Below are 57,543 nucleotides of genomic sequence, written 5' to 3'. Positions count from 1 at the left end.
GTCCGAAGGTATCATTTATAGATTTAAAGCGGTCGATATCAGCGAGCGCGATAGAAAATGGTTTTTTGTTTCTCTGCATTCTGCTGAGTTCTTGCTCAAGCTGCTGCTGCCCGCCTCTACGGTTTAAAATGGTGGTAAGGGGGTCGTATCTGGCTTGACGTTTGAACTGTTCGCTCAGGTACACGGCCGTATTGTAGCTACGTTGACGGCTATATTCATAAACTGCGGATAGGAAAGAAACCGTGATGAAAGTATAAACAATACGCGTTTTAAACTCGAAAGAATACTCTGTCGCCAATAAGGCATTATCGGGTGTAAAAAATATGACAATAATAACTGCGGCAAAACCTGTTAGCGCCATTAGCCCCCGGCGAAAACCGGTAAAAAACATGGTGACGGAGGGAACGGTAAATATCCAAAGAGGCCCCGTATTTTCACTACCACCAGTCACGACTAGTATCAGCATAAGTGACATTAGACAGGCAATTAAAACGGTAGCAGAAATGAAACTGCCTCGCTTTGCCCCTATCATTGCTTGTAGTTTATGAGATATTGCAAACAGTATGGTGGCAGAAAATAACACGCAGGTTAAGAATGTTTCTTGTGCAAACAGTGCCCGAAACCCAAGTAAAAAAGTCACGGTCATCCCAACCGCAGAGAACATGTTAACGACTCTGATTCGACGATTTAGATCGTCAGACAGAGATGCGTCGGTTCCAAGGTCTACAAACTTTTTAATGGCACTAATCATAAAAATAGGGTTATCCCTTTGTGGCTTCGCTAGCGATATTTTCCGCCAAGGCATGAATAGCTTCTCGCATCACTTCGATACTTGCAGGGAATCCATCAACTGCAAGGGGGAGTGTGTACTCAAAATCCGTTGCTGACTGCGATTCGTCGATATGTTTTACAGTGTATTGACCGCTCAGAATAATATCGCCTTGCCATGTCGCGATAAAGTCGTCTATCTGTAGGGTTAAATAGTCATTAGCCTCTTTTGCATTCATATTGTGGGTAACTAACATTACACCTTGGGAGCGCAACGATGCTTTTAATGACTTAGTAATACCCTCATCAAGTGGCTCGGCCCAAAGGTGATCAGTCGCGATATGTAAACTGGTAGAGCTGGTTTGATAAACAAGGCCACGCTGTTTTAGATAGTCGGGAAGGATAATCTTATTTATTAATAAACGATGGGGGGGAGTTTCATACTCATTTGCAAAAGACGAAGTCGTTGAATGTAGCAAGTAATATTGCAGTGCGCTGCCAGATGAAGCACAGCCTACTAGTGAAGCGCCAAGAAAAGCAGCGAAAATTAATCTTGCTCTAATAACTTTGCAAACCAGCGCATTCCTATTGTTAATAAAAGTGTTCATTATTATCCTTACAGTACATAGATAGCGCTTAGCTCAGCCGCTTCTAGGTTGGCATTTACTTGCCCACGCAAACCCAGAAGCCTTATACGTATTTTAGTTCTTAGTTGACTAAGTTTCTACTTCGCTAATTTTTCGCTTTTGGTTCAATACCAGAGCTATTGCTATCAGTAAAAATTAAGCTATTCGGTGACTGATTCAGCTTTAATAACAAAGGCTGAAGATTACGCATAGTATCTTGCATAGTATCTACCGTTTCTTTGATTTCAGACTGGCTCAAGCCCCCTTCGCTGTAGTTTTTTAACAAGCTGTCTAAGCTTATCAATACTTGATTTAAGTTAGTGTTAAGCAGCTCTGTATCTACATTTTCAATAAGCAAATCAAAGTCATCACTCGCCGTTTCAACAGACTGCGCAGCCAGTTTCATATCTTCCACGGCCAATAATACGTTTGATACCATGTCACCCAAAGGCAGTTGATTTATCTTGTCTAAAATCGCATCTGCTTTTTGCGTAATTTGCGTAAACTCGTTAGATACAGTTGGGATCACTTCGTAACCGTTCAGCACCGCTATTTCATCACTGTCGTCAGGTTTTGAAACGTGCTGTAAGTCTACAAAAAGACCACCGGTGAGTACATTACCCATTCGGAGGGTAGCCCTTAAATCTTTACGAAGCCAATTGCGTATGGTTTGTTTGATGGCATTCAAGCCTTCTTCTGTGTCCGGCTGTCTGACTTTTCCAGGGTAGATGTTAATAATGACGGGGATGGGATAATCCCGTTCAAGTATGTTGCCTTCCACGGCAGGAAACGAGTTAATAGCCGTTACATTACCGATTTCAATACCTCGGTATTCAACGGGGGCGCCTACGGTAAGCCCACGAACACTTTCATCAACTAAAAGCACATACTCGGCGGTAAGCTTGTACCGTGCATTGGAGGCAGTAGCAATATCGCCGTAAATAGTAAAAAACGCGTTCTCTACCACTTGCTCACCAATTTGAACCCCTTCAGGTACACCAAAGGTAATACCGTTGGCTAACAGGGTTTCTAAACTGCCGGTTTCCATTTTTACGCCGCTTGATTCAAGCTTAAGCTTTACGCCGCTTACATCCCAAAAACGCGTATTCTCGGTAACAAGCTTATGGTAGGGGGCTTCAATAAACGCATCGTAGTACACCACACGTTCTTCAATATTAAAGACCGCATCTTTAAACTCACCGACTTTGAAGCCTTTGTAAATGATGGGGTCGCCTGGTTTATAAGCAAACTCATCATCGCTTTGCAGAATGACGTGTAATCCAGGTGTGCCAGCAGGTGTTACCGGAGGGCGCTCGAGGGCGATAAAATTGAGCTGTTCTTTACCGCTGTCATTCGCAGCCATGGCGATATAACTACCAGAGAGTAAGGTGTTTAGACCGGACACTTCTGAAAAACTAATTCGCGGGGCTACCACCCAAAATTCACTTTTATCGGTAAGTAGGTGAGATGCATTGGCATCGATGCGCGCAGTTACTAATACACCGTCCAAGTTAGGCTTAAGCGTAATTTTTTTCACTTGCCCCACATCTAAATCCCGCACTTTGATTGGGGTTTTGTTAACTTCAATGCCAGTGGCAGATTGTAACTCTATGGTGATTAGAGGCCCTTGGTTTTTCCATTGTTGATAAACCATCCAGCCACCAACCACGACTACTAATATGGGAATGATCCATATACGAGAGATTGATTTTGTGGACGTAACTTTTGCCTCTTCTGTCATGGTAGTTGTTTCCAATGCTGCCAAATTAACCGTGAATCAAATGTCATCGCGGCTATCATCGTAGTAAAGACCACCGCGCAAAACGCAAGCGCTGCGGGGCCAGGGAAAATAGAAAGTGTATTACCCATTTGAATCAATGCAACCAATACCGCGACAACGAAAACATCAATCATAGACCAGCGTCCAATTGCTTCGGTGATGCGGTAATAGCGAATGCGTAATTGTGTAGAGCCTGTTCGGCCCAGTTGAACACTTAGATTCAACCAACACAGAATGATAATTTTAGCGACTGGTACCACTACGCTGGCCACTAAAATAATAATGGCGATGGGGTAGGAGCCCCCCTCCCACAGCGTGATCACGCCGCCTATAATGGTATTTGGGGTTTCTTGACCAAAAAATTCAGTTCGCATGATAGGTAATACGTTAGCGGGGATATACAAAATAGTTGATGTAAGTAGCAGCGCCCAAGTGCGTTGTATACTGCCACTGGCTTGTTTTTCTTCTAAAGGTTTTGGCGGTGGTAAGTTGCCTTCGTGCAGCCACAACGCAAACCCTGTACTGTCAAAGTTCGACATAGAAAGAGCCATAAATGCGGTAAAACCAATAAAAGCGTAAAAAGACATACCAATAGCTACATCGGCGAGTTCGGAGACTTTTATCAAACTAACTAATGTTCCAACTAAGAATATCTCGGCCATACTCCACGGTAGCAAGGCTCTTACCCAATAAAACATTCGCTTAATAAATGGGGTTCTTGCATTGTTTAAATGTGCTAACCCAAGGGTAATAAAACCTAAAAGCACCATGCCGGGTAAAATTAACGTCGCTAATCCGGTAATAATAGCCAACGATAAATAGTCATTTTCCATTAAAACAGAAAGACCACCGGGAAGATCGATACTATGCTTCTGACCACTTGATTTAAAAGTCAAAAAGTTAAAAGGTAGGGATAGGGCCAAGAACACAAACGCACTTATTGAAAACGCCAAAAGCCGCTCGCTCGCATTTCTCTTAAATGTGAGCAAGGTATGATGGCATCGAGGGCATACTGCCCGTTCTCGATGATTCAATTCTGGCAATACAACGCGATGATGGCATTGTTCGCAAACGAGGGTTAACCTATTACCTTCAGCCATAGGGGTAAGAAAACGACTACCTTATTTTAAATGGAAACATCGAACTGTAGATCCAAGCCTTAGAGCCGGAATGTATACCCAAACTATAAAAACGACGGTTAAACCGTTGAATTGTAATTGTTAACAGAATAGCGTATTCCACGGTTAGCGGGAAGCTTCGCTGAGAAGTACAACTAAAAATAATCACAACATAAGACATTACATGAACATAAAAATTCAAATCCAGCGCCGCTTTGGGGTATTTAAGCGCGTAATCGAGCGTGGCTTACTAAAACGATCTTCAAGGGGAACAACGTTTTGGAAAAGCCTGAATTTGGCGCAGCGTTGTTATGCTGCTGCAACCTTGGTGTATTTTAGTGAACTGTTTTTCGATATTCAGGGTGTTTTCTTTAACATCGTAATTGGCGCATTGGTGACGATTGCCATTCTTCATGAATTCTGGCCAAGGTTCATGGTGGTATGGAATAGCTTACCAGGTAAAGCTTTGATCCTTTTCATTTATGCTGTAATCGCCAATTTTGCGTTGGCTTCGGCAAGTGGATTAGTGAATAGCGTTTCGGGTGTCAGCGCAGCATCACTGCCTTACAGTCATAATTTCGCCATTATCCTCATGCTACCAAGCTGGTTTTTTATCACCACGCTCTTAGCGCTGGTACTTGTTCAATTAGTCATGCCGCTGTACTTAATTGCATTACTGCTGCTAAAGCCTTTTGGCGTTCATGGCTTATGGCATGCGCCAGACTACCGGTTTGTGTTCACCACTGCTTTAGTCCGCTACTTATGGACGATATTGATATTGGTAAAGGTGTTAGAAGTGTCGATGGAATCGGGGGTGGTGAGCTTTTTCTCAGACACGCCCTCTGAAGTCGTGTCGACCAGCTCTGAAGTTGAAGATAAAGGTGTGAATGATGCCCAAATCGGCAACGCAAAAAAAACGGTTAGGTTGGCTGACGCTGCTAATAATTTAAAAGGGCTGATTGAGGCGGAATTTGAAGCTGAGCGTAAATCTTCTGCAGTTCTCGAAGCCGATTCAAAAGCATTACCAGATGCTACCTCGCCAGGCTCAACCGAAGATGAAAAAGTGGTTAGCTTTGACCTTGCTGCTCAAAGTGCTAAGTTTCGACTTATGCAGATGCAATTGCTTGCTGAGTTTATCTTCCATTATGAAGCTGATGAGTTCTCTCGCTGCGCTAACCCCGAAGGTACACGAGTTGTGGAATTGAACGACTATGAAATTTTAACTATCAGCCTTTTAGAAAATAATGATATTGGCTATTCCTATACGGTAATACCGTGTCGCTCAGCAGCGATTGGCAATGGCATAACGCCTTAATAAAATAGCGTGAAGTTATGAGTGGTAAGAAACGCTGACTGCAGAAAACAAAAAGCCAGCACAAGGTGCTGGCTTTACATAAACAAGATTTCCGACATTTAGAAGCTTGCGTTACCTGGTGTACGTGGGAATGGAATAACATCACGTACGTTTTGCATACCAGTCACATAAGCAACCAAGCGCTCGAAACCTAGTCCGAAACCAGAATGAGGTACGGTGCCATAACGGCGAAGGTCGCGATACCAAGCGTAGTCTTCTTTCGACAATTCCATTTCTTCCAAACGGGCATCGAAAACATCAAGACGTTCTTCACGCTGCGAACCACCAATAATTTCACCAATACCTGGTGCAAGGACGTCCATAGCTGCAACGGTTTTACCGTCGTCGTTAATACGCATATAGAATGCTTTAATATCCTTAGGATAGTTTTGCATAATGATAGGCGCGCCAACATGTTCTTCGGCTAAATAGCGCTCATGCTCAGAAGATAAATCAATTCCCCATTCAACAGGGAATTCGAACGTCTTTTTGCAGTTTTGTAGAATGTCGATAGCGTCTGTGTAGTCCATGCGAACAAAGTCAGAACTCACTAGCTTTTCTAAGCGTTCAACGGCATCTTTTTTAATGCGCTGAGCAAAGAAGTTCATGTCATCTGGCAGCTCTTCAAGTACGGCTTTACATACATATTTCAGCATATCTTCAGCTAACTGAGCAATATCGCTCAAATCAGCAAAAGCGACTTCCGGCTCAATCATCCAAAATTCAGCCAAGTGGCGAGATGTGTTCGAGTTTTCTGCGCGGAAAGTAGGCCCAAAGGTATAAACCTTAGACATAGCTGTACAGTAAGTTTCAACGTTCAACTGACCCGAAACGGTAAGGTAAGTTTCTTTACCGAAGAAATCTTCTGAGTAATCAACGTTACCTTTGTCGTCTAGTGGTAAGTTCATCATATCTAATGTAGATACGCGGAACATTTCACCAGCGCCTTCTGTGTCACTTGCGGTTAAAATTGGGGTTGATACCCAAAAGTGGCCGCGTTCGTGGAAGAAGCGATGAATGGCCTGTGACAAGCAGTTACGCACACGGGTTACCGCACCAATTACGTTAGTACGAGGGCGCAAGTGAGCGTACTCTCTCAAATACTCGATACTGTGACGCTTAGCTGACATTGGGTAGGTATCTGGGTTTTCTACCCAGCCTAATACCTCAACCTCAGTTGCTTCAATTTCTACCGATTGGCCTTGGCCTTGAGATGCTTTTACCACACCCGTTACCGATAGTGAGCAACTTGCTGTTAAACGCTGTACGTCAGCGTAATTTGACAGAGAACTCAGTGCTACCACTTGAATAGGGTCAAAGCAACTACCATCGTGTAGTGCTATAAAAGATAACCCAGCCTTAGAGTCGCGGCGTGTTCTTACCCAACCTTTAACGGTTACCGATTCGCCAACTGCGTACTTACCTTTAAGCACGTCGACAACGGGCGCATGCGTCATGTTAATTTCTCCGTCTCACTGATTTATGCTGTTTTGTGTCATTATCCACACGCAACAACAATGTGCATTTGCACTAATAATGGTTTTTACGTCAATCTTTTGGATTTTTTGCCGATAATTCAGCATGTTTTAGAATTTTCATCCTGAAAAAGCGAGATAGCACTTAGTCATTTTAAAAACGCGAGAATGGCGTTTACAAGAGGACTAAAAATAAATACCGCTAATAACGCATAATCCAATAGCACGCTAGTATACTCAACCTAAAGCGGGATGCCAGAGAACAGAGTGACAAATGGGAAATAAATATAATCCGTACGGTGTTGAAGAGCGACGTTCAAGACCTAGAACCGAAACGAATTTCTTTCGTGTGATGCTGGCCCTGAATGTACTAGGGTGGTTAGCATTGGTCGTAACCCTGGTTCTATTTCACTTTGCGCGCCCCGATTTTATCAGTGGCGTTCAAGAATATTGGGGCATTGAAGGCGATACAGGCTGGTCGGCTGAATATGTAAAAGCCATGCAAATCATGCTGCAAGTGTGTTTGTTGGTGAGCTTGGTGAGTATTGTAATGCGCGCCCGCCGAAGCAGGCGACAGGGCGATCAATTCGGTTTTAATTTATTCGTATTGGCCAGCATAGCTGTGATTAGCCTTATTACGCTGGCCACTACCATGGGGGCTGCTACATAAAGGCAATGCTAATGAGCCAATAAGTGTAAATGGCGTAAGCTGCCACAAAAGCGCCACCTTCTACTCGATTTAAGCGCCCTTGGCGTTTAAAGCCGATGCAAAATACAAATAGTGCCACAGTGGCTGCTAGCATCACCACTACATCGCGATACAAGAAATCTGCACTGACTGACATAGGCTGAATAGTACCCGCAATACCCACAACAGCTAATGTGTTAAACATATTCGAGCCAATAACATTACCTATGGCTAAGTCATGCTCACCTTTTTTCACCGCTATTAAAGAGGAGGCGAGTTCAGGTAACGACGTACCAATGGCAATAACCGTTAAACCAATGATGGTATCGCTAACACCAAAGTACGTAGCAACTTCAACGGCTCCCCACACTAACATGCGAGAGCTAGCCACTAGCAGTAATAGGCCGGTAAGAAGCCATACAATGTGGGTTTTGATTGTGCCTTCAGATGCATTGATTTCCTCGCTGTATTCATCGGCGAGTTTATCTTTACTGCCTTGCATGCCGTGCCAAATACTCCAAGAGATCAGCAATACAAATAAGCCAAGTAAAGAGAATGCATCATCCTTTGATACCGTTTGGTCTAGCACCTGCCAAGAGGCAAAAAAAGTAATGCCCAGTAGTACGGGAATTTCTTTTTTAATAATGTTCGATTTAACCGCAATAGGGCTGATAAGCGCGGTTAATCCCAAAATAAGCAGTATGTTGGCAATGTTTGACCCGTAGGCGTTACCCAATGCAATACCCGAGTTCCCTTGAATAGCGGCGAAGATTGAGACAATGATTTCAGGGGCTGACGTTCCAAAACCAATGATGAGCATACCAATAAGAAGCGGAGACACCCCAAAGTGATTGGCAACAGATGCCGCGCCGCCTACAAATTTTCCTGCACTCCATAGCAAAACCGGCAGCCCAATAAGAATGGCTAAACTGGCTAATAACATACAATCTCCTACTTGTTTCTCTAAAATATGTTCGCAGTATTTTTTATAAAAAAGCTAAGTGAAAACGATCGCTTTCTTCGGCTTTCGCCTCATTTCGGCTGAGTGTGAATCACAGACTAGCGCCTTCTAACGTGCGACAGCTCTTCGCTATCAATAACCCTACTGGATAGATTAGTTTTCGTTGTCTTAACGATGAAAAAAAGCCGTGCTCAATTCGCTTTGCAATTTTCACTTTCGGCGTAAACTCAGCGCCAATCTTACTCGAGCGGTAGTGAGTATTACTTCAAATATCGCACTACTCGAATTGTAACTTACTTAATATTATTTAGAAGCGAATTACATGCACAATACGTTGATTGTGGCTGACGATGTTACGCCATTTAGCGAAACAGCGTTAACGGTACTTACCTTTCAAGATTACTTGGCGGAGTTTCCGAAGCTTAATGAACCAAAAATACGGGTGATAAACCTGTGTGATACTACCCGCTATTTAAGCCAAGGGTATTACTGTTCATTGTTAGCGCAGGCGCGTAACCATTTAGTATTACCCGGTGTAAATACCATAAACGATTTACGACTAGCAGAAGCACGCAGTGTGGATAGGCTGCCTTTTGCATTGTCGCTACCCGTGGATGAAATTGACATTCCTACTGCACCTTTATTAGTACTTTTTGGTGAAGTTAAAGATCAGCGTTTCAAGCGTGTCGCCCGTCAAGCGTTTGAAAAATATCCGTGTCCAATTTTGCTACTTACCCTGTCGGTATCTGATTCCCGTGCAGACAAAAAGGAAGGTAAAAAAGTAAGTAGTAAACATAATGTGGTTGGCTTTGCTGATATTGCTGCGAAGCCCTTTACCGCGCTAGACAGTAAACAACAGCAACAGTGTATTGCACAGTTAGAAAACTACACTACGAAACAGTGGCGCGCTTCTAAAGTAAGTAAGCGCACTCGTTGGGATATGGCTATTTTAGTTAACCCTGATGAGTCGACGCCTCCTAGCGATGAAAGAGCCATTCGTCACTTTGTAAAAGCGGCTGAGAAGGTGGGTTTTAGAGCTGATGTGGTTTCACGTTTGTCGCCTGAAGATTTGGGGCACTATGATGCGTTATTTATTCGTGAAACTACGGCGATAGACCATCATACCTACCGTTTAGCCAGAGCGGCTGAGCGAGAAGGGGTGATAGTGATGGATGATACCCAGTCTATATTGCGCTGTTGCAATAAAGTGTTTTTACAAGATGCGTTTACTTATCAAAAAGTACCGGCACCGAAAGCCACCTTTGTGTCGAATTCAGATGATGAAACCTGCGATAAGCTTATTGAAGAATTCGGCTTACCTTTGGTATTGAAGTTGCCAGAAAGTTCGTTTTCAAGGGGGGTTCACAAAGCAGAAAGCCGCGATGTGTTAAAAGCCCGATTAGTCGAGATGTTAGCAGAATCTGCCTTAGTACTGGTTCAAGAATATATTTTTACCGAGTTTGATTGGCGTATTGGTATGTTGGGCGGTAAGCCGATTTACGCGTGTCAGTATTTTATGGCGCGAAATCATTGGCAAATTTATCACCATCAAGGCGAGCGTTTTTCATCCGGTGGCTTTACTACTATGCCAACCTTTGAAGTACCTAAGCCGGTATTGCAGGCAGCAATTAAAGCAGCAAAGGTTGTGGGTGATGGTTTATACGGTGTAGACATCAAGCATTCAGGCAATCAGGTATACGTGATTGAAGTAAACGACAACCCGAGCATAGATGCTGGGGTGGAAGATAAGTATTTAGGCAAAGCCTTGTATGAGTTAATTATGCAAGAATTTGCGGACAGACTAGAGCGGCGAGGACGATAAGCATGAACAGTGCACTTGCTTCTGAATACAATAAACTTTTGCATGAATATAAAGGTGGGGATGAAGCTGAAAAGAATGCTGCGAACAATGTTAAATTGAGAAAAGCTACGTTAGATGATGTGAAACAAATACAACACATCGAAAACACATGCTTTAAAAGCGATAAGCTGAATGTCCGTCGTTTTCGTTTTTACGTTACGGCCAAACATGCTGAATTTTATATTGCCGAGCATCACACCGCACAAGGAGTTACTCTAGCGGGTTATGGATTACTGTTGCTGCGCAGAGGAACACAACTTACTCGGTTGTATTCCATTGCGGTGTTGCCCGAAGCCCGTGGTTTAGGAATCGCTGAAAAGTTGATAGCGAGACTAGGGGAGCAGGCGTTAGCCAGGGGAAAGCGCTTTATGCGCCTGGAAGTGTCTGCAGACAATAAGGACGCTATTTCACTTTACCAACGGCTAGGCTTTAAACAGTTCGGTATGTACGTTGATTACTACGACGATCATTCAAATGCCTTGCGTATGCAGAAGGTACTGGTGACATCGAAAGCCATGTCTCACGCTATATACCCTTGGTATCAGCAAACGACTGAATTTACCTGTGGGCCATCGGCACTGATGATGGCCATGTGTTCGTTGCAAAATAACTATGGAATGAACCAGCAAAAAGAATTGGCGATTTGGCGTACGGCGACCACAATATTTATGACGTCAGGTCATGGCGGTTGCCACCCTATTGGATTGGCGCTAGCGGCACAATTGGAAGGGTTTACGGCAGAAGTTCTGATTAACCAGCCTTTGCCATTGTTTGTAGATGGCGTAAGAAGTGAGCATAAAAAGCATATTGTTGGGCAAGTAGAAGCTGACTTTTTGCTTCAAGCACAAAAAAGCAATATGGCTATTGCTACTGAAGAGTGGCGGGTTGATGTTATAGAACAGGCCCTAGATGCTGGTAAAGCAGTGGTGTGCTTAATAAGCACCTATGCATTTGATAAGAAAAAAGCACCACATTGGGTGGCTATTACCAGTTACGATGAACAATGCTTTTACTTGCACGATCCCGATGCTGACGAAGGCAATAGTCAAAACGAAAGTCAGCGTGTTGAATTTCAACACATTCCGGTGGCAAGAGACGACTTTGTTCGCTTAGCCAGTTACGGTACACGCAAAGTGCGTACGTTAGTGCTATTGTCTACAAAAGCTGCTACGTAAATAACCGGTATATTAAGTACTAATTTCTAAAGCCTTATGTAGCTACAAAGGTATGCCCAATAGCCAAGATTGCTTCAATAATAAAAGGCGCAGTTGTTTTCACAACACTAAGAAACAAAAACTAAGGTAGAGCCTAAAAGCCTTTGTTTGAGAACCTTTGTTTGAGAAGCTTGAGTTAGAAAATAGCAGCGCCTTTGTTAGTGCTTAACCTGCGCAATCGTAACTTCTTCATTTAGCGCGTTCAAGCGGCTAACTAAACCTGATAATTCCTTAACTGAACCAGAGTAGGCAAGTTGCTTGCTGGTATGTTGACCTTTCACCGCAGATTTAAAAATGGCTGTGCTTTCGAAGCAGGCTGTTTTCTTATCAAGTGCGTTCCATTCAGTCTGTAACTCGTTAGGGATGCAATGACGTTTTGCACTAATTTTGTCTTTTATTTGCAACACTTTCCCAATAAGTAATTGTGCGTCAGTAGGCATTATGATTCTTCCTTACTATTTAACTAACTAAAATAATTGCGTTTTTTGTAATTGGCATAGTTTGTTTATGCTGAAACAATAAAACTCGTAATAAGGTTGTTGCATGGAGAGTGCCAAATTTGCATAGAATTTACTCAAAGTGCATTTTAGAAGAAAAAAGTAGGAGAAATAGACAGGGAAATAGATAGGGAAATAGGCAGCGCAAAAAGTGCGTTAGCGATAGCTGGCGTGCCGCGGTTTGTGCTTCAAGTGCCTAACTTGGCAGTAGCAAAGGTAAGGGCTCCACAATAATAAATTAACTAGCAAAGCAGTAATAAAACTGAAAATAATGGAAGATGGCGTAAGCGGCACCGACGGGCTGAAATTACCCAACACCTTTTGCAGCGTAGGCGCGTTTGAAGGGGAGACCATATACCAGGCTTTTTCATAATAATGCCCGTACTCAAGGGTCTTGACCCCTTGCTCTATATGGCTTAGCTTGGTGTAAAGCGCCGATTTACGTTCTGCATCTGCCCTCACCACAGCTTCACTGTTTTGCCTTAGTGCATTTAACATTGCCCCCACTGATGCATAGCCATGCTGCGTTGCTAATGCCGACATGGCCGACACTTCTTCGCGGGTTGCATCGTAATAGCCGCTTAAATACTGTCTATAGTGATCGGCTAAAATAGGCACTTGCAATGCGGCAACAAACAGAGTGGCAAAAACGATTTTATCGACAACGCGTATGAACATATAAATGACTGACCTAAAGTTATTTTTCAGCAATTAAAAGCATATAAATTTTATTAGACCAGTCATCGCACCCCTTAATTTTCACCCCTATTTTTTGCCTTGTTTTTTAACCTTATAAGTCACCTTACTGTCCGGCTTAAATAAGTGTAAATAGCATGGGTGAGTTTGCTCAGCTGGTCTGGGCTAATGATGTACGGAGGCATAATGTATACCAGCTTACCAAAAGGCCGTATCCACACACCTTGTTTTACAAAATGACGCTGAATATCGGCCACGTTAACAGGGTGAACGGTTTCAATAACACCTATTGCGCCTAGCACTCTTAAATCGGCTACCGTAGGCAGATTGGCACATTTTGACAGTTCAGTGTGTAATTGTTTCTCAATGGCGGGGATTTGTTGCTGCCAGTGATTTTCATTAATAAGTGCCAAGCTGGCGTTTGCCACGGCGCAAGCCAATGGGTTACCCATATAAGTAGGTCCATGCATGAATACACCGGGGGAGCCTTGGCAAACACCCAACGCTACATCTTCAGTACATAGGGTGGCCGCTAGGGTCATGTAACCGCCAGTAATAGCTTTTCCTAAACACATAATGTCTGGCGAAATGCCGGCATGTTCACAGGCGAATAGCTTGCCTGTTCGCCCAAATCCCGTAGCGATTTCATCACAGATAAGTAGCACGTCGTAGTTGTCGCAGAGTTGGCGGCAGCGTTTTAAATATTCAGGGTGATAAATACGCATACCGCCCGCACCTTGAACTACGGGCTCAAGAATAAGCGCTGCCATTTCATGATGATGATTTTCGAACAGCTCGGCTAAAGGTAAAATGTCGTCTTCACTGAACGTCTGGCCGAAACGGGTTTGTGGGGCTGGGGCAAATAGTTGTTTGCTTAATACACTCTCAAATAAGCTGTGCATGCCGTTTACCGGATCGCATACCGACATGGCCGCAAACGTATCGCCATGATAACCATTACGCGGTGCCACGATGCGTGATTTTTCAGGGCGGCCTTGGCACGCCCAGTATTGAATGGCCATTTTGATAGCCACTTCTACCGAGACCGAGCCGGAGTCGGCTAAAAAGACCCGTTCAAGACCATCAGGCACCATTTCTAGAAGCGTGCGACATAGGTCGACCGCTGGCTGGTGGGTAATACCGCCAAACATCACATGGGAAAAAGCATCTATTTGGCTGTGGGCCGCTTGGTTTAATACAGGGTGGTTGTAACCGTGAATGGCCGCCCACCAACTCGACATGCCATCTACTAAAACGTCGCCCGTTGAAAGCGCAAGCTCTGCTCCTTTAGCGCCAACCACTTCATAGCAAGGCAAGGGGTTGGTTGCTGACGTATAAGGGTGCCAAATGTGTTTCTTATCAAAATCTATATTGTTCAAAATTCAACCGTTAGTAAAGCTTTTGAAATGGTTAGAGTTGACAACTCGTGTTTGGAGCATAGACTAAGCTAGCATTCTTAATTAGTAAAGGACAGTCAATGACTCTGGCTTCAGCGCCTGACGCGCAAAATAATACAATTCGTCACGATTGGTCACAAGCCGAAGTAGAGGCGTTATATGCCTTGCCATTTAACGACTTGCTGTTTCAAGCGCAGGTAGTTCACAGACAACACTTCAATCCAAACGAAGTACAAGTAAGCACCTTGTTGTCGATTAAAACCGGTGCATGCCCGGAAGATTGTAAATACTGTCCGCAAAGCGCGCGTTACGATACCGGCTTAGAAAAAGAGCGTTTGCTTGAAATCGAAAAAGTGATTGAACGAGCAAAAGAAGCCAAGCAAGTAGGCTCTACTCGTTTTTGTATGGGTGCTGCATGGCGTAACCCACGTGACAGAGATATGCCTTATATTGTAAAAATGGTGGAAGAGGTTAAACAACTTGGCCTTGAAACCTGCATGACCCTTGGCATGTTAACCCGCGACCAAGCGGTAGCGCTTAAACAGGCTGGTCTAGATTATTACAACCACAACCTTGATACCTCGCCTGAATACTACGGCGATATCATTACCACTCGTACCTATCAAGACAGACTAAACACCCTTGAAAACGTACGCGCGGCAGGCATGAATGTGTGTTCTGGCGGTATTGTGGGTATGGGCGAAACCGCGGGCGACAGAGCTAGCTTATTGATTCAATTAGCGAACTTGCCGGAACAACCGCAAAGTGTGCCAATTAACATGTTGGTTAAAGTAAAAGGTACGCCACTAGCCAGTTTAGAAGATTTAGATTATTTCGAGTTTATCCGCACCATCGCGGTAGCCCGTATCATGATGCCTAAATCTCATGTGCGTTTATCAGCAGGCCGTGAAGCCATGAATGAACAGATGCAAGCGCTATGCTTTATGGCCGGTGCGAACTCTATTTTCTACGGTTGTAAGTTGCTGACTACGTCTAACCCTGACACCCACGAAGACGTTATCTTGTTTAAGAAGTTAGGTATAAACACCGAACGTACTCGCGATTTTTCTGATGAAGCACATCAGCAAGTCTTAGAAGAAGAAATTGCGCAGCAACAAGAACAAGGTTCTGATGCTAGCGATTTATTTTACGACGCTAGCGCACCGCGTAAACAAAAACAGCAGCCCGCGGAGGCATAATGGCCTTCGATTGGCTTGAAGCCCGCTTAAGTGAGCGGGCTCAGCGAGGTTACCTGCGCAAGCGGGTATGCCAGCAATACGAAAAAGACAACATTATCTGTATTGATGGTGAGCACTATTTAAATTTTGCCAGTAACGATTACCTTGGCATGCGGCAACACGAAGGCGTGTTGCAAAGCTGGGTAGAAGGCTTGGCACAATTTGGTGGTGGCAGCGGTGCTTCGCCCCTGGTAACGGGCCATACCCAAGCACATTTGGCTCTTGAGGCGTACATTGCCGACGGTTTAAATCGAGACGCTGCGTTGTTGTTTAATTCGGGTTTTGCGGCTAACCAAGCATTATGTATGGCGCTATTTAGTGGTGCTCATAATCAAAGCGCTAGTAATAAAAGTGCTAGTAATCAAACCCCAAGTGCCGCAGCCGGCATTAAACATTCCGGTGAAATTTTTGCCGATCGGCTTATGCATGCCTCCTTCCTTGAAGGTGCTATGGCAACCAAAGCCAAGCTGCGTCGCTTTAGGCATAACGATTTAGCTCACCTATCCAATTTATTAGAAAAGGTTGATACCACAAGTAACAGTGACAAGTTAGTCGTCACTGAAGGTGTATTCAGTATGGACGGCGACAGCGCCCCCCTTCGTGATATGGCGGGTATAGCAAAGCAAAACAAAGCATGGCTAATGGTAGACGATGCCCATGGTATGGGTGTATTAGGTGAAAACGGGCTGGGCAGCGTTGAAGCGCAGGCGTTGTCTCAAACCGATGTTCCTATCGTGATGGGCACCTTCGGTAAAGCCGTAGGAACCGCAGGTGCGTTTATAGCTGGAAGCCAGGCGCTCATTGATTACCTAGTCAATTTTGCCAAGCATTATGTCTATTCCACTGCCATGCCACCGGCCCAAGCAGTAGCAACATTATATTCGTTAACCCATATTGCCGCTGATTCAAGTCGAACCGATGCCTTGAATCACAATATCGCGTATTTTCGTGAACGGTTTAGTACCCAAATCGGGAGTGCACGTTGTAGCAATGATGACAGCGAAGACGAAAATGGACACATACTCAAAGCGTCATCGAACAACGCTTCGTCAATCAAAGCTTCGTCAATCAAAGCTTCGTCAAATACCCATCATGATTTAGTCTTGGCTAATTTACATAGTGCAATCCAACCTATTATTGTAGGTAGCCCTGAGCGTGCGTTAGCATTGAGTGATGCGCTAAAAGCCCGAGGCATATGGATACCTGCTATTCGCTACCCTACCGTACCAAAAGGGGAAGACCGATTGCGCATTACACTAAGCGCTACTCATACCCAGCAAGATATAGACGTACTTGTTGATGCTATTGCCCTTGCGATGGAGTCGATATCATGAGCCCGCAATCTTTAGCTAAACAAGCGCCACAGCCGCTTAAACAAGATTTATCTCAACCGCTTTGCCAACAGGGCGCAGTTGCAGTGCATGCTGCTAGTCACTCCGATGGTTTATTAGACTCACAATCTGAAAGCGGGATCAGTGAAGCGGTGATCGCGAAGCAATTTTCAAAAGCCGCAAATAAGTACGATAACGAAGCGCATATTCAGTGCGAAATTGCGCAGGCAGGGTTAAACAACTTACCTATTTCTTTAAAAGGCGACTTACTTGATATTGGCTGTGCAACGGGAGCCCATAGTGACGAACTTCAGCAACGTGGCGCTAACGTCACCGGGGTAGATATTGCACCAGGCATGGTACACAGAGCACAAGCCCGCTTCCCTGATGTTAATTTCAAGCAGGGGTCGGCACAGTCTCTACCATTTCAAAATAGCTGCTTTAGTACGGTATTCTCCTCTATGGCATTGCAGTGGTGTAACAGCCCGCAAGCAGTGGCTAGCGAACTTTACCGCGTACTTAAGCCATCGGGCATGGCGGAAATTGCCATTATGGTGAGTGGTTCTTTTTCTGAGCTTCAAAAAGCGAGAAGTGTTGCCCAACTACCTGCTGCGGTAACACGTTTGCCCGAAGCTAGGTTGTGGCTTAATTCGTTTCTTGGGGCTGGGCTGCGGGTTAGCCGTCTTATTAATAAAGATTATGTTGATGAGCACCAAGATGTACTTTCTTTACTTCGTTCAATTAAAAACGTAGGGGCGGGGGCTACGGGCGCTAAACAGCAATCGCTGTCACGTAGTGATATTAAGAAATTGTCGTTGGCCTATAAAAATATTAGCGCTGTCGATGGCGTGCTACCTCTTACTTACAAAGTGTGTCATTTCAGACTAGAGAAACCATGAAGCAGTATTTCATTACCGGAACCGATACCGAAGTAGGTAAAACCTACGTTACTTGCCATCTACTAAAAGCCGCTGAAAGCGCGCAAAAAACGAGCTTAGGTTATAAACCTATTTCGGCAGGCTGTGAAAAAGTGGGAAACGACTGGGTAAACGAAGACGCATCTGAAATTCAGCAAGCAAGTAGTATTAAACTGCCTATTAGTTCTATCAATCCTATTACGTTTGTTCCGCCGATTGCGCCGCACATCGCAGCTAAAGAAGCGGGCGTAACATTAACCAGTGAAGCTGTGGTTGAAGGGCTAGTTCGCCTGCAACAAGAGACTCCAGATCTTTTGTTGATGGAAGGAGCGGGAGGTTGGCGATTACCGTTAACCGATACGCTGTTTCTTTCAGATGTGGTTAGCGACTTAAAAATGGACGTGATTTTAGTGGTGGGTATGAAGCTGGGCTGTTTAAACCATGCATTACTTACCGCGCAAGCAATTCAAAATGACGGGCTTAATATTGTAGGTTGGGTAGCTAACGATATCACCGGTTGTATGTCTAGATATGATGACAATTTAGCTACGCTTAAAAACGTTATGCCAGCACCGCTGCTGCTGGAAGTGCCATTTTCAAGCGCGCCAAGTACCGAAGCGCTACAAACTGCTATTCAAAAGCTCTGTTAAATTTTCATTTGGCGCGATTGGGCGCTTTTCGTTACCTAAAAATATAAACCCGCCTTTCTCACCCACCAGTGTTAATTGCTGCTTGGACAAAGAAAGAGCGGTACCTTCACGAATGGCTACCACGGGTGTGGTGGGGTTTAGCACCGTAAATTCAGCCAATCGCTGATCACGTGTTTCACCATTGTGCCCCGGCGGGTGATAATCGCTGTAGTGCGGATTCAACTGAAAAGGAACTACATTGAGCGCATTAAAGCTTTCTGGCTCAACAATTGGCATATCATTGGTTGTTCGAATGCTTTGCCCACAAATATTTGAGCCCGCACTCCAGCCAATATATGGCGTGCCTTCAGCAATGGCGTGCTGAAGTGGTTCCAATAAGTTTTGTTGGTATATAGTATGCATCAAATGGAAGGTATTTCCGCCGCCTACTACAATGGCTTGATTATTTGCCTTTGCATTATTAATAGCCTTTACAGGGTGATCAAAGGTATGAATCCCTGTCACATTACATTCTGGCAGGGCTGTTGCGACAGCTGAAACATAGTTGTCGTAGCTTTGTGTCACTGCTGCGTAGGGAATAAATAGTAGGTCGCGAATGCCACCTAAGTGTGCAAGAATAAGGCTTCTCGCATGTTCAAGGTACGCTTCGTCGCCCTGACGAGAACTACTTAACATTAATACATGTGCGGTCATTACTGCTCCACAATTTTTTTAAACGGCGTTATTTACGTGAAAGTTAACATAAAGTTTAGCTTAGTGCCGTTATTGGTTTTAAAGGAATTTTTATATGGGTCAGAACACATCGGTGTTATTCGTTTGCTTGGGTAACATTTGCCGCTCACCTACGGCCGAAGCTGTGTTTCTTGCTAAGGCCGCTCGAGCTGGTTTAAAACTAGACATAGACTCTGCAGGAACCCATGGTTACCACATTGGCAAACAACCCGATAAACGCTCGCAAGCAGTTGGCGTAGAGCGTGGTTATAGCTTTAAAGGCTTAAAGTGTAGACGGGTAGATGACAAAGACTTCGAAAAGTACGACTACATTCTGGCGATGGATAATAGCAACTTAGACAATTTGCGTGAAATGTCGCCGCCGGAACACCACGAAAAAATTCACTTGTTCTTAGACTTCGCTAACAGTGAAGATAAAGAAGTTCCCGACCCTTATTATGGCGGAAAGCGGGGCTTTGAATTAGTGTTAGATTTAATTGAAGAGGCCTCTGACGTGCTAATTGCACATATTCAACAGAGCTAGATATGCACACTGTGTTAAAGGGAAGGGCTGCCACCTTCCTACTTTGTAGTGTTACCTTCTTGCTAACCGTTGGTGTGTTAGCCACGGTATGGCTAACCGATTCACCCACGGCATTAAAACAACACATCACACTACAGCTTCAAATTCCGCTTATCATTACCGCTATCTTAGTAGGTAGTGTATTAGCAGTCAGTGGTGCCACCCTTCAAATAGTATTGCGCAATCCGTTGGCAGACCCAGGTATTATTGGTATCACTAGCGGCGCCAGCCTAGTGGCTGCATCCCTGTTGTTACTTACTCCTTTGTGGGCACAGCCTTATCTTCATTACATACTGCCTTTAGGCTGCTTTATTGGTGCGCTAATAACAACGTTTGTTATTTATCGTCTTGCTAGAAAACTTCTGGGTTCTGCGGTTGCTGTTATTTTATCGGGTATTGCTATCTCTACCTTGAGTGGGGCAGTTATTGCTTGGTTGTACATGTTTAGTGATGCCCAATCATTGCGTAATTTAACGTTTTGGCTGATGGGAAGTGTCTATCAAACCACGTGGCCTATTTTATGGGTAAGCGGCCCACTAATTGTTGGTAGTTTATGGTATCAAATACGCCAATCTGCAAAATTCAATCGCCTGTATGCTGGAGATTTAGCCGCGTTAAGTAGCGGCGTGAATGTGCAACGACTTACCGAACGTAGTCTTATTGCTACCGCCGTGGGGGTAGGGGCGGCGGTGTCTATTGCGGGTGCTATTGCCTTTGTTGGGCTGTTAGTGCCCCACATTCTTCGGCTTATTCTTGGCCATGACAATAGAATACTGTTACCAGCAAGCGCGTTATGTGGCGCCAGTTTATTACTTGTTGTGGTGCTCATGTCTGAACTTACGCGTGCGATAACCTTGCCGGTATCGATGATCACTGCCACCCTCGGTGGCCCTTTACTCATTTGGGCATTACTTAAAGGGCAGCTTCGATGAGCCCAGTTATTTCATTGCGCAATATTAACGTGAACAAGCGTTTAACGAATATCACCCTTGATATCAATAAAGGTGATTGCGTCCATATTTTAGGGCCGAATGGTGCTGGAAAATCTACCCTTTTATCGATAATGGCAGGCGTATTACCCGCTGAACATGGCGAGGCTTTACTGCTAAAACAACCCCTACCTCAATGGCCTCTAAGTGCATTGGCAACATTTAGAACCTTATTAGCACAGCAAAGTGAAGCTGTATTTGCGGTATCAGTAAGAGAATACCTTTCGTTTTTTTCAAGTGAGCAGGCGTTCGAACTTCCCAGTTTGTTAGAGGCCACACTGGAAGTAACGGGTTTTTATCAAACGCCCTTAAACCGACTTTCAGGTGGAGAGCGTCAGCGCGTTGAAATTTGCCGTGCACTGCTGCAAGTTTGGCCTGCCATTAAGCGGGGGGAAGCGCTTTTATTGTTAGATGAACCCTTGCAAGGGGTAGATATTCGCCATCAATACGCATTGATGGCGCTGTTTCAAGCCTTATGCAATAAAGGGAATACCTTAGTGCTAAGCAGTCATGACATTTCATTAAGCGCAAACTATAGTTATAAAATGCTGCTCATGAAGTTGGGTACTAGCGTAAGTTTCGGTTTACCCGAGTCGGTATTGTCGGTTAAAAACCTAGAACATACCTTTGATTGTCATTTTGCAGTGAATAAGCGCGACGACTTTCTAGATATTCAAGTTTGCGCACCTATTGTATTAGATCAAATGTGGTAAAATGGTGCGCATACAGATAAGCGCTCATACAACGAGATTAACGTTTGCCTAAACGTAAAAACACTTAAATCAGGAGAACCCCTTGAGTAATTGGCAAGTAGACAGTTGGAGGCAAAAACCTATCCTTCAACAACCAGAGTACGATGATGCGGCACAACTTAAACAAGTAGAGCACACGCTAAGTACATATCCACCGCTGGTTTTTGCCGCTGAAGCCCGTGATCTTCGCCGTCAACTTGGTGAGGTTAGTTTAGGTAAAGGCTTTCTGCTTCAAGGCGGTGACTGCGCCGAATCGTTTGACGAATTTAATGCGCCAAAAATTCGCGATACCTTTAAAGTATTGCTTCAGATGGCCATTGTTTTAACCTTTGCAGGTCGGTGTCCAGTTACAAAAGTGGCTCGCATGGCGGGTCAATATGCTAAGCCTCGTTCATCAAACTTCGAAACCCGTGATGGTGTTACATTGCCAAGCTACCGCGGCGATATCATTAATAGTTTCGAGTTTAACGAAGCGGCTCGCCGCCCCGATCCGAACCGTTTGATTGAGGCGTACCACCGCAGTGCATCGACGCTTAATTTACTTCGCGCTTTTTCTCAAGGTGGCTTAGCCGACCTTCATGAAGTAAATCGTTGGAATATGGCATTTGTTGAAAACAACCCGCTTAAAGAGCGCTATCATGATATGGCCGTGCGTATTCAAGATACGTTATCGTTCATGGATGTGATTGGTATTAATTCCCAATCTAGCCCTACATTGCACGAAACGTCATTGTTTACGTCGCATGAAGCATTACTGCTTAACTATGAACAAGCCCTCACGCGAATTGATACGCTAACGGGTAAGCCTTACGATTGCTCTGCGCACATGATTTGGATTGGTGAGCGTACCCGTCAGCTAGACCATGCCCATATTGAGTTCTTCCGCGGTATTCACAACCCTATTGGTGTGAAAGTTGGGCCTAGCATGCAAGAAGACGAACTTATTCGTTTGATTGATGCGCTTAACCCGAATAACGATCCAGGTAGATTGACCCTTATTACCCGTATGGGGGCTGATAACTTAGCTGATAATTTACCTCGCTTATTGCGCCGCGTTAAAGCAGAAGGTAGACACGTAGTATGGAGTTCAGACCCCATGCACGGAAATACGTTCTCTGCATCAAGCGGTTACAAAACTCGTAATTTTGATGCCATTTTGCGTGAGATTAAACAGTTCTTCCAAGCACATAGCGATGAAGGCACACATGCTGGTGGTATTCACCTTGAGATGACTGGCCAACACGTGACTGAGTGTACTGGCGGTGCATATGAAATTAGTGATGAAGACTTAGCGCAAGCGTATAAAACCCAGTGCGATCCGCGTTTAAACGCCGATCAAGTACTTGAAATGGCGTTCTTAGTGGCAGACCATTTACGCAACGCCTAGTTGAATGAAAGCCTTATCGATGTAGTGGTAAGGCGTCATACTAAAAAGGCTAAATCGACTATCGATTTAGCCTTTTTTAATGTTTCTTATGTTTACTTAATCTTTAAGAACTTCTGCTCGCTCAGCTTCGGTCAAAATTCCCGTAAATATGGTTTCCCGCCTAAGGCTTGCTGTACGTTCATCTTCGGCGAGTAGCAGCGCTGTAAATACCTCAGGTTTATGAATAGTTTCTACAATCCCTTGCCATAACATATAGCTACCGTAACGCATCATGCCACTTTCATAACGAGCCTCTAACGTTGCTTGAACGTTAGTTATGAGTGAAGGTTGTGCAACGACTTTTTTAGCAATGCCTGTGTGCAGGCGCAATATTCGTTGATCGATAGCCTCACGTTTTTGCTTTCTTGGGCGAGCGAACATGGCTAGTCGTCATTAAGTAGAGGCTCAACAACTGACTCTAATCCATTTAGTTTAATTTCGTACATGAGCGCGAGTTGCTGCCCCAGCTTTCCTTCGGGAAAACCTTGTTTGTTAAACCAAACTAAATAAGGTTCTGGTAGGTGAAACAGGCGTCGTCCTGCATACTTTCCGAATGGCATGGTTTGGTTGATTGCACTTTTTATTGCTTCTGGATCCATATTGCTCAAAATTACTTTAATGTCGTTAGGTTGTTAGAGTGCCTACAAGGTGTCAATATTCTCGTCTGCGATGAACAGGTATATGCACTAGTGTTCACGGTTTGAATATGAATGTCGAATATACTGGATGGGTACATTCGGTAAGAGCCTCAAGCCGCATCACTTCTTTAGTATTCATTGGCCCATTTCTTCATGATTTGAATCTCGCTGCTGAGTAGCCCACAGCCGATTGTATATACCTTGTTGTGCTAAAAGAGTCTCGTGGGTGCCATGTTCGGCAATCATGCCCTTGCTTAACACTAAGATGGTATCGGCATCGACGATAGTAGACAGCCTATGGGCAATAACCAAGCTAGTATGCCCCTTTGCGGCGTCTCGCAGCGCGCCTAATATCGCTTGCTCAGATTGACTGTCTAACGAAGAGGTCGCTTCATCGAATATCATTATTGGCGCACCTTTTAATAGCGCACGAGCGATGGCAACTCGCTGTTTTTCGCCGCCAGAGAGTTTTAGCCCACGTTCGCCTACTGTTGTGTCTAGTCCGTCTGGCAAGCTTTCAACAAATTGGGTTAAATGCGCAAGCTTAATAGCATGAGTAACTTCTTCGTCGCTAGCATCAGGGTTGCCGTAACGGATATTTTCTACCAAGGATGTATTAAACAACACGGTATCTTGAGGAACAATACCGATATGGCTTCGTAAACTGTGTTGGCTAAGTTCGCGAATATCCTGCCCGTTTATGAAAATGCCACCCTCGGTGGGGTCGTAAAAACGAAACAGCAACTTCATGATGGTGGATTTTCCAGCACCACTTTCGCCAACCACAGCAATCTTGGCGCCTGATGGCACCTCGAAGCTGATTCCTTTTAAAATAGGCCGTGCTTGCTGATAGTGAAATTGAACGTTACTAAAACGTATGCTCGCCTGTTTTGCTGAGAGGTGGGTAGCATTGGGTTTATCTTCAATTGCGGGTTTTTGGGATAGCAGGGAAAACAAGTTTTGAATGTTCGCTAGCGAGCCACGGATTTCCCGATACACAAAGCCCAAGAAATTGAGAGGCATAAATATTTGCATGGTGAAGGCGTTAATTAGCACGAAATCACCAATGGTCATCTCGCCTTCCATTACGCCATAAGCTGCATTCGCCATCATGGCTGTCATTGCTAGGGCAATAATGCTGGCCTGTCCGCCATTTAAGGCAAACAGTGATAACCGATTTTTACGCCTGGCTTTTTCCCAGCCAGCTAAATCTGTATCGTATCGATTTGCTTCGAAGCGCTCATTGTTGAAATACTTTACGGTTTCAAAGTTAAGTAAGCTGTCTACCGCGCGTGAGTTGGTGGTGGAGTCAGCTTCATTCATTTGCTGCACAAATCGCGTGCGCCAATCGGTAGCTTTCATCGAAAACATGACATAGCTGATGACACTGACCACAATGATCATCGCAAACGACCAGCCAAACTGAATCAATAGCAATATCACGACTAAGCCAATCTCTAAAAGGGTAGGCACGATGTTAAACACCATAAACCGCATTAAGAAACTTACGCCATTTGTGCCACGTTCAATATCTCTTGATAAGCCGCCCGTTCTGCGGTTTAAATGAAAGCCTAAATCTAGATTGTGCAGATGATTAAATACCTTTAAACCTAGCCGGCGCATAGCGCGTTCGGTGACACGTCCGAATAAGGTGTCTCGTACTTCGCCAAGTAAAACATTGGTGAGCCTAAGTGCGCCGTACGCAATAATTAAGCTGATAGGTACGGCAATGGCCAGTGCTTCCACATCCCCATTTAAACTATCTACCGTGTATTTGAGTACATAGGGTAGACCAATGCTGGCAAGTTTAGCGGCGACTAAGCACAGTAACGCTAATGCTACCCTACCTTTGAACTCAAGAAGGTAAGGCCACAACTGCTTGAGCACTTGCCATTTGATAGGCTCATTTTCGTTTAGCGGAAATCGATTTTTTCGCATGGTGTAATATTGTTCTCACTGCATATTTGTGACGGTGTAAAACGAAGACGTTAACGGAAGGCAGGAAGGAAAGCCCCTGCATAAAGGTGAATTGTGATAGATTAACGAACTTTAAACTACATTGTTTACGGTGAACCGTTATATTTATTTAAGAGAAATAAGTTAACGGTACGATAAAACGTTCTAATTTATGCGTTATCAAACATTTCATTCTTATTTGCAGCCGCGTAAACTGGCGAAAAGACATCATAGTCTATTTAATCACATTATTTGTTTTACGTACCCCTAAAGGGAGAAAATTTGTTAGAAGATAGCTTTGGGCGACAATTCCATTATTTGCGTTTATCGGTAACGGAGGCGTGTAATTTTCGCTGTCAGTATTGTTTGCCTGACGGCTACCAAGGTCCTTCCAGTGAGCATTTTCTTTCCTTAGGCGAAATCAACACGCTATTGAGTGCCTTTTCAGGGCTGGGTACGTCAAAAGTCCGCCTTACTGGCGGTGAGCCAACACTTCGCCGCGACTTTCTCGATATTTTAAGTGCAACGGCAAATACTCCCGGCATAAAGCGAGTGGCCATGACCACCCATGGTGGTCGTATGGCTGAACATGCTGCCGCGTGGAAACAGGCGGGTTTACACCAAGTGAATGTCAGCATAGATAGCTTAGATCCCAGGCAGTTTGCGGCAATTACAGGGCAAGACAAATTAAAGCAAGTGTTAGCCGGGCTGGACGCTGCGGTTGAGGCTGGTCTTGATGTAAAAGTAAATTCGGTGCTGCTAAATGATTTTTCTGATGCACGATTGAATCGCTTCCTTGATTGGCTGAAAACGATGCCTGTCACATTGCGGTTTATTGAGTTGATGGAAACCGGCGATACTACTCATTTCTTTAAAGCGCAGCATCAAGGTGGAACCCCACTTAAGCAAACGCTTATAGATGCCGGATGGCAACCCATGGTTAGACGAAAAGATGCTGGCCCTGCACAGGAATTCTTTCATCCTGACTATGCCGGTAAAATTGGTCTTATCATGCCGTACAGCAAAGATTTTTGTAAAAGTTGTAATCGACTTCGCGTTGCCGCCAATGGTAAATTACATTTGTGCTTATTTAGTGAGCACGGTATTGATATGCGACACCTATTAGCCGACCAAGATGTAGTAGGACTACAACAGTTTTTAGTTGAGTGCTTAGGTGAGAAGCATGCAACGCACTTTTTGCATGAAGGTAATACTGGAGCAACGAAGCACTTAGCTATGTTAGGTGGCTAAATTTACGTTCGTTGCGCCAAAAAATACGAAAGCAGCAGTATAAAGTTGCTTGTAATAATGATTGGAAAGGGAAATCTATGTTTATTGAAGATAGCGCGCGCCTGTCTTTCCATTATATCACCGACGCTGATGTAGAGTTCCTGTGGGAGCTTGATCAAGATGAGGAAGTAATGCGATTTATCAGTGACGGTCAGAAAACATCTCGTGAAGATATTACCAACACCTTCGTACCACGCTTTCAAGCATATTCAAATCCAGCCCTTGGCTGGGGATTATGGCGAGTGCAAGAAAAAGAAAGTGAAGAGGATATTGGCTGGGTTTTAGTTCGGCCTTTTGGCTTTTTCACTAAAAATCCTGAGATTGATAATATTGAACTTGGCTGGCGTTTCAAACAAGCCAGTTGGGGGAAGGGATATGCCACAGAAGCAGCGATGCAAGTGAAAGATGCCCTGTATCAAATTGGTATCGACAAATTTTGTGCTATGGCAAAACCTGAAAATTTAAATTCAATCAAAGTGATGGAAAAAATAGGCATGACCTTTAGCCACGAAATTGAATATAAAGATAATCTTTATCAAGAGAAGGTTGTGGTTTACACCACCTGATCTAATAGCCCTTTAACCGTTTCGTAGCGCTGACTTTGTTCTTCAGATAGAGAAGCACTTTCCAGCGTAAAGCGGCACCTCTTCATTACCGCGTTCATATTGCCTTCCGCTTTACCTTCACGAGAGCGTCGCATTGCCGACGCTTGCAGAAGGTTTAACGCAATGGCAGGGTTTCGGGGCATAACCCTAAATGCTTGCTCGAAGGTTTTGTAAGATTTTGCCAGTTCGCCACGCTTATACTGCACTACCGCCACGTCATTGAGGTTTTTAGGGCTTATTGATATTGCTGTTTTCTCTTCAACTTCTTGGTTGATATAACGGCTAAGTAAACTGTTTGGTGCATCCAACTCTTTTTGCCGTAACGTCGCTTTATCGAGTAATTTGAGAGCGCTCCCTCTTAATCCTAAATCGTGAAACGCTTTTGCGGAATCAAGTAGCGTTTCGACAGACTGTTCTTCCAGGTTATCAATATCTAAGGCATCAAGCAGATCTTTTGCTTTATCGTTTTCATCTTTTAGATAGTGAATTCGTGCGCTAATAACTTGCAGTTGGTGGTCAAGATTCACCTTTGGGTAGGCGCTTTTTAATTGGCGCAGATATTCATTGGATTGCTTGATAATTTTGTTTGTTTGCGAGGTTTCTGCCGTCATCGCAAAATCAATACCCGCTCTGGCAACAGACAAGTACATCTCAGGGGTGTCGTGCACTGAATTCTTACCGAAACGAACCACTTTTTTTGCGCTGTTAAATTGCCCTTCATAGTCGTGGGTTAGCCTAGCAAGTTGCACTGCAGTAATATGACGCATCACATTTCGAGGTGAAATGTCGCTGGCCACATTCACACATTCCAGCGCTTCATCATACGCTTCTAACTTAATTTGCAGCTCTGCTAACAAATCATATGCGCTCAGCATACTTTCAGGTTGTAGCGCTAGCTGAATAAGGTCTCGTTCTGCATCATCAAATTCATCTAGGTGAATGTAACATTGAACGAGGCCAAGCTTTGCCCAAGTAAAATTTTGAATATTGATGATTGATTGGTAAAAGAGCTTCGCGTTTTCAAACTGTCTATTCAATAGCAACAAGTCACCCTTCGTTTTTAGGGCTAACGGGAAGTGTTCAGCGTTCTTAGGCTCAACTAAAATAAACTCTAATTCTTTAAGTGCCTGCTCAGGATTCTGCTCATCCATGTAACGATAGACATCGTGAAACATTTTTTTACGGGTGACGACTTTACTAAGTCGTTTATCTAGTTCGTTAACGGAAAATGGTTTTGCTAAGAATTCGTCAGGTTGCATCTCGATTATTGCATGGACAACATCAATGGCAGTATCGGCACTAGTAAAAATAAAACCGGTAGTAAGAGGAATAATCTTTTCGGTTTTCAGCTGCTCAAATAAATTATAGCCGCCTTGTTCTTGCCTTAAGTCATAAGCACAAACAATGACATCGTACTGCCGAGTGCGCAGTGAGGTAAGGGCGTACGCAGCACGGTCTACATAATCGATATGTTGGAAACCAAGTTGCTCCAAAGCATATTTCATATGGCTTTTTGCCAAAGCCTGATCTTCCGCTATTAATAAACGGGTTTGTCTTGCCAACTGTAGGTTCATTACAACCTCGTATATGCGTCAATGCTTACTCGTGTAAACAACCTAGTAGGAGTTTAGTAGAAGAATTAACTTATCACCATTGTTAAATAGTGTCCTAAAGATTGCGGTGCACGGCATGAAAAACAGCTAGAGGGCAGGGGAAATGAGTTTTCTTTTGAAAGAGTGGTGGACGTCTGCTGTGGTTCCTAACGAAGTTATCGTAACGAAGTTATCGCAACGAAGTTGTTGAACCAGTGATTTTTGATTGTATAAAGATAAAGAGAGATGGTGGGCGCTGCTGTGGCTCGTAACGAAGTTATTGAACCAGTGGTTTTTGATTTTATAAAGATAAAGAGAGTGGTGGACGTCTGCTGTGGCTCGTAACGAAGTTATTGAACCAGTGATTTTTGATTTTATAAAGATAAAGAGAGTGGTGGACGACTGCTGTGGTTCGCAACGAAGTTGTTGAACCAGTGATATTTTATTGTATGAAAATAAGAAAGATGGTGGACGCTACTGGGCTTGAACCAGTGACCCTCGCCTTGTAAGGGCGATGCTCTCCCAACTGAGCTAAGCGTCCGATATATCAGATTTGAAGCAAAAAGTGGTGGATGTCTGCTATGGTTCGTAACGAAGTTATCGCAACGAAGTTGTTGAACCAGTGACTCTCGCAGTACACTTTCAAAAAAAGTGGTGGACGCTACTGGGCTTGAACCAGTGACCCTCGCCTTGTAAGGGCGATGCTCTCCCAACTGAGCTAAGCGTCCAAATACTTTTTCTAATAAACAAAATTGGTGGACGCTACTGGGCTTGAACCAGTGACCCTCGCCTTGTAAGGGCGATGCTCTCCCAACTGAGCTAAGCGTCCATCTTGTTTATTATCTTGCCTAAGCAAGTGGGGCGGTATTATAGAGTCGGTTCTCATACTGTCAATAATAAAATGAAAGAAAAATGACTGTATGCCTGAAAAGTGAACATTTTGGGCTTTTTTTATCTGAATTGATGAAATTGTAAGCGTGATGCGACGCCATGCTATCAAACAAGACTTCATTAAAGCATAAATATAAGTTTCTATTGGTAGCTATATACCAAGCAAATGCATCGTGCTGCTTTTGTCGTGAAGCGGAGACTGGTAGAATGCGCGCAATTTCACAATCTAATAAAGATAGAGAGTTTTTATCATGTCGGTTGTAACACGATTTGCACCAAGCCCTACTGGCTACCTTCACGTTGGTGGCGCCCGCACCGCTTTATATTCTTGGCTACTTGCTAAAAACAATGGCGGAGAATTTGTACTTCGTATAGAAGATACAGATATTGAACGTTCTACAGAAGAAGCAAAGCAAGCAATTTTAGATGGCATGCAATGGCTTGGTTTGACTTGGGACACCGGTCCTATCTATCAAACCGATCGTTTCGACCGATATAAAGACCTTATCCAACAATTGTTAGACGAAGGTAAAGCGTATAAGTGCTTTATGAGTGCAGAAGAATTGGATGCTATTCGTGAAGCGCAAAAAGAGCGTGGCGAAAAACCTCGTTATCCTGGCACATGGCGTGATCGTACCGATCACCCAGAAGGCGAACCTTTTGTTATTCGCTTTAAAACGCCATTAGAGGGCACGGTTGTTATTACCGACCACGTACGCGGTAAAATCGAAATTAACAATAGTGAATTGGATGACTTAATCATTCAGCGCACCGACGGCACGCCAACTTACAATTTTTGCGTTGTAGTAGACGATTGGGATATGGGCATCACACACGTTGTGCGTGGTGAAGACCATATCAATAACACGCCCCGTCAAATTAATATTCTGCAAGCATTAGGTGCACCTGTACCCGAATACGCTCACGTATCTATGATTTTAGGCGATGACGGTAAAAAGTTGTCGAAACGTCATGGTGCAGTAAGTGTTATGCAATACCGTGATGATGGCTTCTTGCCTCAAGCGGTACTGAATTATTTAGTTAGGCTAGGGTGGTCACATGGTGACCAAGAGATATTCACTCTTGATGAAATGATTGAGTTATTCAGTTTAGATGCAATTGGCCAGTCGGCTTCTGCATTTAATACTGAAAAATTAATTTGGTTGAACCAGCACTACATTAAAAGTCTACCAGCCAGTGAAGTGGCCACACACTTAAAATGGCACTTTGATGGCTTAGACATAGATTTAACTGCGGGGCCTGCACTCGAGTCTGTTATTGCTATTCAAGCTGACAGAGTAAAAACGTTAAAAGAACTTGCTGAGATCTCTACTTACTTTTATCAAGATTATGAAGAATTTGATGCTAACGCTGCCAAAAAGCATTTACGCCCAGTAGCACGAGGGCCGCTAGAGCGAGTAAAAGAGAAGTTGATGGCTATTGAAGCGTGGGAGCCGGAAAATATTCAGGCTGCTATTAATGCAACAGCTGAAGAATTAGAAGTGGGTATGGGTAAAGTAGGGATGCCATTGCGTGTTGCTACCACCGGAAGTGGCAATTCTCCGTCTTTAGATGTAACCCTTAATTTGCTGTCAAAAGAGAAAGTTGGCGAGAGAATCGACAAAGCGCTTACTTTTATAGCAAACAGAGAAAATTCATAAAAAAACCGTTGACATAAATGGGGTGGATGCCTAGAATGCGCCCCGCTGTCACGGAACAGTCACACAATAGTGACTATGACACAACGGGGCCATAGCTCAGCTGGGAGAGCGCCTGCATGGCATGCAGGAGGTCGGCGGTTCGATCCCGCCTGGCTCCACCAAATCTAACTGCAAGTTTATATTGCGGTTTAGGCTGAAGGTTTTACCTTCGGGCATAAATTGTTTTGTAAGGATAAGGTCGTTCGGTTCGCGGAGCTCACCTCTCCTTACAAAAATGATTGATTGTAAGGATAATGTCGCTCAGCTCGCAGAGCTCGCTTCGCCTTACAAAAAATCTCAAAAGCGTAGCTTTTGAGTTAAGTTAGGCCGGTAATCTTTGAAATTACCAGTGACAAAAATTTATTACTTCTGTAAGAAAAGGTCGTTCGGTTCGCGGAGCTCACCTCTCCTTACAGAAATTTAGTGAAGTGTTACTTCACTAGCAAAATTTCTGTCCCCATCGTCTAGAGGCCTAGGACACCGCCCTTTCACGGCGGTAACAGGGGTTCGAATCCCCTTGGGGACGCCATTTTCCGGTGTCACAGTCCGTAACTGTGAAATAGGCCGGTAGTAATTGGAAAGTTACTATCAGCGACAAAAATTTGTTTTTGTAAGGATAACGTCGCTCAGCTCGCAGAGCTCGCTTCGCCTTACAAAAAATCTCAAAAGCGTAGCTTTTGAAAGAAGATTTTTTGTCCCCATCGTCTAGAGGCCTAGGACACCGCCCTTTCACGGCGGTAACAGGGGTTCGAATCCCCTTGGGGACGCCATATCGTTAAGCCAACCTTCGGGTTGGCTTTTTCGTTTCTACAGCTTAATTCCTGCCGTTCTTATCGATATTCCACATACAAACTAATACCAACTTGATAATATAGCCGTGTTAACAAAGAGGTTATTTATGCAAAATTATCCTATCGGCACGCCAGGAAAACCTTGGGGTGAAGAAGAGAAAGAAGAATGGAAACAGCGCCAAACGATTAAGCGTTCGTATAATGATGAAGTGCTTAAGCAGTTAGGCAGTATTCCTGAAGGGTTTGAATTAAAGCAGTATGGCGCGTTGCCTTACGATGAGTCTCGATACCCTTTGTATGCCGTAACTCCTGAAGGTATGCCTAAAGATATTGATGCAACCAAGCCTGCGGTGCTAGTTACTGGAGGGGTACATGGGTATGAAACCAGTGGTGTACAGGGCGCGCTTCAGTTTATCAATACTAAATTAAGTGACTACGCAGAAGATTTCACCATCATTGTCGTACCGTGCGTTAGCCCTTGGGGTTATGAGACTATCAATCGTTGGGATCAGTATGCGTTAGATCCTAATCGTTCATTTTACCCTAATTCTCCGGCACCTGAGTCAGCCCAGCTAATGGCATTTGTTGAATCGTTGAACTTACCATTTTCATTGCATGTCGATTTACATGAAACCACTGATACGGACAACAGTGAGTTTAGGCCTGCATTAGCAGCAAGAGATGCAACGACTCATGATAATTGGAATATTCCTGATGGCTTTTATCTGGTGGCTAATACCCAGAATCCACAAAAACAATTTCAGGAAGCTATTATTGATGCAGTTAAGCAAATAACTCATATCGCGCCTGCTGATGAAAGTGGCAAAATTATAGGTGCTGACTTACTGTCTGAAGGTGTGATTTGTTACGACAAAAAAGCATTGTATCTTTGCGGTGGAATGACAGATGCAGCTTATGTAACCACAACAGAAGTTTATCCTGATAGCGCTAATGCAACGGCTGAAAATTGTAACGCTGCCCAAGTGGCTGTAATCACCGCAGCGTTGGAATTTATAAAATAGACGTTTAGATGTTTGAATGTTTAGACGTCTAGATGTATAGTTAAGCCTTCTCGATGAGGAGGCTTACGTGTTTACATTTTCTGCATTAATTTATGATGGTTATAAACAACAACTAGTGACGGGGGATTATGAAGATAAAACCCAGTTCGACGCATTTTTAAATGCGAAGTTCGGTGTGCATCTTTGTATGTGGAGCGCCAAAGAACCTACGCAAAAAGTAATTGATGCTATGTTACATGCCTCTCCCGTCGCTAAAGATAATGCCAGTAATAAGCCAAACCTTAAGGCCAAGTATTAGTGACTATAGTTTCACTCTGTATTGCCAACTGTAAACTTGACGAAGACGATGTATGCACCGGATGTAAGCGCACCATCAAGGAAATTACCAACTGGTCGAATTACAGCACACAGCAAAAACAAAACATCCTCACCCGCCTAGAACAACAAAAGTTGGACACACACTCAAGTTAAGGTTGGACAGTCACTCAAACAACAAAAGTTGGACACACACCTAAGTTAGGATTGGACAGTCACTCAAATTTGGACAGTCACTCAAATTTGGACAGTCACTCAAATTTCTCCCAGTAACGCATTAATATGTATAAAATCGGACAGTCAAAAAAACGTACACAAACTCTGCTCGACACTTAAATAGCATGGTCATATAACCCGCACTTTGCTACACTCTCGCGCCCATTTTAATCACTCATTTTTAGCGAAATTTTAGTTATGAAAATCATGCTGGCGCCTATGGAAGGTGTTGTCGACCATTTAATGCGAGATATGCTTACTCATGTGGGTGGGTTCGATCAGTGTGTAACTGAATTCGTTAGAGTAGTGGAGCAAAAACTTCCCAATAAAACCTTCTACAAACTATGTCCCGAACTACATAATGGCGGCAAAACCCCTAACGGCGTGCCTGTGCGCGTGCAATTATTAGGGCAGCATCCACAATGGCTGGCAGAAAATGCTCATACTGCGGTTGATTTGGGTTCACCGGGTGTAGATTTAAATTTTGGCTGCCCTGCAAAAACCGTCAATAAAAGTAAAGGCGGGGCGGTTCTGTTAAAAGAAACCCAAGCTTTGTATGACATCGTAAAAGCGGTTCGTGATGCCGTACCAGCCTCACAACCTGTATCAGCTAAAATTCGGTTGGGATTTGAAGATAAATCTCTTGCCGTAGAAAATGCTATCGCTATAACCGAAGCGGGCGCATCTGAGCTAGTTGTGCACGCCAGAACAAAGACGGAAGGCTATAAGCCGCCAGCTTACTGGGATTGGATCGCTAAAATAAAGCAAAATACCGATATTCCATTAGTGGCCAATGGCGAAATATGGAATGAAGAAGACGGCAAGCGTTGCCAGGAGCAATCCGCCTGCACCAACTTAATGGTAGGTAGGGGGGCACTTGCCATGCCAAACCTAGCAAGGTGTATTCGTGATGGCGAACCGCCTATGGCATGGGAAGATGTGGCCGCGTTGCTTATCCGCTATTCGGGCTACGAAATCTACGGCGATAAGGGCAAATACTACCCAAACCGAATAAAGCAGTGGTGTGGCTATTTAAAAAGGCAGTACCCTGAAGCTGAATTATTGTTTAACGACATCAGGCGATTATCAAAATCACAAGAAATTGTAGATGTATTAGCCAGGCAAGCCTCACACTAGACTATTTAAAACATATCAACCGTGGTGTTTTGTTGATGTCGCTTAAAAAAACTAAAACCTAAACGTCTATTGAAGATATCTTCTGGCATTAGCTATGTTGGGTTTTCTGCCATATTCGCAAGCTGATGCAAACACGCAAATTCGCTCAGCAGAGCCAATAGGGCCTGTAAATTTCCTTTCTAGTTTGGTTGAAAGGGTAATCCATGAATTATTAGAGAGTTTAAGTCTGTCCAAGATAGGCTTCATTTTCTGAGGGATAGCACCCTTCTTGTCTGGTCGCATAACGCGACCGGTTTCATCTACAAGCACTAAGTAGTCGCTCAATTTGAAAGGTAGGCTTATTTCATTAACCGGAACTTGGTCATTAAATGGCATAAGCCGAGCAGGTACTTTGTTTACTTTCAATGCGTTAATTCTGTATTGAATACTGGTAAAGTTTGATTGTTCTGATGTTTTGGCTATACCGGCTCGGATGGGGTTTAAATCGGTATAGGCCATGGTTACCGCTAGCGCATTCTCCGACAATATTGCTTGGCTCTTAAATCGGCGCTCCCAAAAATATCCAGTACATTCATCTTCTTTGTTAGCTTTTCGCGCAATAAATTCATTAAGCAGGCGCATAAACCAACTTACGCTATATAGCCGATGCCGATAAATTTCGCTTAATTCTTCAACTTTTTGAAGCTCTACTTCAGAAAGTGAACCTCGACTTTCTTCATCGAGATACCGTTGGACTAATGAGGGGCAGCGATAAAAAGACTTCCACCGAAGTAACACTTCATCCATGCTCCAGTGTTCAGCTCTCGCTTTCGCTATATGCACCACAACATGGGTATGATTGTGCATTACTGCATAGGCACACAAGTCAATCGCGAAGGTTTTCGTGAGCCTATGAAGTCTATCTACAATCCACTGTCTGCGATGGTTGTAGTTTTTGCCAGTAATAGCATCAACGCCACAAAGGAAAGATTGCCGCACACAACGTGATGTGCAGTGATAGTAGGGTGTAACTTCTAAATTGACTTGCTTGTAACGAGGTAGCGGCATTTCCATATCTCCGAGTGGTTCGGAAATAATTATGCTGGAAATGCGGTAATAAACTACTGTGCTTAGGGCGGGTTTTCAATTAAACGTAAGTGTCGATACGGGAACCCACTCTACTGTCAGAGGCAGGAGCCGCTTGTTGCGTCTGTTGGGGCGCACTTACTTCAGTTTGCTGACTAGCACGTTGTTGAACCTGTCGTTGAGGTTCTTGTTGTGGCGACTGAAGTACATTCGATACTGGCGTTGACGTTGATGATGAAACGTCCATAACAATCTCCAAATTAAGTTGTTACTTGTTTTCGCATTTACATTCTAAGTTTAAGAGCATAGCACACGTTATTGATTATTCATGATCAAAGGCGTCAGTTTTTCGAACATAAATTCGACAATCATAGGCTGAGCTTTTGCGTTAGGGTGAATACCATCACGTTGCATCAAGTCTTTTTGAAGTGCTATGTCCTCAAGAAAAAAAGGAATTTTTGTAACTTCATGTTGCTCTGACACGGTATCAAAAGTGTCGCTAAACATTTGTGTATAGCGTTTACCGTAATTAGTGGGTATCTGCATGTCTTGCACAAAAACGGTTGTATTGTCCGATTTTGCTATGCTAACAATTGCGCTCAAGTTGTTCCTAATCTTACTGATACTGTGCCCTTGCAGGCCATCATTACCACCAAGTTCTACTAAAATATGGCTTGGCGTATGTTGTTCAATTAACCTCGGAAGCCTAGCTAAACCGCCATCAGTGGTCTCACCGCTTACCGCAGCATTTACAATATCGATCGATATATTCTCGTCACGCCAGCGTTTTTGTAACAAACTCACCCAACCTTCTTGTTGATCTAACCCATAAGCAGCAGATAGGCTGTCACCTAGAATCAGTAATTTAGCTGAATTATTGGGGACGATGGTATCGGTCTGATCTGATAATGCAGATAACGGTATTAATAAAAGCAGTGTGAACAAAACGGCGCTGCGAAAACGATAAATCACGAATTAATGACCCCTATATGATAAAAACATCCAAAGTAACTAAGTCTGTAAATACGAGCGAAGGTAAGCTTGAGATCCTTCATCCTATCTCTTTTGAAGTCAAGTCCGGTGAGTCCGTTGCCATTATTGGTGCGTCAGGTTCAGGAAAATCTACTCTGTTGGGGCTGTTGGCCGGCTTAGATGAAGTTTCCAAAGGCGAAATTCACCTTGATGGTGAACCACTGCATACCATGGATGAAGAGGCTCGCGCTGTACTTCGGGGGCAAAAAGTAGGGTTTATTTTTCAAAGCTTTATGTTAGTGCAAAGCTTAACCGCTATTGAAAACGTAATGCTGCCAGCCGAAATTGCGGGTTTAGATAACCCTAAGCAGATGGCGAGTAAGATTCTTGAACAAGTAGGCATTGGGCATCGCGCGAGTCATTACCCAAATCAACTTTCAGGTGGTGAACAACAGCGAGTTGCTATTGCGCGGGCTTTTATTACTTCACCTAAAATTTTATTTGCCGATGAGCCTACTGGAAACTTGGATGCAACAAACAGCCACAAAGTCGAAGAGCTCCTTTTCGCGCTCAATCGAGAGAAAGGTACAACATTGGTACTTGTTACCCACGATAACGAGCTTGCCGCTAAGTGTGACAGGCAGTTAACCATGCAGGCGGGTGTTTTGACAGAGTCGACCCCAGTATCGCCTCGTCAGCGCTCAGAGGCTGTTTAGATGGAGGCCCTATAAATGAGCATGACATCGACCTTGGCATGGCGATTGTTTCGGCATGAGGCGAAGCGCGGAGAGCTTACCATTATCTTGTTGGCAATTGTATTGTCGGTAGGCGCGGTATTGTCGCTGTCGTTATTTAGTGAGCGATTGCAAGGTGCGCTAAAAGAGCGTTCAGCGGCTTTTATCGCAGCTGATGCACAGTTGCGCTCTGATACACCCATTGATGAAACTTGGTTTCAGCAGGCTCGAGATGGGGGGCTTAACACGGCAAAGCAGGTGACTACTCGGTCGATGGTCTTTCATCGTGACGAAATGTCATTGGTGGACCTTAGGGCTGTAAACGAGAATTATCCGCTGAAAGGCACGGTTAATATTGCTGATGTACCTTTTGGACAAAAAGAAGCGGCAACAGATTTGCCCAAGCCAGGCGAAGTGTGGTTGCAGTCTCTGTTGTTTCAAACTCTGAAGCTTAGTTTGGGAGACAGTATTGAAATAGGCGATGCTGAATTCACTGTAACCAAAGTGTTGGTTGATATACCTGATGCAGGGTTCAGTGTATTTAACACCGATCCAATCGCTTTGATTAGACTGTCCGATTTGGATGCAACGGCTATAACCGGGCCTGGCAGTCGGGCACGTTACGTGGGCTATTTTGAAGGCGAAACTAGTGTTATTAGTAATTTTTACGACTGGCTCAGCCCTAAATTGCAAGATGACTTACATAATTGGCGTACCGTTGAAGATGACGAATCGGCCATTGGACGTTCGGTAGCCAGTGCTGAGCGGTATTTTTTATTGGCGAGTTTACTTGCCATAGTGCTTGCAGCGGTTTCCATTGCGGTGGCAGCCCAGCGTTACAGTCAACGTCATTTCGACCCTGTCGCTATCATGAAAACACTCGGTGCGACAAAGCAAGTCATTCGCCGTATCTATCTTCTTCAAATTCTATTTATTACTGGGCTAGGCATTATTATTGGATTAATAATGGGCTTCATTGGCCAGCAAGTTGTGGTGTGGTTAGTTGCTGAACAAGTTGATGTGGCGTTATCTATTTGGCATTGGCGGCCAGTGCTAATCGCTGTTTTCACAGGGGCAACCTGCTCGTTATTGTTCTCGCTTTATCCATTGATGCAGTTGTTTTCAATTCCTCCACTGCGTGTGCTAAGGCGTGATTTAAGCACTAATTTACGTTCTCGGACCATTCAGTATGTGGCCTCAGGCGGTGCGATATTTCTCTTGATGTGGATTTATAGCCAAGATTTGATGATCAGCCTTATTTTGTTTGGCTCTGGCGTGGTTTTAGTCGCGGGGCTGCTAGGCGCAACCTTTTTGCTGATTGCAGCGGGACGTAAATTCGGCTCAGGAAAAATGGGGCCTTGGCAGCTTGCTTGGGCGCGAATTAAACGCCGTTCAATGGAAAATAGTGTTCAGCTGATTAGTTTTTCAGTCACTATCATGTTGTTGCTAGTTGTATTGGTTATGCGCAACGACATGGTATCGCAGTGGCGCTCTCAGTTGCCAGAAGGTACACCCAATTACTTTTTGATTAATATCACTGGCGATCAAAAAACAGAATTGGACACACACTTCAAATCAAACGGAATTACCATCGAAGAGTTCTATCCTGTAATACGAGGGCGCTTCGTTGCAGTGAATGATGACAGTGTAAATACCGAAGTATCTAAAGAGGAAGATTCAAATACTGAAGGTAGACAAGGACTTGGACGTGAAGCGAATTTAACTTGGAGTAATTCGTTACAAAAAGAGAACGAGATTACCAGTGGTACATGGCATGGTGACAACCCTGATGCATTAGACGAAGGCGTATTCGCTGTTTCAGTTGAAACCGATGTAGGCGAGCGACTTGGTATTGAATTAGGCGATATGCTCACATTCAATGTGGGCAGTGAAATCGTTAAAACTAAGGTAACAAGTTTTAGAAAAGTGAACTGGCAAACCATGCAGCCTAACTTTTTCTTTGTTATTCAACCTGAGGCCATGGCGTCATTCAATCCTACTTACATCACCAGCTTCTATTTACCCGAAGCGCAGAAATCACAACTAACCACGTTGTTAAAGCCATTTGCGTCTATCACCATGTTCGATGTTGATGCGCGAATTAATCAGCTAAGAGATATTGTTAATCAAGTGTCGGTGGCCATTGAGTTTATCTTAGTGCTGGTGCTTGTAGCAGGCAGTTTAGTGTTAATAGCCCAGGTTCAAGCTAGCATGGATGAAAGACGACAAGAGCTGGCTATTTTAAGAACGCTTGGGGCGAAAGGCAGTTTAATTCGCAAAAGCGTGGTGTTCGAGTTTGTCATCATAGGTGTTGTTGCAGGTTTCATGGCAGCGCTCGCCAATGAGCTCAGCTTGTTTATGCTGCAAACCAACGTGTTTCAAATGACTGCAAGTCTTCACTTAGAGTATTGGGTAATTGCACCGATTGTCGGGGCAATTGTGGTGGGTGCTTTAGGTGCAATTGGCTGCTGGCGGTTACTTACCTTAAATACTTCGGCACTGCTTAGGAAGATGGTCTAAAGGATGTATAGCTGTTGAAAGTTAGGAAAGACCGTTTTAAAGCGTAAGGGAGATGAAAGCGGGATGAAAGGGACAGTCACTCGAAAATAAGTACAAAAATAAATCGGACAGTCACTCAAGTGAGTATCTGAAGTCGGTACAAATAGTCGTACGAGTCACTCGATTAAATGTTGCGATTAAATGTTGGACACACACTTAACTTTGAGTGTGTGTCCAATTTCGTTCTGTGTCCCATAAAGCCGGTTGGTTCAAGTTCAAGTTCGAGTGTGTGTCCAATCCTGTATTTGCTTCCGAACGTCAGTGCTTATAAATTGCATCCAACGCCCCTTGCAAAGTAGGGTAAGCAAACGTGTAGCCTGAGGTTACGAGCTTTTCAGGGAGCACCTTTTGCCCTTTTAAAATCATATCAGACGATTCACCCATCGCTATTTTTAATACAAAGCCTGGAACGGTAAACAAGCAGGGCCTTGAAAGCGTTGCCGCTAATGTGTGGGAGAAGTCTTTATTAGTTGTAGGAGATGGAGCCGTAAGGTTGAACGGCCCATGGCAACTATCATGTTCAAGTAGGTAAGCAATAGCTGACACCATGTCCTCAATGTGGATCCACGATAAATACTGTTCGCCATTTCCTATTTTGCCGCCTAATCCTAGTTTGAAGGGCAGTGCCATTTTCTCTAGTGCTCCGCCATTTTCAGCTAACACTACACCGGTTCTTAGCGTACAAACCCGCGTTTCGTCGCGGGCGACAGAGGTAGCGATAGCCTCCCATTTGGCACAAAGGTCGTGTGTGAACTCTTCATGAGGGGGCGTTTGCTCGGTAACATCAACACTACCTTTACTGCCATAAAAACCGATGGCCGAACCAGAAATAAATACAGGTGGTGGGGTGCCGGCACTATTGATTTTCGCGACAAGTTTAGAAGTAATATCCCATCGACTATCGCAAATTCTTTGCTTTTGCGTGTCTGTCCAACGTTTGTCGGCAATGGGTTCGCCAGCCAAATTGATGATAGCATCGAAAATTCCAATATCATCAATGTCACTCACATCTGAAACAAACGCTACATTGCTACCCAGCAGGTGCTTAGCTTTTTTTGGGGCTCTTGTTATGACAGTAAACTGATGCTCGCCTTTAAACTTTTCAATAAACGCGCTACCAATGAGGCCAGTGCCGCCTGACATTAAAATTTTCATACAATGTGCCTATAAGAATGACTATAAAAGTGCTTATCAAATGTCGCGCAAAAAACAATCAGCCGGTTTTATTGCACGAAAGCGTTAGCGACACCGAATCAGAAAATCGCAATGCATGCGGCTTATCCACCTCAACTTCGGCGTAACGTACTGATGAGTGTTCAGCAGCCAAGCTTAATACGTCGGCGGTGAGCTTTTCGAGCAATGAAAATCGGTTGTCCTCAACCAGCTTGATAATGGCCTTGGTAATCACCTTATAGTTTAGCGCGTCTTCCATATTGTCGCTGTCCGTCGCTCTTTGGGCATCGTAATCAATCTTCACATTAACGATAACGTCTTGTTTGTTGGTGATTTCATTTTCGTTAATACCAATATAAGTTCTCAATCTCAGGTTTTTAATTTTAATTGTGGCTAAGTTGAAGGTCATTGTATTCTCGTATTTGTAGTTATGTATAAGTCACTGTAAAGTGTCTGAGTTTTTTATTAGGAATGAAGCATAAAAATGTCCATGGAATTGCGCTCACCCATAGCGAAAGTACTTATTGTCCTCGCATGTTTAGTCGTTGTGATGGCGGGGATAAAGTCCGCTAGTACGATTATGGTACCTTTTTTCTTATCAATATTTATCGCTATTGCGTGTAGCCCAATAATTCATTGGACCGGACGTTTTGGTGTACCTAAATGGCTTTCTATTACTTTAGTAATACTAATAATTTTAGTCTTTGGATTTCTTCTTGCTGGTCTAGTAGGACAGTCTATGACGGAATTTAGAGAAAATCTTCCACAATATAGGGAACAGCTCGATACCGAATTTTCGTGGATTATAGAAAAGCTCGCACAATACAATATTAACGTTAACCAAGAACTGATTGCTACCCACTTAGATCCTGCCACCGCGATGTCGGTAGCGACCAATTTTATTAGTGGTATGGGCGGCGTATTGTCGAACTTATTCCTTATATTGCTAACGGTTATTTTTATGTTGTTTGAGGCAGACAGCATTCCAAAACGACTGCACATTGCATTGTCAGACCCCGACATGAAATTAAAACACATCGACCGTTTCATTCGTTCTGTAAATAGCTATTTGGCTATTAAAACCTTGGTGAGTTTGGGTACTGGGTTAATTATCGGTACGTGGCTTTATGTGATGGGAATAGACCATTTCCTCTTGTGGGCGGTATTGGCATTCATGTTGAACTTCATCCCTAACATAGGCTCAATAATTGCTGCCTTACCAGCAGTACTTATTGCTTTTGTTCAATATGGGTTAGCTTCAGCAGGCATGGCGGCGTTAGGTTTTGTTTTAGTTAATACAATTATGGGAAATATGGTAGAACCAAGGCTGATGGGTAAAGGCATGGGGTTATCTACTTTGGTGGTTTTTCTGTCTTTAATCTTCTGGGGATGGTTATTGGGTACGGTGGGAATGCTACTCTCTGTACCTCTTACTATGGTGGTGAAAATAGCATTAGAGTCTCGAGAGGAGAGCCAATGGCTTGCGGTGTTATTGTCTAGCGCGGGCGATAAAAAAGGGAAAGCTTAAACCGGAAACTTCACAATAAAGCGAGCGCCGCCAATAGGCGCGCGTTCGATAAGTAGTTTACCTTGGTAGATGGCAATAAGGTCGCTGACTAGAGCCATGCCTATGCCTTGCCCGTCGGCGTAAGTATCTAATCGGGTTCCACGCTCTAACAGGGCTTGTTTCTTATCTGAAGGTACGCCGGGGCCATCATCATCAATGGTCAACACAGCCCAATTTCCTTCGTTTTTCAGTGCAACTAATACCTTTGAGTCAGCAGCCTTACAGGCGTTATCTAACAGATTACCTACCATTTCCATAATATCGGTTTCGTCGGCTTTTATGGCGACATTGTTGATGGCTTCAATTGTTATCGATAATTGCTTATGCTGATATACCTTATCCATAGCGTTAGCCACTTTTTGTGTGATAGGTAACAGAGGAATAGCCGCTTGCCACCCCGTCTTACCAGCACTAGCACGTTTTAATTGGCGTTGAATAATTTGGTCAATTTGATTTAAAGATTCAACGGCTTGTTTGGGAAGCTTTTCAACCCCTAAAGCTACAGCCAGTGGTGTTTTTAAACTATGAGCAAGGTCACCTAAGCTGTTTTTATAACGAGCACGCTGCTGAGATTCAGATTCAATCAGTTCGTTGATTGACTGTTTCAATGGGTTAAATTCAACAGGGTAGTGGGCGTCAAGCTGTTGTTTCTGTCCGCTAGAGGTAAGTGAAATTTCGCTAATAAGCTTTCTTACTGGCATTAGCACAAGGCTGATGCCCACAATTATTAACACAAGCAAACCGCCGGATAAGATAAGCAACCAACGCCAGACCACCGATATAAAAGTTTCGCGCTCTTCATTAAACAGGTGTTTATTATTAAAAATATAAAAACGAACTGGCTCGAAGTTGCTTTCTGAGGCAAATTCAGCCGTAAAAGCGTAGGCGAAATAATCGGTATCATTGTCGAAATTGGCTATATACGATTCAACAAAGAGCTCGTTACCCACGTTCACGTTTAAATTCGGGGCAGGCAATGTGTAATCTAATGCTGAAGCCGACTGCCACACTACGTGACCGCGAAAAACAATCACACCCAAATAGCCAGAGCCAGGCAAGTTAAGTTGCTCCTCGTATAAAATCTCTGGCATAAAGGGAATGTCGTCATCTAGCTCGAAAGCCGAGAGTAACCCTAGGTTCATGAGTCTAAGTTCACTCATTTTGGCTTGGGTTAAGCTTGTGGTATAGGCGTCATCTAAAATAACCACAGTAAGCGGTGCAAATAGGGCAAGTACGCCCATCGCTAATAAAATGCTCCTTATTCTCAGCGACAGTTGTTTCATAGATTGCGGTTGATCCTATACCCACGTCCGCGTAGAGTTTCAATGGGTTTAAAGCTATTTTCTGGATCTAGCTTCTTACGCAATCGGCCAACAAAAACTTCAATGACGTTACTATCAAGATCAAAATCTTGATCGTAAATATGCTCTGTTAACTCTGTTTTCGAGACTACTTTTTGCGGGTTCAGCATTAAGTATTCCATGACTTTGTATTCGTACGCAGTCAACTCGAGGGGGGCATCATTTACAGTGATTTCTTCAGCGACCGTGTCCAGCAAGATAGGGCCGAACTGTATAACAGGATTTGCTTGGCCAGAGGCGCGGCGAATCAGTGCCTTAACCCTTGCCAGCAATTCTTCATTGTGAAAAGGTTTGGTAAGGTAATCATCCGCTCCTGCATCCAAACCTTCAACTTTTTCCTGCCAGCGATCACGAGCGGTTAAAATAAGTACGGGGCAGCGTATGTCTTCTTGCCTTGCATTTCGAATAACTTCGAAGCCATCCATTTTAGGTAGGCCGATATCAATAATAGCTAGGTCGTAAGCATACTCATTGAGTAGATAAAGCGCGTGCTCGCCATTGTCGGCCAAATCTACACTGTAGCCGTGTTGCTGTAATAGGCTATCAAGCTGGGTTAGAAGGCGGCTGTCGTCTTCAGCAATGAGTATCCGCATGTTAATCCTTTGAATTCTTCTTAGAGGTCTTCACTTTTCCAGAGCGCTTGTCTACATCAACAGAAACAACTCGCCCCGACTCCTTTAAAACTTTAACGCGGTATTTTTGGTTAGTCTGGCTTACACGAAGCACACGTCCAGATTCTGCCTGACGGGCACGTTCTACAGCTTGGCTTTTACTTAATTCACCACTTTTTTCCTGCTGCGCGAAGGCACTACCACCACTGCACATAAACAGTGTTAGCACTAAAGCCACAGCGCGAAGTGTATTCACCATATATCCTCACCAAAAAAGCAGGCAAAGCCCGATAGGAACCTAGTATAGAGACCGGAGCTGAACCATTACTGAATATCTGTGTAAGTCTACCTTGCCAAATAGTGCGTGTACATAAAGCGATAACAAGAATGATGTTAAGGGCTAATGAGGTTATGAATGTGGGACAGTCACTTAAGTTTACAAGCAATTCAACAAGGTACTAGATTGGACACACACTCCAATTTCAACTTTTCGGGTGACAAAAGATACTCGTACTTGAGTGACTGTCCAATATGAAGGGCTAAGAATAAATGGGCTTAAATTAAAGAGAGTGTCTAACTTTTCTTTCGAATTTAAGTGTGTGTCCAATCTTAGTCGGTGTGAAAAACTTACCGCAAGAGTGAACAGGTTATAGGTAGTAGTAGCAAGAGTTTTACTCTTTCACAAAGAACTCTGCCTATTCAGCCCCTATGTGGCCTGGCCTGTAGCGTCTAGAGATTTTCTGGCACGTAGTGTGAATTGTAATTGGGTAAGTTTATTCAAATGTATGCAACGGAGGCAATATGTCGCACGATATTAAAACGGCAATGTGGGAAGCTATGTCTAGCAGTCCAAATGTAATGGTAAGCCTTACTAGTAAAAACACGCACGCTGAACCAATGCGTGCCCAGCTCGATAAGCATGCTAATAGCGAGTTTTGGTTTTACACCACAAAAGATAATCGCATCGCTGAAGGTGGCGAAGCCATGGTACAGTTTTCATCAAAAGGGCATGACGTGTTCGCATGTATTCGCGGAACATTAGTTCAGGAAACTCGTCAAGATATTATCGACAAGTATTGGTCTAACGGCGTAGAAGCTTGGTACGAGAAAGGTAAGGACGATCCGAATTTACTCATGCTGCGATTTAATTTGGCGGATGCCGAGATTTGGGAGGCTGACCCATCCCTTAAAGGAATGTTTAAATTGATGACCGGCAAAACCATTTCACCTGATGAAATGGGCGAACACGATAAAGTGACTTTGTAGCTAGAATGCTCAAATGAGTGTGTGTCCAATTTAGACTCTAGCATTCAGTTAGCCGAAGACATCATTGGAGTGCCTGTCCTAAATTGAAAATGTTTTCGAGTGTCTGAATTTGCCAGAATATGAGTGTGTGTCCAATTTAGACTCTACAATTTAGACTCTAGCATTCAGTTAGCCGAAGACATCATTGGAGTGTCTGTCCTAAATTAAAAATGTTTTCGAGTGTCGGAATTTGCCAGAACATGAGTGTGTGTCCAATTTAGGTTTAGTCAGTGGAAAACGTAATTGGAGTGTGTGTCCAATTCAGATTCTCCAATTTAGATTCGCACACAAAAAAGCCTGAAAGGAATGCGTTAGCATTTCTCTCAGGCTTTTTTATGAGCGGTAATCAAGTTGAGTGCTCAATTGACGCTGGCTATTCATGAGGCCGAGTCAGTTAACATCACGATTGCTACTGTACCTTTGCTAGTTACAACAAAACGTAGAGTAGGTACAGGTCGATAACCGCTGAGCGTGACCGCTAAGGAAGCACTTTCTTGTAAGGTTTAACAATTACACTTTCGTAAACACCCGCTTCAATATACGGGTCAGCATCTGCCCAAGCTTGTGCCGCTTCTAGCGATTCAAATTCTGCAACCACCAATGAACCTGTAAACCCTGCTGGGCCAGGATCCGGGCTGTCGATAGCAGGGAAGGGGCCAGCTATAACTAACCTACCTTCATCTTTTAACGCATTTAAACGTGCTAAATGCGCAGGGCGGGCCGCTAAACGATTTTCCAAACTGTTTGCCACATCGGTAGCACAAATCATATAAAGCATATAATGACTCCTTAACCCTTAGCAGTAGCGGCTTTCATAGACTGCACAAACTCACCCAATGCACTTAGCATAGCATCGTTGTTGTCTAAGTTTGCTGCAATCAGGTTCACTGTAGCAGAACCAGAAATAGCGCCCGCTGCACCAGCATCAATGGCCGACTTTACTTGTGCTGGCGTAGAAATACCAAATCCAAGTAGTGGCGGTGCACATTTATGTGCCGTTAGTCGTGCAATCAACTCAGCGGCAGGAATTTCTACAGCAGTTTCAGCGCCAGTTACCCCAGCTCTACCTAACAAGTACGTATAGCCTTTCGAATACTCACCAATTTTTTCCATGGTTTCATCGGTCGCATTCGGCGGAGCTATCAAAATTTGTGATATTCCATTAGCATCAGCCGCTTTTTGGAATGGTGCTGCTTCACGAATAGGCACATCAGCAACCAAAATAGAATCTACCCCTGCATCGCTGGCTTTTTTATAAAAGCCATCGATAGACTGTGCCATCACTAGGTTGCTGTATAGAAGTAAACCAATAGGGACTTGTGGGTACTTACTGCGTACGCGCGCCAATAATTCAAAACATTTAGCTACTGTAACGTTGCTTTTGTGCGCACGAATACTCGCCGCTTGAATAGTAGGGCCATCGGCGATGGGATCTGAATAAGGAATACCAAGCTCTAGCGCATCAGCACCACTTTCAACCAATTGGCAAATAATCGCTTCAGATTGTGCTAAATCAGGGTCGCCTATCATCACGAAAGGAACAAAAGCGCCTTCATTTTTTGCGTCTAGGCGCGCAAACATTTCTGCATATCTTTCCATTACAGTTTGTCCCCTAAAATTTTGGTTACGTGAGCCAAATCTTTATCACCACGGCCAGATAAATTCACCACAATAATGGTTTCTTCTTCTGCTTCGTCGGCCATATTTAATGCGTGTGCTAGGGCGTGTGAAGACTCAAGCGCGGGAATAATACCCTCTTTACGTGCAAGCAATTGGAACGCGTTAAGCGCTTCTTCATCGGTAGCGGCAACGTACTCAGCACGGCCAGTTTCAGCTAAATAGGCATGTTGAGGGCCAACTGCTGGGTAATCTAATCCGGCAGAAACTGAATAGCTCTCTTCAATTTGTCCTTCTTGGTCCTGCATGATGAAAGTGTACGCACCGTGCAATATACCTTTAGTACCCGTCACAATAGTAGCGCCGTGCTCTTTGGTATGAATCCCTTTACCTGCAGGTTCAACACCTACAAGGCGTACAGAGGGTTCGTCGATGAAATCAGCAAACATACCAATAGCATTAGAACCACCACCTACACAGGCCACAACAGCATCTGGTAAACGGCCTTCTTTTTCTAGAATTTGTGCACGTGTTTCTTCGCCAATCATACGGTGGTATTCACGTACAATAGTGGGGAATGGATGAGGGCCCGCTGCCGTACCTAGCAGGTAATGCGCGGTATCGTAATTAGCAGACCAGTCACGCATGGCTTCGTTTACCGCATCTTTAAGTGTGCCTGAGCCAGCGTTTACAGGAATAACTTCTGCACCCATTAGTTTCATACGGAAGACGTTAGGCGCTTGACGCTCAACATCTTTTGCACCCATATAAATACGGGCTTTTAAGCCTAATAATGCGCATGCTAACGCTGTAGCAACACCGTGTTGACCGGCGCCCGTTTCGGCAATAACTTCGGTTTTGCCCATACGTTTTGTTAATAACGCCTGACCCAGTACTTGGTTAGTTTTATGGGCACCACCGTGAAGTAAGTCTTCACGTTTAAGGTATAATTTTACCTTAGGGTTGCTTACCAAGTTGCGGGTTAGCGTCATTGCTGTTGGGCGGCCTGCGTAATCTTTTAATAACCCCAAAAACTCTTCGTTGAAGCTAGGATCATCTTTCGCATCTAGAAACGCTTTTTCTAGTTGGTCCAGTGCAGGAATAAGTAGCTCTGGCACATACATGCCACCGAACTCTCCAAATTTTGTATCTAATTGATTCATGCGTTGTCCTAAGTGTTAATAGCGGCGACAAATTGAAAATAGCTCGGCTAATTTTTCAGCCGACTTTTCGCCTGGGGCACTTTCTACCCCTGAATTTATGTCGATGGTTGCACAACCCACGTCAATGCCTTGAGCAATGTTGGTTGCGTTAATTCCACCGGCTAGAATGATTTTTTGCTTGTTGGCTATATTGTCTAACAATCCCCAATCGAAGCTTTCTCCTGTACCGCCCTTGGCATTACCTACTTGGCAATCAAGCAGTACATAATCGATATTTTCATCTTCTAATAACTTAGGTAGCTGTTCAGGCAAAGCGCCTTTCACGCCTTTGGCTTGCCATATTTCACAACGTGACGGCAGGGCGTCTTTCAGTTTTGCTCGATATGTTGCATCTTCGCTGCCATGTAATTGAACGGCGGATAGCGAAAGCGTTGTAGCTAACTTAGCAACATGGTCTATGTCATGATTCACAAACACGCCCACGTAATCGCCTTCAACGGTTTCTACAATATCTTTTGCGACTGATTCGGCCACAAATCGAGGTGATTTTTCAGCGAAAATTAGCCCGCCCATGCTCGCGCCACTTTCAAAAGCAAGTTGGGCCTGTTCAACACTGGTTAACCCGCATACTTTTACCGAACCGTAAATTAAGCTTTGAACGGCGCGTTTCAAATTAGCTTGCGACATAAGTGCACTGCCTACCAAGAAGCCTTGACAAAGCGGGCTTAAGCGCAATACGTCTTCATGGGTATAAATACCCGATTCTGAAATTACCACAAAGTCGTGTGTGGCACTTTCCAGCATAGGTACCAAGTGTTCTGTGGTGGCTAAATCGGTTGATAAGTCGCGCAGGTTACGGTTGTTAATACCAATAATGTTTGCTTCAAGAGCAATGGCGCGACGCATCTCTTCTTCGTTGCTTACCTCAGTAAGAATATCTAACGACAAGCTATTGGCTACGGTAGCAAGTTCACGATACTGCACATCGTCTAACACGCTTAGCATGAGCAATACGGCATCGGCATTGTAATGACGCGCTAAATAAACCTGATAAGTATCAATAAAGAAATCTTTGTTTAATACAGGCTGTGCTACACGTTCTGTAACGTAGGCCAAATATTCAAATTTACCTTGGAAATACTTCTCGTCAGTAAGTACTGAAATGCCCGCCGCATAGGGTGTGTATGCGGCTAGAATTTCGTCTAGGTCGAAATGTTCGCGAATAAGCCCTTTTGAGGGGGAAGCCTTTTTGCACTCAAAAATAAAGCCAGCATTCGGTTCATTCAGTGCATCAAACAAGCTTTTGTTCGAAGGCACTAAATCTGCTTTAAAGCTTTCAAGCGGCAAAGCCGATTTTCTGGCATCAACTTCAATGCGTTTATCGGCAACAATTTTTTCTAGCACATTAGGCATCAGTGCTGACCTCCTGACTGATTTTGGCAACCTGGTTTAATACTGCCAAAGGTTTTGCATCTTTCATTGCTTGCATGGCCATCTCGGTGCCATCTTTAAATGAATCGGCGGTACCGGTAACTTTAAGTAGTGCGCCGCAGTTCATTGCAATGGCAGCGCGATGGGCTTCTTGGCCTTCACCGGCTAATGCAGCTTCAATGTATTTCTTGTTTTCTTCTGGCTCGCCGCCCTCAATGGCCGATAATGGGTATGAGGAAAGGCCAAAGTCTTCCGCGGTGACGGTTAACTTACGAATGTCACCATGCTCAAGATCGTAAATAAGAGATTCACCATGCAGAGCAAGTTCATCTAAGCCATCGCCGTGAACAATCATGGCGCGATGTTGGCCAAGAAGCATAAGGGTTTTTGCGTAAGGTTCAAGCAGTTCAGGGGAGTAAACGCCGAACACACCATGTGTTGGGCCCGCTGGATTGGCAAGTGGCCCCAGTATGTTAAACAAGGTTCTGGTCTTCAGGGCAGCACGGACGGGGGCTGCGAAACGCATGCCTGCGTGATATACCGGCGCAAAAAGAAATGTGAAATTTGCTTCATCTAAGCATTTTCTCGACAATTCCGGTGTAATTTCTAAGTTTAAACCGAATTGTTTGAACAGATCAGCAGAGCCAGACTTACTAGATACACTTCTGTTGCCATGTTTGGCCACTTTCACACCACATGCTGCTGCCACCACCCCTGCGGCGCTCGAAATGTTAATGGTGTTATGACCATCTCCACCTGTGCCAACAATGTCGGCAAAAGGATAGGTTGGTGCTGGGAATGGCTTGGCGTTGGCAACCATGGCACTGGCTGCTCCAGCAATTTCACCCGGAGATTCATGTTTAATTTTTAGTGCTGTGAGCACCGCGGCAATAACGGCTTCGTTTTGCTCACCGTGCATAATACTGTTGAACAACGTGTAAGCTTCGGTTTGAGACAGCGCCGATTGTTTGATGAGTTTTTCAAGTAATGGAGTAGCGTCAAACATGGCTTTATCCTTGTTGCGTTAAATAGTCGATGCTTTGCTTCAGCAGCACACTACCTTGGGCCGTTAATATCGACTCAGGGTGAAATTGAAAGCCTAGCATTTTATCAGTTTTGTTAAACACGGCCATGACGGTTTCAGTTCCATCATCGTTAACACAAGACGCACAGGGTTCAAGGGCGTCAGGTAGTGTTTGTGCGGCTAACGAATGATAGCGAGCTACATGTAATGGCTGTGGTAAGTCGGTAAACATGTCTTTTTCTGAATGGGTGATGGCAGAGCTTTTACCATGCATAACTTGCGTGGCGCGGCCTACAGTACCGCCATAATATTCAACAATGGCTTGATGGCCTAAGCAAATACCCAGTACCGGAAAAGTACCTGCTACTTTTTCAAGTAAAGCCGGCATACAACCCGCTTCGCTTGGTGCGCCAGGGCCTGGCGACAGCATTAGCAAAACTGGGCTTTTGGTGGCTTGTTCTAGCATTTTTTCAAATAACATATCTGCGCACACAGTGTTGCGATATACGTTTATTTCTAAATCAAGCGCACGTAATTCATCTACCAAGTTATAGGTAAAAGAGTCGACATTATCGAGTAAGAATAGGGTGGTTTTGTTGCTCATAGTCATACTCATGCTTGAGTCTCCGCTTCCGCTTTGAGTGCTGCGGTAACCGCGCTAATAACCGCTTGCGCTTTTGCACGGGTTTCATCGGCTTCAGCTTGTGGGGCAGAGTCGTAAACCACTCCAGCGCCTGCTTGAATGAAAGCACGGCCGTTTTTCACAAATGCCGAGCGAATAACAATACAGGTATCCATGTCACCTTGTCCGTTTATATAGCCTACTGCGCCGCCATAGCTACCACGACGTTTTTGTTCTACTTCACGAATCAGCGTAGCGGCACTCACTTTCGGCGCACCCACTAAGGTGCCCATGTTCATGCACGCTTGATAAGCATGTAGCGCATCTAAATCGTCACGAAGTTGGCCAACAACACGGGAAACAAGGTGCATAACATGAGAGTAGCGGTCTACTTTCAATAAGTCTTTAACAAAGCGGCTTCCCGGGCGACTTACTTTTGCCACATCGTTTCGCGCTAAGTCGACCAGCATGATGTGCTCAGACTTCTCTTTGTTGTCTTCACGCAAGTTAAGTTCAATACGACTGTCTAAATCGTGATTAATTGTGCCGTCAGGGCGTTTGCCGCGAGGGCGAGTACCAGCAATGGGGTAAATTTCGACTTGGTTGCTTTCGCTTTCATATTTAAGTGCAGACTCTGGTGAAGCACCAAATATAGTAAAGGCTTCATCTTGCATATAGAACATATAAGGGCTGGGGTTTTGTTCTTTTAAATGCGCATAAGCTAGAAGCGGAGAAGGGCAAGGCAGTGAGAATGTACGTGAAGGCACTACTTGGAAAATATCCCCTGCAAGAATGTGCTGTTTTAACTCAAGCACATTGTCACAGAATTCTTCATCACTTTTATCTACGTTTACCGAAATGTCTCCACCGATAACAGCGTCATCAATACCTGCGCCAGAAGTTAAAGTAGGTGTCTCAGGCATAGATTGCAATTGCTGGTGCAATGATTCTAAGCGCTGGGAAATTCCAAAGTATTGCTGGGCTACGTCTTCGCCACTAAACACGCTTCCAATCAAGTGGGTTTCGCGAGTTTGGTGATCTACCGTAATAAGCGTTTCAGCCAAGTAAAAAACGAAATCTGGACAATCATTATCGCCATCTTCTACATGAGGAAGCGATTCAAATCCCGCGAGCATGTCATAGGCAAATACACCGCCCAAAAAAAGCGCGTGGGGATGTTGACGAATAGGCGTGATTTTTTTCACGATAATACGCAAGGTATCCATTACGCTGGCAGACTTTAAACGGCTATCTTCATCTAACTGCGCATCAGCAGGTTCACATAATAAGGTGACCGATGTGTCGGTACTGTCAACGCATGTTACCCCATCAGGGCACTGAGATTTAAATATTGGCAACACGGAAGCGCCGTTTTCCGTAAGGGCTTTTACGTCAACGCGGTTTCCAGTGCACTCTAGGCGTAAAGCCGCTTGTACCATTAATAAACTTTGTAAATCGTCTTTCGAATCGATTTCTGCCGACTCTAATAACAACGCATTAGGACGTTCGGCACAAATGTGTGCGAAGGCTGCAAGAGGGTCGTCGATGTAATGCCCAACCTGCTCAATTGTTTCGACTTTGCCTGGGGTTGTGCCCAGTTCCGCTAAACTCATTTTTGCCACTCTCCGACTGCAAAAAGATAAAAAAAAGGCCCGTAAATACGGGCCTTTTGTGTTTTATTCACGCATAAACGCGCACACCACCCGTTAATCGAGGGAGTGCCACCACCAAGAAGCAATAGTTGTTACTGTTGTGATTGTCATTAATTGCATGAATAAACTCGTGTTTGGTTCAATCTTGTACGAACATCGATAGTTATCGAAGGCGTAAATCTGTATACTTGTGCGTATAGAAGAAAACAAATTCACCTTTGTGTCAACCAATTATTGAAAAGCCTTTGAAAATAGATCTCCACAGCCATACAAAATTCTCCGATGGGCACCTCACTGCAGAGGAGCTTATACTGCGTGCGCACACCATGCAGGTTGACGTATTAGCCATTACCGACCACGACACAGTGGCGGGATTAGAAACGGCGCATAACACGCAGGCGAAACAAAAAAGGCCGTTGAAAATTATTGACGGTGTCGAAATTTCCACCAATTGGCATGGTTTCGATATTCACGTTGTGGGGTTAAATGTTGATAGAACCAACCCAACATTTCTAGCGCAACTTGAAGGTCAGGCTCAAACTCGAAAAGTAAGAGCAGAAAAAATAGCGGAAAAGTTGGGCAAGTGCGGGTTTGAAGGGGTACTTCCTCGGGCCATTGCATTAGCCGGTGAAGGGCAGGTAACCCGCGCACATTTTGCACGTGTGCTGGTGAATAACTATGGCGTTGGCACCATGAACGCAGCCTTTAAAAAGTATTTAGGCAAAGGCAAGCGTGCAGCGGTGAAAGCAGAGTGGCCAAGTGTTGAAACTGCCATTGAGTGGATCCACGGTGCAGGCGGCCAAGCCGTGCTAGCACACCCCGTTCATTACGACATGACCGCAAAATGGCTACGTAGATTAGTTGATTTATTTGCCCAAGCGGGCGGCGATGCAATTGAAACTGCGTTTCCTGGTATTAGCAAAGACAAGCAAGCGCTGGTGAATGAACTCGCCGCTAGCCATGATTTATTGGCTTCGGCAGGCTCTGATTTTCACTTTCCATCACGATGGACCGAGCTAGGTAAGAATTTGGGTATTAGCAGTAACTTAACGCCAATATGGCACGATTGGCCAGTGGTTGAGGGGTTTGCTGACGCGGTGAACCAATCAGCACCTAGTATTAACGATTAGCGGCTAGTGGTTCGCAGCGTGGTATTAGCTGCCTTCTTTCGCTAAACAATAGCCAAGCAATAGGCATGAACAGGACATTATCATGAGTCAGTTTTTCTATATTCATCCTGAAAACCCACAGCAACGTTTGTTGAACCAAGCTTGTGAGCTTATACGTGAAGGGGCGGTAGTGGTTTATCCTACCGACTCTGGTTATGCCATTGGTTGTCAGATGGAAGATAAAAAAGCCTTAGAGCAACTATGCCGCATTCGAGATATTGGTAAAGATCATAACTTCACGCTCATGTGCAGAGATATGTCTGAATTATCTATTTACGCAAAAGTGGATAATACGGCATTTAGACAAATTAAAAATAACACGCCAGGGTCATACACCTTTGTACTAAAAGCCACCCGTGAAGTGCCCAAGCGTTTGCAAAATCCGAAGCGTAAGACCATCGGTATCCGTGTGCCTGATAACGCCATTGCGTTAGCGCTGCTTGAAACCCTTGGCGAGCCGCTTATGTCTACCTCGCTTATTTTGCCTGGTAATACCATGGCAGAATCAGATCCTGACGTTATTCGCGATAATTTAGAAAAGCAGGTTGGGGTTATTATTCATGGCGGGTATTTAGGCGAGCAGCCTACTACCGTTATTGATTTATCTGAAGATACCCCTGTCATTATGCGCCGTGGCACGGGCGATCCTGCCCCATTTGAATAGTGTGTACCGATGAGCAGTGAGCAATCGCCCATTCAGCAGCCGCTTCCGCTCGCATTTATTCATGGTGAGGCGTTAATAGAAAAGCCTGAAGACTTATTTATTCCGCCTGATGCGCTAGAAGTTATTTTAGAAACGTTTGAAGGGCCGCTCGACCTTCTGCTGTACCTTATACGAAAACAAAAATTCGATATTATTACCTTGCCGGTGGCGACAATCACTAAGCAATACATGGAATATGTCGATGCCATGATGTCGTTAAAGCTAGAACTAGCCGCAGAATACCTGTTGATGGCCGCTATTTTAGCCGAGATAAAATCACGGTTATTGCTACCTAAACGTAGCAGCGATAGTGATGAGGAAGAAGACCCTCGCGCTGAACTTATTAGGCGGCTGAAAGAATATGAACTCGTTAAACAAGCCGCTGAAGATTTGGATATTCAGCCTCGTTTAGAACGAGACATATTTGATACCAATGTGTTAGCAGCCGACAGTGTTGCGCCGGTACGAATTGAACCAGAGATAAGCCTAGCGGAAATTGTACTTGCGTTTAGTGGGGCAATGAAACGGGCGGCGGCATTTGAACACCATACTATTGCCCGTGAAGCCCTAAGTACGCGTGAGCGTATGTCGATGATACTCAATTTGATAAATGCCAGTGAATTTACACCACTTGAGGGGTTATTTACGGTGGAAGAGGGGCGCGCTGGTGTGGTGGTATGCTTCCTAGCTATTCTAGAATTGGTAAAAGAACAACTGATTTTTTGTATTCAGGCGGGTCCTTACGCCCGAATTCATGTAAAATTAGGCAGTAGCGTTGAGTAAAAATGAAAAAAATAAAAACAGCTCAATTAAAACAACTGGTTGAAGCCGCCATATTCGTTGCCGATGCTCCAGTGTCTATTCAGCAGTTGAGAGACACGGTGCTAAGTGACTTCACGGTAGCAGAGAGAACCTTAAAAACAGTCATTAATGAGCTAACCTTAGATTATCAACCTAGGGGTATACAATTAGTGAAGGTAGCCAGTGGTTACCGATTTCAATCTGTGGATGCGTTGAGTCCATGGTTGAGCAAACTATGGCAGGAGACTGCCCCAAAGTATTCCCGCGCTATGTTGGAAACTTTGGCACTTATTGCCTATCGTCAACCTATTACTCGTGGAGAAATTGAGCAAGTAAGAGGTGTAGCGGTAAGCAGTAGTATAATGAAGACACTCACAGAACGAGAATGGGTAAAAGTAGTGGGGCATAAAGAAGTGCCAGGCAGGCCAGCTTTATATGCGACCACGAATACTTTTTTAGATTACTTTTCGCTTTCATCGTTATCGGAGCTTCCCAATTCCGATGCCTTTGATGAAATGGCTAAAAGTATTGATTCCACCTCGTCGCTTAAGGTGTTAAATGAGGCACCGTCTGAGGTAACAGACCGTGCGACCGAAAACAAGCAAATAAAGAGTGATACAAATGACTGAAAAGTTGCAAAAAGTACTAGCTAACCAAGGGCTAGGCTCGCGACGAGAAATGGAACGTTGGATAGAACAAGGCCGCGTTTCTGTTAATGGTACATTGGCAACATTGGGCGACCGTGTTGACGAAACAGGGCAGATTCGGGTTGATGGACATTTGTTGTCTCGTCAAACTGAACAGCCTGTATGCCGCGTTTTAATGTATA

The 57,543-nt window shown here is 44.2% G+C and carries 57 protein-coding genes and 6 tRNA genes (2 of these 63 running past the window's edge); 31 read left to right on the top strand and 32 right to left on the bottom strand.

The features are described 5' to 3' along the window. The 4 genes from C7Y69_RS20120 to C7Y69_RS20105 form a co-directional block, all read right to left on the bottom strand. Positions 1-751: the 5' portion of a GGDEF domain-containing protein gene (locus C7Y69_RS20120; protein WP_126873960.1), read on the bottom strand. Its footprint begins 359 nt before the window's first position; 751 of the gene's 1,110 nt are visible here — the first part of the coding sequence; the start codon lies at positions 749-751; its stop codon lies beyond the left edge, outside the window. A gap of 10 nt (positions 752-761) precedes the next feature. Beyond that, on the bottom strand, positions 762-1,376 hold the full coding sequence (locus C7Y69_RS20115; RefSeq protein ID WP_126873959.1) for a membrane integrity-associated transporter subunit PqiC: 615 nt from the start codon (positions 1,374-1,376) through the stop codon (positions 762-764). Between the two features lie 124 nt (positions 1,377-1,500). Beyond that, positions 1,501-3,135 carry an intermembrane transport protein PqiB gene (pqiB, locus tag C7Y69_RS20110; protein ID WP_126873958.1) on the bottom strand — a complete coding sequence of 545 codons (1,635 nt, stop codon included), beginning with the start codon at positions 3,133-3,135 and terminating at the stop codon, positions 1,501-1,503. Next, on the bottom strand, positions 3,132-4,274 hold the full coding sequence (locus C7Y69_RS20105; RefSeq protein ID WP_083820155.1) for a paraquat-inducible protein A: 1,143 nt from the start codon (positions 4,272-4,274) through the stop codon (positions 3,132-3,134). Before C7Y69_RS20105 ends, pqiB begins: the two co-directional genes overlap by 4 nt. Positions 4,275-4,476: 202 nt before the next feature. On the opposite strand from C7Y69_RS20105, the gene C7Y69_RS20100 reads away from it, so the two are divergent. Continuing rightward, positions 4,477-5,607 carry a hypothetical protein gene (locus C7Y69_RS20100; RefSeq protein ID WP_126873957.1) on the top strand — a complete coding sequence of 377 codons (1,131 nt, stop codon included), beginning with the start codon at positions 4,477-4,479 and terminating at the stop codon, positions 5,605-5,607. Positions 5,608-5,705: 98 nt separating this feature from the next. On the opposite strand, the gene asnS is transcribed toward C7Y69_RS20100, so the two are convergent. After that, on the bottom strand, positions 5,706-7,103 hold the full coding sequence (gene asnS, locus C7Y69_RS20095; RefSeq protein WP_013784826.1) for an asparagine--tRNA ligase: 1,398 nt from the start codon (positions 7,101-7,103) through the stop codon (positions 5,706-5,708). A 292-nt stretch (positions 7,104-7,395) separates the two neighbouring features. Here asnS and C7Y69_RS20090 point away from each other — a divergent pair, with 292 nt between their 5' ends. Then, on the top strand, positions 7,396-7,791 hold the full coding sequence (locus tag C7Y69_RS20090) for a hypothetical protein (RefSeq protein WP_013784825.1): 396 nt from the start codon (positions 7,396-7,398) through the stop codon (positions 7,789-7,791). Here C7Y69_RS20090 and C7Y69_RS20085 read toward each other — a convergent pair. Then, entirely contained in the window at positions 7,784-8,752 is a 969-nt protein-coding gene (locus tag C7Y69_RS20085; protein ID WP_013784824.1) for a calcium/sodium antiporter, read from the bottom strand. The genes C7Y69_RS20090 and C7Y69_RS20085 overlap by 8 nt on opposite strands. 340 nt (positions 8,753-9,092) lie before the next feature. Here C7Y69_RS20085 and C7Y69_RS20080 point away from each other — a divergent pair, with 340 nt between their 5' ends. Beyond that, positions 9,093-10,592, top strand: a complete 1,500-nt coding sequence (locus tag C7Y69_RS20080) for a RimK family protein (protein ID WP_126873956.1) — start codon at positions 9,093-9,095, stop codon at positions 10,590-10,592. A 2-nt stretch (positions 10,593-10,594) separates the two neighbouring features. Continuing rightward, entirely contained in the window at positions 10,595-11,806 is a 1,212-nt protein-coding gene (locus C7Y69_RS20075; RefSeq protein ID WP_126873955.1) for a GNAT family N-acetyltransferase/peptidase C39 family protein, read from the top strand. A 197-nt stretch (positions 11,807-12,003) separates the two neighbouring features. Here the strand turns inward: C7Y69_RS20075 and C7Y69_RS20070 are convergent, their stop codons facing one another. From C7Y69_RS20070 to bioA, 3 genes are all read right to left on the bottom strand, one after another. Further along, positions 12,004-12,285: a hypothetical protein gene (locus tag C7Y69_RS20070; RefSeq protein WP_013784821.1), complete on the bottom strand. Its 282-nt coding sequence runs from the start codon at positions 12,283-12,285 to the stop codon at positions 12,004-12,006. 213 nt (positions 12,286-12,498) lie between these two features. Then, the gene (locus C7Y69_RS20065; protein WP_126873954.1) at positions 12,499-13,020 is read right to left on the bottom strand and encodes a DUF2937 family protein; all 522 of its coding nucleotides are present in this window, start codon (positions 13,018-13,020) and stop codon (positions 12,499-12,501) included. A gap of 119 nt (positions 13,021-13,139) precedes the next feature. Further along, the gene (gene bioA, locus C7Y69_RS20060; RefSeq protein WP_126873953.1) at positions 13,140-14,417 is read right to left on the bottom strand and encodes an adenosylmethionine--8-amino-7-oxononanoate transaminase; all 1,278 of its coding nucleotides are present in this window, start codon (positions 14,415-14,417) and stop codon (positions 13,140-13,142) included. Between the two features lie 98 nt (positions 14,418-14,515). Between bioA and bioB the strand changes: the two genes are divergently transcribed. Genes bioB through bioD form a run of 4 tightly spaced genes read left to right on the top strand, consistent with a single transcriptional unit; the run spans position 14,516 to position 18,571 of the window. Further along, on the top strand, positions 14,516-15,634 hold the full coding sequence (gene bioB, locus C7Y69_RS20055) for a biotin synthase BioB (protein WP_013784818.1): 1,119 nt from the start codon (positions 14,516-14,518) through the stop codon (positions 15,632-15,634). After that, complete coding sequence (locus tag C7Y69_RS20050; protein WP_126873952.1) at positions 15,634-17,007, top strand: aminotransferase class I/II-fold pyridoxal phosphate-dependent enzyme; 1,374 nt, start codon at positions 15,634-15,636, stop codon at positions 17,005-17,007. The genes bioB and C7Y69_RS20050 overlap by 1 nt, the downstream gene beginning before the upstream one ends. Further along, positions 17,004-17,903, top strand: a complete 900-nt coding sequence (locus tag C7Y69_RS20045) for a methyltransferase domain-containing protein (protein ID WP_013784816.1) — start codon at positions 17,004-17,006, stop codon at positions 17,901-17,903. Before C7Y69_RS20050 ends, C7Y69_RS20045 begins: the two co-directional genes overlap by 4 nt. Next, positions 17,900-18,571, top strand: a complete 672-nt coding sequence (gene bioD / locus C7Y69_RS20040; protein WP_013784815.1) for a dethiobiotin synthase — start codon at positions 17,900-17,902, stop codon at positions 18,569-18,571. The genes C7Y69_RS20045 and bioD overlap by 4 nt, the downstream gene beginning before the upstream one ends. Here the strand turns inward: bioD and pepE are convergent. Continuing rightward, a complete protein-coding gene (gene pepE / locus C7Y69_RS20035) occupies positions 18,542-19,264 on the bottom strand; it encodes a dipeptidase PepE (protein ID WP_126873951.1) in 723 nt (240 codons plus the stop codon). The two genes, bioD and pepE, sit on opposite strands and share 30 nt — an antisense overlap. Before the next feature lie 94 nt (positions 19,265-19,358). Here pepE and C7Y69_RS20030 point away from each other — a divergent pair, with 94 nt between their 5' ends. From C7Y69_RS20030 to C7Y69_RS20015, 4 genes are all read left to right on the top strand, one after another. After that, entirely contained in the window at positions 19,359-19,826 is a 468-nt protein-coding gene (locus C7Y69_RS20030) for a low molecular weight protein-tyrosine-phosphatase (RefSeq protein ID WP_126873950.1), read from the top strand. A gap of 2 nt (positions 19,827-19,828) precedes the next feature. After that, positions 19,829-20,797: a FecCD family ABC transporter permease gene (locus tag C7Y69_RS20025; RefSeq protein WP_126873949.1), complete on the top strand. Its 969-nt coding sequence runs from the start codon at positions 19,829-19,831 to the stop codon at positions 20,795-20,797. Further along, positions 20,794-21,567: an ATP-binding cassette domain-containing protein gene (locus tag C7Y69_RS20020; RefSeq protein WP_013784811.1), complete on the top strand. Its 774-nt coding sequence runs from the start codon at positions 20,794-20,796 to the stop codon at positions 21,565-21,567. Before C7Y69_RS20025 ends, C7Y69_RS20020 begins: the two co-directional genes overlap by 4 nt. Before the next feature lie 82 nt (positions 21,568-21,649). Continuing rightward, the gene (locus tag C7Y69_RS20015; RefSeq protein ID WP_013784810.1) at positions 21,650-22,993 is read left to right on the top strand and encodes a class II 3-deoxy-7-phosphoheptulonate synthase; all 1,344 of its coding nucleotides are present in this window, start codon (positions 21,650-21,652) and stop codon (positions 22,991-22,993) included. Between the two features lie 96 nt (positions 22,994-23,089). On the opposite strand, the gene C7Y69_RS20010 is transcribed toward C7Y69_RS20015, so the two are convergent. The 3 genes from C7Y69_RS20010 to C7Y69_RS20000 form a co-directional block, all read right to left on the bottom strand. Continuing rightward, a complete protein-coding gene (locus C7Y69_RS20010; protein ID WP_126873948.1) occupies positions 23,090-23,413 on the bottom strand; it encodes a hypothetical protein in 324 nt (107 codons plus the stop codon). 2 nt (positions 23,414-23,415) lie between these two features. Next, a complete protein-coding gene (locus C7Y69_RS20005) occupies positions 23,416-23,631 on the bottom strand; it encodes a DUF3820 family protein (RefSeq protein WP_013784808.1) in 216 nt (71 codons plus the stop codon). Positions 23,632-23,805: 174 nt separating this feature from the next. Further along, positions 23,806-25,608 (bottom strand): ABCB family ABC transporter ATP-binding protein/permease, encoded by a 1,803-nt coding sequence (locus C7Y69_RS20000; RefSeq protein WP_013784807.1) that lies wholly within the window; start codon positions 25,606-25,608, stop codon positions 23,806-23,808. 300 nt (positions 25,609-25,908) lie between these two features. On the opposite strand from C7Y69_RS20000, the gene moaA reads away from it, so the two are divergent. Both moaA and C7Y69_RS19990 read left to right on the top strand, forming a co-directional pair. Next, a complete protein-coding gene (gene moaA, locus C7Y69_RS19995) occupies positions 25,909-26,877 on the top strand; it encodes a GTP 3',8-cyclase MoaA (RefSeq protein ID WP_013784806.1) in 969 nt (322 codons plus the stop codon). Positions 26,878-26,954: 77 nt separating this feature from the next. Continuing rightward, a complete protein-coding gene (locus tag C7Y69_RS19990) occupies positions 26,955-27,482 on the top strand; it encodes a GNAT family N-acetyltransferase (RefSeq protein WP_041452953.1) in 528 nt (175 codons plus the stop codon). On the opposite strand, the gene C7Y69_RS19985 is transcribed toward C7Y69_RS19990, so the two are convergent. From C7Y69_RS19985 to C7Y69_RS19970, 4 genes are all read right to left on the bottom strand, one after another. Next, a complete protein-coding gene (locus tag C7Y69_RS19985; RefSeq protein WP_126873947.1) occupies positions 27,470-29,095 on the bottom strand; it encodes a response regulator in 1,626 nt (541 codons plus the stop codon). The genes C7Y69_RS19990 and C7Y69_RS19985 overlap by 13 nt on opposite strands. A gap of 483 nt (positions 29,096-29,578) precedes the next feature. Continuing rightward, a tRNA-Val gene (locus C7Y69_RS19980) sits at positions 29,579-29,654 on the bottom strand. A 111-nt stretch (positions 29,655-29,765) separates the two neighbouring features. Further along, positions 29,766-29,841: transfer RNA gene (locus tag C7Y69_RS19975), tRNA-Val, on the bottom strand. A 25-nt stretch (positions 29,842-29,866) separates the two neighbouring features. Then, a tRNA-Val gene (locus C7Y69_RS19970) sits at positions 29,867-29,942 on the bottom strand. Positions 29,943-30,255: 313 nt separating this feature from the next. Between C7Y69_RS19970 and gltX the strand changes: the two genes are divergently transcribed. The 8 genes from gltX (at position 30,256) to C7Y69_RS19930 (ending at position 35,185) form a co-directional block, all read left to right on the top strand. Continuing rightward, complete coding sequence (gltX, locus tag C7Y69_RS19965) at positions 30,256-31,665, top strand: glutamate--tRNA ligase (RefSeq protein ID WP_126873946.1); 1,410 nt, start codon at positions 30,256-30,258, stop codon at positions 31,663-31,665. 85 nt (positions 31,666-31,750) lie between these two features. After that, positions 31,751-31,826 (top strand) — tRNA-Ala (locus C7Y69_RS19960). A gap of 331 nt (positions 31,827-32,157) precedes the next feature. Further along, positions 32,158-32,233, top strand: a tRNA-Glu gene (locus C7Y69_RS19955). A gap of 165 nt (positions 32,234-32,398) precedes the next feature. Then, positions 32,399-32,474, top strand: a tRNA-Glu gene (locus C7Y69_RS19950). Positions 32,475-32,602: 128 nt separating this feature from the next. Further along, positions 32,603-33,517: a M14 family metallocarboxypeptidase gene (locus C7Y69_RS19945; protein ID WP_126873945.1), complete on the top strand. Its 915-nt coding sequence runs from the start codon at positions 32,603-32,605 to the stop codon at positions 33,515-33,517. A gap of 67 nt (positions 33,518-33,584) precedes the next feature. Next, on the top strand, positions 33,585-33,815 hold the full coding sequence (locus C7Y69_RS19940) for a hypothetical protein (protein ID WP_126873944.1): 231 nt from the start codon (positions 33,585-33,587) through the stop codon (positions 33,813-33,815). Continuing rightward, a complete protein-coding gene (locus C7Y69_RS19935) occupies positions 33,815-33,988 on the top strand; it encodes a DUF1289 domain-containing protein (protein ID WP_126873943.1) in 174 nt (57 codons plus the stop codon). The genes C7Y69_RS19940 and C7Y69_RS19935 overlap by 1 nt, the downstream gene beginning before the upstream one ends. Before the next feature lie 258 nt (positions 33,989-34,246). Continuing rightward, positions 34,247-35,185, top strand: a complete 939-nt coding sequence (locus C7Y69_RS19930; protein ID WP_126873942.1) for a tRNA-dihydrouridine synthase — start codon at positions 34,247-34,249, stop codon at positions 35,183-35,185. A 66-nt stretch (positions 35,186-35,251) separates the two neighbouring features. Here C7Y69_RS19930 and C7Y69_RS19925 read toward each other — a convergent pair whose 3' ends face one another. The 3 genes from C7Y69_RS19925 to C7Y69_RS19915 form a co-directional block, all read right to left on the bottom strand. Continuing rightward, a complete protein-coding gene (locus C7Y69_RS19925) occupies positions 35,252-36,238 on the bottom strand; it encodes a hypothetical protein (RefSeq protein ID WP_232363135.1) in 987 nt (328 codons plus the stop codon). A 73-nt stretch (positions 36,239-36,311) separates the two neighbouring features. After that, entirely contained in the window at positions 36,312-36,497 is a 186-nt protein-coding gene (locus C7Y69_RS19920; protein ID WP_013784798.1) for a hypothetical protein, read from the bottom strand. A gap of 68 nt (positions 36,498-36,565) precedes the next feature. Further along, positions 36,566-37,222 (bottom strand): arylesterase, encoded by a 657-nt coding sequence (locus tag C7Y69_RS19915; RefSeq protein ID WP_013784797.1) that lies wholly within the window; start codon positions 37,220-37,222, stop codon positions 36,566-36,568. Positions 37,223-37,239: 17 nt separating this feature from the next. Between C7Y69_RS19915 and C7Y69_RS19910 the strand changes: the two genes are divergently transcribed. Further along, a complete protein-coding gene (locus tag C7Y69_RS19910) occupies positions 37,240-37,938 on the top strand; it encodes an ABC transporter ATP-binding protein (RefSeq protein ID WP_013784796.1) in 699 nt (232 codons plus the stop codon). Positions 37,939-37,953: 15 nt separating this feature from the next. Beyond that, a complete protein-coding gene (locus C7Y69_RS19905) occupies positions 37,954-40,476 on the top strand; it encodes an ABC transporter permease (RefSeq protein WP_126873941.1) in 2,523 nt (840 codons plus the stop codon). Between the two features lie 297 nt (positions 40,477-40,773). On the opposite strand, the gene C7Y69_RS19900 is transcribed toward C7Y69_RS19905, so the two are convergent. Together C7Y69_RS19900 and folX are read right to left on the bottom strand one after the other, a co-directional pair. Further along, a complete protein-coding gene (locus C7Y69_RS19900; protein ID WP_013784794.1) occupies positions 40,774-41,670 on the bottom strand; it encodes a TIGR01777 family oxidoreductase in 897 nt (298 codons plus the stop codon). A gap of 58 nt (positions 41,671-41,728) precedes the next feature. Beyond that, positions 41,729-42,097, bottom strand: coding sequence for a dihydroneopterin triphosphate 2'-epimerase (folX, locus tag C7Y69_RS19895; protein WP_126873940.1), 369 nt, complete (start codon positions 42,095-42,097; stop codon positions 41,729-41,731). Between the two features lie 75 nt (positions 42,098-42,172). Between folX and C7Y69_RS19890 the strand changes: the two genes are divergently transcribed. After that, positions 42,173-43,216 carry an AI-2E family transporter gene (locus C7Y69_RS19890; RefSeq protein WP_126873939.1) on the top strand — a complete coding sequence of 348 codons (1,044 nt, stop codon included), beginning with the start codon at positions 42,173-42,175 and terminating at the stop codon, positions 43,214-43,216. Here the strand turns inward: C7Y69_RS19890 and C7Y69_RS19885 are convergent. From C7Y69_RS19885 to C7Y69_RS19875, 3 genes are read right to left on the bottom strand one after another with little or no spacing between them, the layout of a single operon-like run. Continuing rightward, entirely contained in the window at positions 43,213-44,538 is a 1,326-nt protein-coding gene (locus C7Y69_RS19885; protein WP_126873938.1) for an ATP-binding protein, read from the bottom strand. The genes C7Y69_RS19890 and C7Y69_RS19885 overlap by 4 nt on opposite strands. After that, positions 44,535-45,209 (bottom strand): response regulator transcription factor, encoded by a 675-nt coding sequence (locus C7Y69_RS19880; protein WP_126873937.1) that lies wholly within the window; start codon positions 45,207-45,209, stop codon positions 44,535-44,537. The genes C7Y69_RS19885 and C7Y69_RS19880 overlap by 4 nt, the downstream gene beginning before the upstream one ends. A 1-nt stretch (position 45,210) precedes the next feature. Beyond that, positions 45,211-45,486, bottom strand: coding sequence for a PepSY domain-containing protein (locus C7Y69_RS19875; RefSeq protein WP_013784789.1), 276 nt, complete (start codon positions 45,484-45,486; stop codon positions 45,211-45,213). 542 nt (positions 45,487-46,028) lie between these two features. Between C7Y69_RS19875 and C7Y69_RS19870 the strand changes: the two genes are divergently transcribed. After that, entirely contained in the window at positions 46,029-46,493 is a 465-nt protein-coding gene (locus tag C7Y69_RS19870; protein ID WP_013784788.1) for a pyridoxamine 5'-phosphate oxidase family protein, read from the top strand. Positions 46,494-47,010: 517 nt separating this feature from the next. Here C7Y69_RS19870 and C7Y69_RS19865 read toward each other — a convergent pair. The 7 genes from C7Y69_RS19865 to C7Y69_RS19835 are packed head-to-tail and all read right to left on the bottom strand — an operon-like array spanning position 47,011 to position 54,002. Continuing rightward, positions 47,011-47,310: a YciI family protein gene (locus C7Y69_RS19865; protein WP_013784787.1), complete on the bottom strand. Its 300-nt coding sequence runs from the start codon at positions 47,308-47,310 to the stop codon at positions 47,011-47,013. An 11-nt stretch (positions 47,311-47,321) separates the two neighbouring features. Continuing rightward, on the bottom strand, positions 47,322-48,131 hold the full coding sequence (trpA, locus tag C7Y69_RS19860) for a tryptophan synthase subunit alpha (protein WP_013784786.1): 810 nt from the start codon (positions 48,129-48,131) through the stop codon (positions 47,322-47,324). Then, on the bottom strand, positions 48,131-49,312 hold the full coding sequence (gene trpB / locus C7Y69_RS19855; protein WP_013784785.1) for a tryptophan synthase subunit beta: 1,182 nt from the start codon (positions 49,310-49,312) through the stop codon (positions 48,131-48,133). Before trpB ends, trpA begins: the two co-directional genes overlap by 1 nt. Positions 49,313-49,327: 15 nt before the next feature. Further along, positions 49,328-50,725, bottom strand: a complete 1,398-nt coding sequence (gene trpCF / locus C7Y69_RS19850; RefSeq protein WP_013784784.1) for a bifunctional indole-3-glycerol-phosphate synthase TrpC/phosphoribosylanthranilate isomerase TrpF — start codon at positions 50,723-50,725, stop codon at positions 49,328-49,330. Further along, positions 50,718-51,749, bottom strand: a complete 1,032-nt coding sequence (trpD, locus tag C7Y69_RS19845) for an anthranilate phosphoribosyltransferase (protein ID WP_126873936.1) — start codon at positions 51,747-51,749, stop codon at positions 50,718-50,720. Before trpD ends, trpCF begins: the two co-directional genes overlap by 8 nt. A 4-nt stretch (positions 51,750-51,753) precedes the next feature. Then, positions 51,754-52,383, bottom strand: coding sequence for an aminodeoxychorismate/anthranilate synthase component II (locus C7Y69_RS19840; RefSeq protein ID WP_409513443.1), 630 nt, complete (start codon positions 52,381-52,383; stop codon positions 51,754-51,756). After that, positions 52,380-54,002, bottom strand: a complete 1,623-nt coding sequence (locus C7Y69_RS19835) for an anthranilate synthase component 1 (protein WP_126873935.1) — start codon at positions 54,000-54,002, stop codon at positions 52,380-52,382. Before C7Y69_RS19835 ends, C7Y69_RS19840 begins: the two co-directional genes overlap by 4 nt. A gap of 284 nt (positions 54,003-54,286) precedes the next feature. Here C7Y69_RS19835 and C7Y69_RS19830 point away from each other — a divergent pair, with 284 nt between their 5' ends. The 5 genes from C7Y69_RS19830 to rluB form a co-directional block, all read left to right on the top strand. After that, positions 54,287-55,171: a PHP domain-containing protein gene (locus C7Y69_RS19830; protein ID WP_126873934.1), complete on the top strand. Its 885-nt coding sequence runs from the start codon at positions 54,287-54,289 to the stop codon at positions 55,169-55,171. 82 nt (positions 55,172-55,253) lie between these two features. Continuing rightward, positions 55,254-55,874 (top strand): L-threonylcarbamoyladenylate synthase, encoded by a 621-nt coding sequence (locus C7Y69_RS19825; RefSeq protein ID WP_013784779.1) that lies wholly within the window; start codon positions 55,254-55,256, stop codon positions 55,872-55,874. A gap of 9 nt (positions 55,875-55,883) precedes the next feature. Next, complete coding sequence (locus C7Y69_RS19820) at positions 55,884-56,696, top strand: segregation and condensation protein A (protein WP_126873933.1); 813 nt, start codon at positions 55,884-55,886, stop codon at positions 56,694-56,696. Between the two features lie 2 nt (positions 56,697-56,698). Further along, the gene (scpB, locus tag C7Y69_RS19815; protein ID WP_126873932.1) at positions 56,699-57,343 is read left to right on the top strand and encodes an SMC-Scp complex subunit ScpB; all 645 of its coding nucleotides are present in this window, start codon (positions 56,699-56,701) and stop codon (positions 57,341-57,343) included. Continuing rightward, positions 57,336-57,543 carry the 5' end (the start) of a 23S rRNA pseudouridine(2605) synthase RluB gene (gene rluB / locus C7Y69_RS19810; protein ID WP_013784776.1) on the top strand. It continues 689 nt past the right edge of the window, so only the first 208 of its 897 coding nucleotides appear in the window; the start codon lies at positions 57,336-57,338; the stop codon falls past the right edge of the window. Before scpB ends, rluB begins: the two co-directional genes overlap by 8 nt.

This window comes from Alteromonas sp. KS69 (assembly GCF_003989595.1).
Lineage (GTDB): Bacteria > Pseudomonadota > Gammaproteobacteria > Enterobacterales > Alteromonadaceae > Alteromonas > Alteromonas naphthalenivorans.
The sequence above is the reverse complement of the archived record's forward strand: the minus strand, read 5'-3'. Positions and strand labels throughout refer to the sequence as shown.

Coding starts and splice junctions, on each gene's coding strand:
- C7Y69_RS20115 (WP_126873959.1), bottom strand. CDS start 1,376: ATGAACACTTTTATTAACAATAGGAATGCGCTGGTTTGCAAAGTTATT.
- pqiB (WP_126873958.1), bottom strand. CDS start 3,135: ATGACAGAAGAGGCAAAAGTTACGTCCACAAAATCAATCTCTCGTATA.
- C7Y69_RS20105 (WP_083820155.1), bottom strand. CDS start 4,274: ATGGCTGAAGGTAATAGGTTAACCCTCGTTTGCGAACAATGCCATCAT.
- C7Y69_RS20100 (WP_126873957.1), top strand. CDS start 4,477: ATGAACATAAAAATTCAAATCCAGCGCCGCTTTGGGGTATTTAAGCGC.
- asnS (WP_013784826.1), bottom strand. CDS start 7,103: ATGACGCATGCGCCCGTTGTCGACGTGCTTAAAGGTAAGTACGCAGTT.
- C7Y69_RS20090 (WP_013784825.1), top strand. CDS start 7,396: ATGGGAAATAAATATAATCCGTACGGTGTTGAAGAGCGACGTTCAAGA.
- C7Y69_RS20085 (WP_013784824.1), bottom strand. CDS start 8,752: ATGTTATTAGCCAGTTTAGCCATTCTTATTGGGCTGCCGGTTTTGCTA.
- C7Y69_RS20080 (WP_126873956.1), top strand. CDS start 9,093: ATGCACAATACGTTGATTGTGGCTGACGATGTTACGCCATTTAGCGAA.
- C7Y69_RS20075 (WP_126873955.1), top strand. CDS start 10,595: ATGAACAGTGCACTTGCTTCTGAATACAATAAACTTTTGCATGAATAT.
- C7Y69_RS20070 (WP_013784821.1), bottom strand. CDS start 12,285: ATGCCTACTGACGCACAATTACTTATTGGGAAAGTGTTGCAAATAAAA.
- C7Y69_RS20065 (WP_126873954.1), bottom strand. CDS start 13,020: ATGTTCATACGCGTTGTCGATAAAATCGTTTTTGCCACTCTGTTTGTT.
- bioB (WP_013784818.1), top strand. CDS start 14,516: ATGACTCTGGCTTCAGCGCCTGACGCGCAAAATAATACAATTCGTCAC.
- C7Y69_RS20050 (WP_126873952.1), top strand. CDS start 15,634: ATGGCCTTCGATTGGCTTGAAGCCCGCTTAAGTGAGCGGGCTCAGCGA.
- C7Y69_RS20045 (WP_013784816.1), top strand. CDS start 17,004: ATGAGCCCGCAATCTTTAGCTAAACAAGCGCCACAGCCGCTTAAACAA.
- bioD (WP_013784815.1), top strand. CDS start 17,900: ATGAAGCAGTATTTCATTACCGGAACCGATACCGAAGTAGGTAAAACC.
- pepE (WP_126873951.1), bottom strand. CDS start 19,264: ATGACCGCACATGTATTAATGTTAAGTAGTTCTCGTCAGGGCGACGAA.
- C7Y69_RS20030 (WP_126873950.1), top strand. CDS start 19,359: ATGGGTCAGAACACATCGGTGTTATTCGTTTGCTTGGGTAACATTTGC.
- C7Y69_RS20025 (WP_126873949.1), top strand. CDS start 19,829: ATGCACACTGTGTTAAAGGGAAGGGCTGCCACCTTCCTACTTTGTAGT.
- C7Y69_RS20020 (WP_013784811.1), top strand. CDS start 20,794: ATGAGCCCAGTTATTTCATTGCGCAATATTAACGTGAACAAGCGTTTA.
- C7Y69_RS20010 (WP_126873948.1), bottom strand. CDS start 23,413: ATGTTCGCTCGCCCAAGAAAGCAAAAACGTGAGGCTATCGATCAACGA.
- C7Y69_RS20005 (WP_013784808.1), bottom strand. CDS start 23,631: ATGGATCCAGAAGCAATAAAAAGTGCAATCAACCAAACCATGCCATTC.
- C7Y69_RS20000 (WP_013784807.1), bottom strand. CDS start 25,608: ATGCGAAAAAATCGATTTCCGCTAAACGAAAATGAGCCTATCAAATGG.
- C7Y69_RS19990 (WP_041452953.1), top strand. CDS start 26,955: ATGTTTATTGAAGATAGCGCGCGCCTGTCTTTCCATTATATCACCGAC.
- C7Y69_RS19985 (WP_126873947.1), bottom strand. CDS start 29,095: ATGAACCTACAGTTGGCAAGACAAACCCGTTTATTAATAGCGGAAGAT.
- gltX (WP_126873946.1), top strand. CDS start 30,256: ATGTCGGTTGTAACACGATTTGCACCAAGCCCTACTGGCTACCTTCAC.
- C7Y69_RS19945 (WP_126873945.1), top strand. CDS start 32,603: ATGCAAAATTATCCTATCGGCACGCCAGGAAAACCTTGGGGTGAAGAA.
- C7Y69_RS19930 (WP_126873942.1), top strand. CDS start 34,247: ATGAAAATCATGCTGGCGCCTATGGAAGGTGTTGTCGACCATTTAATG.
- C7Y69_RS19925 (WP_232363135.1), bottom strand. CDS start 36,238: ATGGAAATGCCGCTACCTCGTTACAAGCAAGTCAATTTAGAAGTTACA.
- C7Y69_RS19920 (WP_013784798.1), bottom strand. CDS start 36,497: ATGGACGTTTCATCATCAACGTCAACGCCAGTATCGAATGTACTTCAG.
- C7Y69_RS19910 (WP_013784796.1), top strand. CDS start 37,240: ATGATAAAAACATCCAAAGTAACTAAGTCTGTAAATACGAGCGAAGGT.
- C7Y69_RS19905 (WP_126873941.1), top strand. CDS start 37,954: ATGAGCATGACATCGACCTTGGCATGGCGATTGTTTCGGCATGAGGCG.
- C7Y69_RS19900 (WP_013784794.1), bottom strand. CDS start 41,670: ATGAAAATTTTAATGTCAGGCGGCACTGGCCTCATTGGTAGCGCGTTT.
- folX (WP_126873940.1), bottom strand. CDS start 42,097: ATGACCTTCAACTTAGCCACAATTAAAATTAAAAACCTGAGATTGAGA.
- C7Y69_RS19890 (WP_126873939.1), top strand. CDS start 42,173: ATGTCCATGGAATTGCGCTCACCCATAGCGAAAGTACTTATTGTCCTC.
- C7Y69_RS19885 (WP_126873938.1), bottom strand. CDS start 44,538: ATGAAACAACTGTCGCTGAGAATAAGGAGCATTTTATTAGCGATGGGC.
- C7Y69_RS19880 (WP_126873937.1), bottom strand. CDS start 45,209: ATGCGGATACTCATTGCTGAAGACGACAGCCGCCTTCTAACCCAGCTT.
- C7Y69_RS19875 (WP_013784789.1), bottom strand. CDS start 45,486: ATGGTGAATACACTTCGCGCTGTGGCTTTAGTGCTAACACTGTTTATG.
- C7Y69_RS19870 (WP_013784788.1), top strand. CDS start 46,029: ATGTCGCACGATATTAAAACGGCAATGTGGGAAGCTATGTCTAGCAGT.
- C7Y69_RS19865 (WP_013784787.1), bottom strand. CDS start 47,310: ATGCTTTATATGATTTGTGCTACCGATGTGGCAAACAGTTTGGAAAAT.
- trpA (WP_013784786.1), bottom strand. CDS start 48,131: ATGGAAAGATATGCAGAAATGTTTGCGCGCCTAGACGCAAAAAATGAA.
- trpB (WP_013784785.1), bottom strand. CDS start 49,312: ATGAATCAATTAGATACAAAATTTGGAGAGTTCGGTGGCATGTATGTG.
- trpCF (WP_013784784.1), bottom strand. CDS start 50,725: ATGCCTAATGTGCTAGAAAAAATTGTTGCCGATAAACGCATTGAAGTT.
- trpD (WP_126873936.1), bottom strand. CDS start 51,749: ATGTTTGACGCTACTCCATTACTTGAAAAACTCATCAAACAATCGGCG.
- C7Y69_RS19840 (WP_409513443.1), bottom strand. CDS start 52,383: ATGAGTATGACTATGAGCAACAAAACCACCCTATTCTTACTCGATAAT.
- C7Y69_RS19835 (WP_126873935.1), bottom strand. CDS start 54,002: ATGAGTTTAGCGGAACTGGGCACAACCCCAGGCAAAGTCGAAACAATT.
- C7Y69_RS19825 (WP_013784779.1), top strand. CDS start 55,254: ATGAGTCAGTTTTTCTATATTCATCCTGAAAACCCACAGCAACGTTTG.
- C7Y69_RS19820 (WP_126873933.1), top strand. CDS start 55,884: ATGAGCAGTGAGCAATCGCCCATTCAGCAGCCGCTTCCGCTCGCATTT.
- scpB (WP_126873932.1), top strand. CDS start 56,699: ATGAAAAAAATAAAAACAGCTCAATTAAAACAACTGGTTGAAGCCGCC.